50 protein-coding genes (1 of these 50 running past the window's edge) are annotated in these 57,488 nt (G+C 71.0%); 26 read left to right on the forward strand and 24 right to left on the reverse strand.

Annotated features, from left to right (window positions below; translation table 11 throughout):
• Positions 1-129: 129 nt before the first annotated feature.
• Positions 130-837: an arylamine N-acetyltransferase family protein gene (locus tag Aco03nite_RS03065; RefSeq protein ID WP_203793029.1), complete on the reverse strand. Its 708-nt coding sequence runs from the start codon at positions 835-837 to the stop codon at positions 130-132.
• A 96-nt stretch (positions 838-933) separates the two neighbouring features.
• On the opposite strand from Aco03nite_RS03065, the gene Aco03nite_RS03070 reads away from it, so the two are divergent.
• Entirely contained in the window at positions 934-1,914 is a 981-nt protein-coding gene (locus Aco03nite_RS03070) for a sulfotransferase family protein (RefSeq protein WP_203793030.1), read from the forward strand.
• A 260-nt stretch (positions 1,915-2,174) separates the two neighbouring features.
• Here the strand turns inward: Aco03nite_RS03070 and Aco03nite_RS03075 are convergent, their stop codons facing one another.
• The 8 genes from Aco03nite_RS03075 to Aco03nite_RS03110 form a co-directional block, all read right to left on the reverse strand.
• Complete coding sequence (locus tag Aco03nite_RS03075; RefSeq protein ID WP_203793031.1) at positions 2,175-2,810, reverse strand: SRPBCC family protein; 636 nt, start codon at positions 2,808-2,810, stop codon at positions 2,175-2,177.
• Entirely contained in the window at positions 2,807-3,175 is a 369-nt protein-coding gene (locus Aco03nite_RS03080; protein ID WP_203793032.1) for an ArsR/SmtB family transcription factor, read from the reverse strand. The genes Aco03nite_RS03075 and Aco03nite_RS03080 overlap by 4 nt, the downstream gene beginning before the upstream one ends.
• 97 nt (positions 3,176-3,272) lie before the next feature.
• The gene (locus Aco03nite_RS03085; RefSeq protein WP_203793033.1) at positions 3,273-4,619 is read right to left on the reverse strand and encodes a cellulase family glycosylhydrolase; all 1,347 of its coding nucleotides are present in this window, start codon (positions 4,617-4,619) and stop codon (positions 3,273-3,275) included.
• A 97-nt stretch (positions 4,620-4,716) separates the two neighbouring features.
• On the reverse strand, positions 4,717-5,730 hold the full coding sequence (locus Aco03nite_RS03090; protein ID WP_203793034.1) for an ABC transporter ATP-binding protein: 1,014 nt from the start codon (positions 5,728-5,730) through the stop codon (positions 4,717-4,719).
• The gene (locus Aco03nite_RS03095) at positions 5,727-6,491 is read right to left on the reverse strand and encodes an ABC transporter permease (RefSeq protein WP_239144874.1); all 765 of its coding nucleotides are present in this window, start codon (positions 6,489-6,491) and stop codon (positions 5,727-5,729) included. Before Aco03nite_RS03095 ends, Aco03nite_RS03090 begins: the two co-directional genes overlap by 4 nt.
• On the reverse strand, positions 6,479-7,375 hold the full coding sequence (locus Aco03nite_RS03100; protein ID WP_239144875.1) for an ABC transporter permease: 897 nt from the start codon (positions 7,373-7,375) through the stop codon (positions 6,479-6,481). The genes Aco03nite_RS03095 and Aco03nite_RS03100 overlap by 13 nt, the downstream gene beginning before the upstream one ends.
• Complete coding sequence (locus Aco03nite_RS03105; protein WP_239144876.1) at positions 7,368-8,492, reverse strand: ABC transporter substrate-binding protein; 1,125 nt, start codon at positions 8,490-8,492, stop codon at positions 7,368-7,370. The genes Aco03nite_RS03100 and Aco03nite_RS03105 overlap by 8 nt, the downstream gene beginning before the upstream one ends.
• A 253-nt stretch (positions 8,493-8,745) precedes the next feature.
• Positions 8,746-10,317 carry a GAF domain-containing protein gene (locus Aco03nite_RS03110; protein WP_203793036.1) on the reverse strand — a complete coding sequence of 524 codons (1,572 nt, stop codon included), beginning with the start codon at positions 10,315-10,317 and terminating at the stop codon, positions 8,746-8,748.
• 147 nt (positions 10,318-10,464) lie between these two features.
• Here Aco03nite_RS03110 and Aco03nite_RS03115 point away from each other — a divergent pair, with 147 nt between their 5' ends.
• The 7 genes from Aco03nite_RS03115 (at position 10,465) to Aco03nite_RS03145 (ending at position 17,476) form a co-directional block, all read left to right on the forward strand.
• Complete coding sequence (locus tag Aco03nite_RS03115; RefSeq protein ID WP_203793037.1) at positions 10,465-10,833, forward strand: hypothetical protein; 369 nt, start codon at positions 10,465-10,467, stop codon at positions 10,831-10,833.
• An 11-nt stretch (positions 10,834-10,844) separates the two neighbouring features.
• Positions 10,845-11,753: an alpha/beta hydrolase family protein gene (locus Aco03nite_RS03120; protein ID WP_203793038.1), complete on the forward strand. Its 909-nt coding sequence runs from the start codon at positions 10,845-10,847 to the stop codon at positions 11,751-11,753.
• A gap of 288 nt (positions 11,754-12,041) precedes the next feature.
• Complete coding sequence (locus Aco03nite_RS03125; RefSeq protein WP_203793039.1) at positions 12,042-12,716, forward strand: hypothetical protein; 675 nt, start codon at positions 12,042-12,044, stop codon at positions 12,714-12,716.
• Positions 12,686-14,950, forward strand: a complete 2,265-nt coding sequence (locus tag Aco03nite_RS03130; protein WP_203793040.1) for an N-6 DNA methylase — start codon at positions 12,686-12,688, stop codon at positions 14,948-14,950. Before Aco03nite_RS03125 ends, Aco03nite_RS03130 begins: the two co-directional genes overlap by 31 nt.
• A gap of 190 nt (positions 14,951-15,140) precedes the next feature.
• Complete coding sequence (locus Aco03nite_RS03135; RefSeq protein ID WP_203793041.1) at positions 15,141-16,577, forward strand: ATP-binding protein; 1,437 nt, start codon at positions 15,141-15,143, stop codon at positions 16,575-16,577.
• Between the two features lie 18 nt (positions 16,578-16,595).
• On the forward strand, positions 16,596-16,982 hold the full coding sequence (locus Aco03nite_RS03140) for a RidA family protein (RefSeq protein ID WP_203793042.1): 387 nt from the start codon (positions 16,596-16,598) through the stop codon (positions 16,980-16,982).
• Positions 16,979-17,476, forward strand: coding sequence for a DUF402 domain-containing protein (locus Aco03nite_RS03145; RefSeq protein ID WP_203793043.1), 498 nt, complete (start codon positions 16,979-16,981; stop codon positions 17,474-17,476). Before Aco03nite_RS03140 ends, Aco03nite_RS03145 begins: the two co-directional genes overlap by 4 nt.
• Here Aco03nite_RS03145 and Aco03nite_RS03150 read toward each other — a convergent pair.
• Positions 17,473-18,921, reverse strand: a complete 1,449-nt coding sequence (locus Aco03nite_RS03150; RefSeq protein ID WP_203793044.1) for an XRE family transcriptional regulator — start codon at positions 18,919-18,921, stop codon at positions 17,473-17,475. The genes Aco03nite_RS03145 and Aco03nite_RS03150 overlap by 4 nt on opposite strands.
• 109 nt (positions 18,922-19,030) lie before the next feature.
• Between Aco03nite_RS03150 and aceA the strand changes: the two genes are divergently transcribed.
• Positions 19,031-20,311 (forward strand): isocitrate lyase, encoded by a 1,281-nt coding sequence (gene aceA, locus Aco03nite_RS03155; protein ID WP_203793045.1) that lies wholly within the window; start codon positions 19,031-19,033, stop codon positions 20,309-20,311.
• A complete protein-coding gene (gene aceB, locus Aco03nite_RS03160) occupies positions 20,311-21,933 on the forward strand; it encodes a malate synthase A (protein ID WP_203793046.1) in 1,623 nt (540 codons plus the stop codon). Before aceA ends, aceB begins: the two co-directional genes overlap by 1 nt.
• Before the next feature lie 61 nt (positions 21,934-21,994).
• Here the strand turns inward: aceB and Aco03nite_RS03165 are convergent, their stop codons facing one another.
• Positions 21,995-22,654 carry a 4a-hydroxytetrahydrobiopterin dehydratase gene (locus tag Aco03nite_RS03165; RefSeq protein ID WP_203793047.1) on the reverse strand — a complete coding sequence of 220 codons (660 nt, stop codon included), beginning with the start codon at positions 22,652-22,654 and terminating at the stop codon, positions 21,995-21,997.
• A 22-nt stretch (positions 22,655-22,676) separates the two neighbouring features.
• Here Aco03nite_RS03165 and Aco03nite_RS03170 point away from each other — a divergent pair, with 22 nt between their 5' ends.
• Both Aco03nite_RS03170 and Aco03nite_RS03175 read left to right on the forward strand, forming a co-directional pair.
• Positions 22,677-24,194 carry a hypothetical protein gene (locus Aco03nite_RS03170; RefSeq protein WP_203793048.1) on the forward strand — a complete coding sequence of 506 codons (1,518 nt, stop codon included), beginning with the start codon at positions 22,677-22,679 and terminating at the stop codon, positions 24,192-24,194.
• Between the two features lie 230 nt (positions 24,195-24,424).
• Positions 24,425-24,727, forward strand: coding sequence for a DUF1905 domain-containing protein (locus Aco03nite_RS03175; RefSeq protein ID WP_203793049.1), 303 nt, complete (start codon positions 24,425-24,427; stop codon positions 24,725-24,727).
• Here Aco03nite_RS03175 and Aco03nite_RS03180 read toward each other — a convergent pair.
• Positions 24,634-26,907, reverse strand: a complete 2,274-nt coding sequence (locus Aco03nite_RS03180) for a putative bifunctional diguanylate cyclase/phosphodiesterase (protein ID WP_203793081.1) — start codon at positions 26,905-26,907, stop codon at positions 24,634-24,636. The two genes, Aco03nite_RS03175 and Aco03nite_RS03180, sit on opposite strands and share 94 nt — an antisense overlap.
• A 155-nt stretch (positions 26,908-27,062) precedes the next feature.
• On the opposite strand from Aco03nite_RS03180, the gene Aco03nite_RS03185 reads away from it, so the two are divergent.
• Together Aco03nite_RS03185 and Aco03nite_RS03190 are read left to right on the forward strand one after the other, a co-directional pair.
• Positions 27,063-28,763: a methyl-accepting chemotaxis protein gene (locus tag Aco03nite_RS03185; RefSeq protein ID WP_203793050.1), complete on the forward strand. Its 1,701-nt coding sequence runs from the start codon at positions 27,063-27,065 to the stop codon at positions 28,761-28,763.
• Positions 28,764-28,801: 38 nt separating this feature from the next.
• Entirely contained in the window at positions 28,802-29,422 is a 621-nt protein-coding gene (locus Aco03nite_RS03190) for a phosphatase PAP2 family protein (RefSeq protein ID WP_203793051.1), read from the forward strand.
• 283 nt (positions 29,423-29,705) lie between these two features.
• Here the strand turns inward: Aco03nite_RS03190 and Aco03nite_RS03195 are convergent, their stop codons facing one another.
• Positions 29,706-30,044: a VOC family protein gene (locus tag Aco03nite_RS03195; RefSeq protein WP_203793052.1), complete on the reverse strand. Its 339-nt coding sequence runs from the start codon at positions 30,042-30,044 to the stop codon at positions 29,706-29,708.
• A gap of 368 nt (positions 30,045-30,412) precedes the next feature.
• Here Aco03nite_RS03195 and Aco03nite_RS03200 point away from each other — a divergent pair, with 368 nt between their 5' ends.
• Genes Aco03nite_RS03200 through Aco03nite_RS03210 form a run of 3 tightly spaced genes read left to right on the forward strand, consistent with a single transcriptional unit; the run spans position 30,413 to position 32,278 of the window.
• Positions 30,413-31,159, forward strand: coding sequence for a lytic polysaccharide monooxygenase (locus tag Aco03nite_RS03200; protein ID WP_203793053.1), 747 nt, complete (start codon positions 30,413-30,415; stop codon positions 31,157-31,159).
• An 8-nt stretch (positions 31,160-31,167) separates the two neighbouring features.
• Entirely contained in the window at positions 31,168-31,719 is a 552-nt protein-coding gene (locus Aco03nite_RS03205) for a DUF305 domain-containing protein (protein ID WP_239144877.1), read from the forward strand.
• A 43-nt stretch (positions 31,720-31,762) separates the two neighbouring features.
• Complete coding sequence (locus tag Aco03nite_RS03210; RefSeq protein WP_203793054.1) at positions 31,763-32,278, forward strand: GNAT family N-acetyltransferase; 516 nt, start codon at positions 31,763-31,765, stop codon at positions 32,276-32,278.
• Here the strand turns inward: Aco03nite_RS03210 and Aco03nite_RS03215 are convergent.
• The gene (locus Aco03nite_RS03215; RefSeq protein WP_203793055.1) at positions 32,268-33,185 is read right to left on the reverse strand and encodes a LysR family transcriptional regulator; all 918 of its coding nucleotides are present in this window, start codon (positions 33,183-33,185) and stop codon (positions 32,268-32,270) included. The two genes, Aco03nite_RS03210 and Aco03nite_RS03215, sit on opposite strands and share 11 nt — an antisense overlap.
• 70 nt (positions 33,186-33,255) lie before the next feature.
• On the opposite strand from Aco03nite_RS03215, the gene Aco03nite_RS03220 reads away from it, so the two are divergent.
• Positions 33,256-34,155, forward strand: coding sequence for a DMT family transporter (locus Aco03nite_RS03220; protein ID WP_203793056.1), 900 nt, complete (start codon positions 33,256-33,258; stop codon positions 34,153-34,155).
• A gap of 131 nt (positions 34,156-34,286) precedes the next feature.
• Positions 34,287-35,291, forward strand: coding sequence for a sulfotransferase family protein (locus Aco03nite_RS03225; protein ID WP_203793057.1), 1,005 nt, complete (start codon positions 34,287-34,289; stop codon positions 35,289-35,291).
• 40 nt (positions 35,292-35,331) lie between these two features.
• On the opposite strand, the gene Aco03nite_RS03230 is transcribed toward Aco03nite_RS03225, so the two are convergent.
• Positions 35,332-35,970 (reverse strand): response regulator, encoded by a 639-nt coding sequence (locus tag Aco03nite_RS03230; RefSeq protein WP_203793058.1) that lies wholly within the window; start codon positions 35,968-35,970, stop codon positions 35,332-35,334.
• A complete protein-coding gene (locus tag Aco03nite_RS03235; protein WP_203793059.1) occupies positions 35,967-37,136 on the reverse strand; it encodes a sensor histidine kinase in 1,170 nt (389 codons plus the stop codon). The genes Aco03nite_RS03230 and Aco03nite_RS03235 overlap by 4 nt, the downstream gene beginning before the upstream one ends.
• A 142-nt stretch (positions 37,137-37,278) precedes the next feature.
• Here Aco03nite_RS03235 and Aco03nite_RS03240 point away from each other — a divergent pair, with 142 nt between their 5' ends.
• The 3 genes from Aco03nite_RS03240 (at position 37,279) to Aco03nite_RS03250 (ending at position 43,316) form a co-directional block, all read left to right on the forward strand.
• Positions 37,279-38,046 carry an ABC transporter ATP-binding protein gene (locus Aco03nite_RS03240; protein ID WP_203793060.1) on the forward strand — a complete coding sequence of 256 codons (768 nt, stop codon included), beginning with the start codon at positions 37,279-37,281 and terminating at the stop codon, positions 38,044-38,046.
• Positions 38,043-40,544 carry an FtsX-like permease family protein gene (locus Aco03nite_RS03245; RefSeq protein WP_203793061.1) on the forward strand — a complete coding sequence of 834 codons (2,502 nt, stop codon included), beginning with the start codon at positions 38,043-38,045 and terminating at the stop codon, positions 40,542-40,544. The genes Aco03nite_RS03240 and Aco03nite_RS03245 overlap by 4 nt, the downstream gene beginning before the upstream one ends.
• 396 nt (positions 40,545-40,940) lie before the next feature.
• Complete coding sequence (locus Aco03nite_RS03250; RefSeq protein ID WP_203793062.1) at positions 40,941-43,316, forward strand: N-acetylmuramoyl-L-alanine amidase; 2,376 nt, start codon at positions 40,941-40,943, stop codon at positions 43,314-43,316.
• Here the strand turns inward: Aco03nite_RS03250 and Aco03nite_RS03255 are convergent, their stop codons facing one another.
• From Aco03nite_RS03255 to Aco03nite_RS03290, 8 genes are all read right to left on the reverse strand, one after another.
• Positions 43,317-45,311 (reverse strand): response regulator, encoded by a 1,995-nt coding sequence (locus Aco03nite_RS03255; RefSeq protein WP_203793063.1) that lies wholly within the window; start codon positions 45,309-45,311, stop codon positions 43,317-43,319. It lies immediately after the preceding gene.
• Entirely contained in the window at positions 45,308-46,381 is a 1,074-nt protein-coding gene (cheB, locus tag Aco03nite_RS03260) for a chemotaxis-specific protein-glutamate methyltransferase CheB (protein WP_203793064.1), read from the reverse strand. Before cheB ends, Aco03nite_RS03255 begins: the two co-directional genes overlap by 4 nt.
• Entirely contained in the window at positions 46,378-48,447 is a 2,070-nt protein-coding gene (locus tag Aco03nite_RS03265) for a hybrid sensor histidine kinase/response regulator (protein WP_203793065.1), read from the reverse strand. The genes cheB and Aco03nite_RS03265 overlap by 4 nt, the downstream gene beginning before the upstream one ends.
• On the reverse strand, positions 48,447-49,925 hold the full coding sequence (locus Aco03nite_RS03270) for a methyl-accepting chemotaxis protein (RefSeq protein WP_203793066.1): 1,479 nt from the start codon (positions 49,923-49,925) through the stop codon (positions 48,447-48,449). The genes Aco03nite_RS03265 and Aco03nite_RS03270 overlap by 1 nt, the downstream gene beginning before the upstream one ends.
• Entirely contained in the window at positions 49,922-50,464 is a 543-nt protein-coding gene (locus tag Aco03nite_RS03275; RefSeq protein WP_203793067.1) for a chemotaxis protein CheW, read from the reverse strand. The genes Aco03nite_RS03270 and Aco03nite_RS03275 overlap by 4 nt, the downstream gene beginning before the upstream one ends.
• Before the next feature lie 73 nt (positions 50,465-50,537).
• Positions 50,538-51,917, reverse strand: a complete 1,380-nt coding sequence (locus Aco03nite_RS03280; RefSeq protein ID WP_203793068.1) for a CheR family methyltransferase — start codon at positions 51,915-51,917, stop codon at positions 50,538-50,540.
• The gene (locus Aco03nite_RS03285; protein ID WP_239144878.1) at positions 51,914-52,405 is read right to left on the reverse strand and encodes a chemotaxis protein CheW; all 492 of its coding nucleotides are present in this window, start codon (positions 52,403-52,405) and stop codon (positions 51,914-51,916) included. The genes Aco03nite_RS03280 and Aco03nite_RS03285 overlap by 4 nt, the downstream gene beginning before the upstream one ends.
• 113 nt (positions 52,406-52,518) lie before the next feature.
• Positions 52,519-53,691: an acyltransferase family protein gene (locus Aco03nite_RS03290; RefSeq protein WP_203793069.1), complete on the reverse strand. Its 1,173-nt coding sequence runs from the start codon at positions 53,689-53,691 to the stop codon at positions 52,519-52,521.
• A gap of 205 nt (positions 53,692-53,896) precedes the next feature.
• Here Aco03nite_RS03290 and Aco03nite_RS03295 point away from each other — a divergent pair, with 205 nt between their 5' ends.
• The 4 genes from Aco03nite_RS03295 to Aco03nite_RS03310 form a co-directional block, all read left to right on the forward strand.
• Positions 53,897-54,454, forward strand: a complete 558-nt coding sequence (locus tag Aco03nite_RS03295) for a CAP domain-containing protein (protein ID WP_203793070.1) — start codon at positions 53,897-53,899, stop codon at positions 54,452-54,454.
• A gap of 195 nt (positions 54,455-54,649) precedes the next feature.
• Complete coding sequence (locus tag Aco03nite_RS03300) at positions 54,650-55,348, forward strand: L,D-transpeptidase family protein (protein ID WP_239144879.1); 699 nt, start codon at positions 54,650-54,652, stop codon at positions 55,346-55,348.
• Between the two features lie 82 nt (positions 55,349-55,430).
• Entirely contained in the window at positions 55,431-56,366 is a 936-nt protein-coding gene (locus Aco03nite_RS03305; RefSeq protein WP_203793072.1) for a TY-Chap domain-containing protein, read from the forward strand.
• 232 nt (positions 56,367-56,598) lie between these two features.
• Positions 56,599-57,488, forward strand: partial view of an efflux RND transporter periplasmic adaptor subunit gene (locus Aco03nite_RS03310; protein WP_203793073.1) — the 5' portion only. Its footprint extends 451 nt past the window's final position; only the first 890 of its 1,341 coding nucleotides appear in the window; its start codon is at positions 56,599-56,601; its stop codon lies beyond the right edge, outside the window.

The raw sequence follows: 57,488 nt of genomic DNA on the forward strand, positions 1-57,488 counted from the left end.
CGTCGCCCGGGGGCACCGCGTCGCCCGGGGGCACCGCGTCGCCCGGGGGCACCGCGTCGCCCGGGGGCACCGCGTCGCCCGGGGGCACCGCGTTGTTCGAGGGGTGGCGGCTTGCTGGGTGTCGGGTGGTTACAGGCCGAAGTGGGTTCGGTAGGCCTCCCTGCGGGACTCGTCGGTCAGTGGGGTCTCGGATCGGCCGGATGGGGTGGTCACGATCAGGGTGTGGTCGCTGATCGTGATGCGGCCGTCGGGGGTCAGGCGGGAGCAGATCGTCTTGTGGGTGAAGTGTGAGGCCGGGTTGGTCCGCTGGAACCAGCAGGTGGCCTCGAAGTCGGCCAGCTCGCGGGGGCGGGTCTCGAGCAGGTAGGCCGGCTTGCCGTTGCGCAGCACCAGCACGTCGCCGTCGGTGGTGTCCTCCAGGCGGAAGCGGCCGCCCGGATCCTCCTGGTCGGCCCGGGACCGCCAGTCCAGCGGGAACGTGCTGTGATCGCCGAAGCCGACATCGGCCAGCCATCGATCGTCCACCAGCAGGGCGAGATGGTCGTAGGGCGGGCCGAGCCGCTCGGCGCCGAACACCCGGGCGGCCAGCCGGGTCACCGTGTGGCCCAGCTCGCCGAGCAACAGCGCGAACAGGCCGTTGAGCTCATAGCAGAACCCGCCCCGCCGCTGCCGCACGATCTTGTCGAAGAGGTCGCCGGGCTCCAGCGACACCTTGTCGAGGCTCAGGTTCTCGAACGGCACTGTCGACAGATGAGCCCGGTGCAGCTCAGGCAGGTCGCGCGGGCCGTCGAGGCCGATCCGGTCGAGGTACGCGGTCACATCCACGTGCTTCAGCATCCAACCTGCACCTGGGTACAGGTCAAGTCCGCCCGGACGGATGAGAATCGGGATCATCTTTGCAAAAGGGACAATTATTCCTTTACGGTCTCACGTATGTCTGATCGCCCGATCTTCGTCGTCGGGTGCCCTCGCTCCGGCACCACGATGCTTCAGCTGATGCTGCACGCTCACCCTCGGATCGCGTTGCCGCCGGAGAGCCGGTTCCTGCTGCCGGCGTTCTTCCGGCGGCACGAGTTCGGGGATCTGGCGGACGCGGGGCAGCGGCGGGCGCTCGGGGAGTGGATCACCGGGACGGCGAACTTCGGCGACCTCGGGCTGGATCGGGCGGCGGTGATCGAGGCGATCGTCGCGGCACCGCCCACCCTCGGGTCGGCGCTCGGGACGGTCTTCAAGCTCTACGCCGACCGGTTCGGCAAACCGCGCTGGGGTGACAAGCGGCCCGCCTACCTGCGTAACCTGCCGGCGATCCTGCGGCTCTTCCCGGACGCGCAGATCATCAACATCATGCGGGACGGGCGGGACTGTGTGGCGTCGCTCAAGGAGACGCCGTGGCGGCCGGCCGATTTCGACGAGCTGATCGATTACTGGGCGCGGTCGGCGGACGCCTCACTGCGGGCCGCCCGTACCTATCCGGCGGACGTCTTCCACCAGGTGCGGTACGAGGACCTGACCGCCGATCCGGAGGCCGGGCTGCGGGCGATCTGCGACTTCCTGGGCGAGGAGTACGACCCGGCGATGGCCCGGCCGTCCGAGCTGGCCCCGGTGGCGGTGCCGACCTGGAAGACCTGGCACAAGCTGACCCGGTCGGAGGTGACCACCGCGCGGGTCAGCAGCTGGCGGCAGCGGCTGACCGACGACGAGGTGGCCCGCTGCGAGGCGGTCTTCGGCGACCGGCTGGCCCGGTTCGGCTACGAGGTGTCCACCCCGTGCCGGCGGACCACCCGGGTCCGGGCGGCCCGCACCTGGCTGGTCGTCCGGGACCGGCTGGGTACCGCCCGCGACCGGGCCGAAGACATGCGCGGAAGCCTCCGGGCCCGCCGCCGAGGCCCGGCCCTACCGGCCCGCCTGGGGTAGAAGAAAGCAAGCGGGCCCGCTGAGCGGAAAGAAGCAGCGGAAAAAAGGAAGTCGAAAGAAGCAGGCGGGAAGAAGGAAGCTTAAGGACGCCGGCGGGAGGAAGCGAGCCGAAGGACGCCGGCGGCAAGAAGCAGGCGGGGCCCGCTGAGCGGAAAGAAGCAAGCGGGCCCCGCCTGGGCCGAAAGAGATAAGAAGGCCGAAAGAGACAAGAAGGCCGAAAGGATGGAAGGGGCACGTGGCGCCCGCCAGGCCCCAGCCGCCTACTCCTGGCCGGTGTAAGCCTTCAAAGAGTTGGCCGCCTGCTGCCGCGCCGTAGCGGGGTCGGTGCCGAAGGCGATGTCCGCCTCGGTCCAAGCGTCGGCACTGAGCCGCATGAAGGTGAGCCCGTCCTCGGACATCGCCCACGCCATGGCCGCCTCCGGCGTGATCGGTTCGGCGCCCGGAGCGGCCAGGTAGTTGGCCATGCCCCAGAACGCGCCTTCCCAGCCGAGCCCGACCGCACCCGGCCCGTACTGAGCCCAGTGCTCGTCGTCGACGTGGGCCACGTGCTCCAACTCGAACCGGGTCTGCGAACCCTCCGGGATGATCCGCACCTCGACCCAGCTGATCTGGTCGCCGAACTCCCAGGTGGCGGACACCGACCGGGGCTTGTCGCAGGCGGTGATGGTGCCACCGGCGTTGCCCTCGAACTGGTACCGCCCGCCGAGCTGCAGGTCGCCGGAGACCGGCAGGAACCAGCGCGGGATCCGTGCTGGGTTGGTGACCACGTCCCACAGGTCGTCCGGGTCGGTGTCGTAGGCCTGGCTGATCGTCATCACGCGCGCCTCACCCGCCTCCAGGACCCGGGTGCCGATGGTCCGGCGTACGGCCGAAATCTGCTCTTTGACGTCGATCATCCCGCGTGCCTCGTCTCGGTCGGTGCGACGCCTTCGGCCAGCCGCCGGAGGCGTTTGCCGCGGGCCACCTCGGTGGCCATCGCGGCGAGGTGCGGCGTCCAGAACCTCCGGAAGGGCGCCAGCCACTCGTCGACCTGCCGCAGCGCGGTGTGATCGACCGCGTAGAGGCGCCGGGCGCCGTCGGGGCGCACCGTGGCGAAGCCGTTGTCGCGCAGCACCCGCAGGTGCTGGGACACGGCCGGCTGGGTGATGCCGAACTCCGCCCGGATGACGGCGGTGACGGCGCCGGAGGTCTGCTCACCCTCGGCGAGCAGCTCGAGGATCCGGCGTCGGACCGGATCCCCGAGGACATCGAACGCATGCACTCCAGCACCTTATCATCTTGAGCTTATATAAGTGGAACATTAAATAGAGCCGGGCTCGCCCGGTGGAAGGGAGGCGAGCCCGGCGGCTTGGGGAGGATCAGGCGCGCAGCCGGTTGCGGAGCAGGGCGCCCGATTCGGTGAGCACGCTGGTGCCGCCGAACGCCCCGGCGGCGCAGGTGCCCGGCTTGAGCGCCGCGCTGCCCTCGCTCGCGTCGGAGAACGTCCAGTTGGCGTACCCGATCTTCAACCGGTCCAGCAGGTCCAGCCACGCGGTGGTGCTGGCCGTGTCGACCGCGCCGTCACCGGTGTAGGTGACGGTGCCGAACTCGGTCACGAACAGCGGCAGCGAGGCCGCCGCCCGCTCCACCTCGGCGCGGTAGTTGTCCTTGTGGGACGCCGCGTAGAAGTGGAACGCGTACATCACGTTGCCGGCGCTGACCGGGTTGATCACGATCTCCGCGGAGTTGCCGCCCTCGGAGACGCCCAGCGACGACCAGCCGCGGGTGCCGACGATCACGACACCGTCCGGGTCGTTGCCGCGGATCACCGGGATGACCTGGTCGGCGTAGTTCTTGATCTGCGCCCAGCTCACCCCGTTCGGCTCGTTGGCGATCTCGTAGAGCACGTTCTTCTTGGCCGCGTGCCGGGCCGACACCTGGGCGAAGAACGTCTTGGCCCGCTCCAGGTTGAACGCCGGGTCGCCGGGAGTGAGGATGTGGAAGTCGATCAGCGCGTACATGCCGCGGGCGGTGGCCTCCTCGACCAGCGCGTTCACCTTCGCGGTGAAGCCCGCGGGGTCGGTCTCGTACCCGTCCTCCTGCACGTACATCGAGATCCGGAACAGGTCGGCGTTCCAGTCGCCGGCCAGCCAGTCCAGCGCCGTGCCGGTGTAGCAGCTGGGGAACCACTGGATGCCGTGCGTGCTCATGCCCTTGAGCTGGACCGCCTGGCCGCTCTCGTTGCAGAGCTTGGTGCCGCAGACCTTCAGCTGCCCGTTGACCTGGACCGGGGTGCCGCCCGGCGACGGCGACGGGGCGGAGGGCGACGGGGAGGGTGTGGTGCCGCCGGAGCAGGCCTGCCCGTTGACCAGGCAGGCCGTCGGCCGCCCGGTGCCGGTGGCGATGAAGCCGAAGCTGGTGGTGCCGCCCGCCGGGATCGAGGCGTTCCAGCCGGCCGGGGTGAACGTGTACGTGCTGCCGCTGGTGGCGAGCGTGCTGTTCCAGGACTGGCCGATCGTGGTGCCGGCCGGCAGGGTCAGCTGGACCGTCCAGGTGCTGATCGCGGTCGGCCGGTCGTTGGTGACCGTGACCTGGGCCTGGTAGCCGTTGCTCCACGAGCTCTGCACGCTGAACGCCGCCGTCTCCGCGCTCGCCGGGAGCGCGAAGAAGGCGGCGGCGGCCACGGCCAGAGCCGTGACTAGGATGGTGCCGGTTCGGCGTTTCACGGGGGCATCACCTCGGGGGGATGTACGCGGGCCGGGGAAAACCCGCGCTGGGAGCGCTCCCAGGGCCTCCGACTGTAACGCCCGAGTAAATCGCTGTCTATTCGACGACCACCGCCAACGGCGAGATCGTCAGACGTACCCGCGTCCCCTGGGTTAATTCCGGCAAATCGCCACTCGGCACCTGGGCCACCACGAGGTGATCGTCAACGGTCACCGTGACGCGACTGAGCGAACCCAGGAAACTGCTCGTCAGCACCTTCGCGCTGGACGAGGGGTCGGGGGAGACCTGGATCGACTCCGGCCGGATCAGCGCGGTGACCGCACCGTCGGCGTGTGTGCCGACCAGCGGCAGCTTCGTGCCCAGCACCTGCACGGTATCGCCCTCGACGACGCCGGGCAGACGGTTGCTGATCCCGACGAAGTCGGCCACGAACGGCGTCGCCGGGCGCAGGTAGACCTCGGCGGGCGCGGCCAGCTGCTCCAGCTTGCCGGACTTCATCACGCCGACCCGGTCGGCGATCGCCAGAGCCTCCTCCTGGTCATGCGTGACGAAGAGGGTGGTGGTCCCGACCTCGGTCTGGATCCGCCGGATCTCGTCGCGCAACTGCACCCGGACCTTGGCGTCCAGCGCCGACAGCGGCTCGTCCAGCAGCAGCACCTGCGGTTCGATGGCGAGCGCGCGGGCCAGGGCGACCCGCTGCTGCTGGCCGCCGGAGAGCTGGTTGGGGTAGCGGTTCTCGAAGCCGGACAAACCGACCAATTCCAGCATTTCGGCGGCCCTTTTCAAAGACCGCTTGCGCAGCCGCAGGCCGAACTCCACGTTCTGCTGGGCGTTCAGGTGCGGGAACAGGCTGTACGCCTGGAACACCATGCCCATGTCCCGCTTGCTGGCCGGCAGCCGGGTGATGTCCTTGCCGTCCACCAGCACCCGGCCGGCGGTCGCCTCCTCGAGGCCGGCGAGGATCCGCAGCGCCGTGGTCTTGCCGCAGCCGGACGGCCCGAGCAGAGCGATCAGCTCGCCGGGGGAGATCGACAGATCCAGATCGGCCAGGGCGTGCACGGTGCCGAAGGTGCGGCGCAGCCCGTCGAGATGAACGGCGACGCCGGTCATGACTTCTTTCCCTTCCATGAACCCGCGATGGACAGCACGATCAGCAGGACGAACGCGAGAAGGAGGGCCGCCAGCGAGACGGCCACCGAGACGGTGGCGCTGCTCTTGCCCAGGAACTCGATGGCGACCTGCAGGTTGGTGCGGTGCAGCAGCGAGGCGATGGTGAACTCGCCGAGCACCAGGGCCACGGTCAGGAACGCGGCGGACAGCACGGCCGAGCGGATGTTCGGCAGCACCACCCGCACGATCACCGTGAACCAGCCGGAGCCCAGACTGCGGGCCGCCTCGGCCAGGGTCTTCACGTCGATCGCGGACAGGCCGGTGTCGACGGCCCGGTACGCAAAGGGCAATACCAGCACCGTGTACGCGAACACCAGCGTGATCGACGAGCCGCCGACGAAGTAGTTGACCCACGCGTACACCGGGGCCAGCCCGACCACCAGCACGATCGCCGGGATCGTCAGCGGCAGCAGGCACAGGAACTCCACCAGCGGCCGCACCTTCGGCAGCCGCAGCCGCACCCAGATCGCGGTCGGCACCAGCAGCACCAGCATCAGCACCGTGGTCACCGCCGCCTGCGCCAGCGACGCGAGGATGCCCACGGCCAGCGCCGGGTAGTCGGCGCTCAGTTTCGGCCAGTTCAGCAGCAGCGGCCAGGTCTCCGGGTCACGGGTGCTGAACTCGACCATCGCCACCAGCGGCAGCAGGAAGAACACGCCCATCACGGTCAGGACGGTCCACCGGAAAGCTACCCGAGCCACTTCGCCGTCCTCTTCTGCAGCAGGGAGTAGAGGGCCATCACCACGGCCACGACCACCACCATGCCCAGTGCCATCGCCTTGCCCAGGTTCGCCTGACCGAGCACGACCTCGCTGGTCAGGGCGCCGCGGATCTGCAGCGGGACGATCGGGCTGCCCTGGCTGACCAGGGCGGCGGCGGTGGCGTACGCGGAGAAGGCGTTGGCGAACAGCAGCAGGGCCGAACCGAGGAACGCCGGCGCCAGCAGCGGCCCGGCCACCCGGGTCCAGTAGTGCCAGGTGCTGCCGCCCAGGCTGGTCGCGGCCTCACGCCACTGCGGGCGGATGCCGTCCAGCGCGGGCAGGAAGACGATCACCATGAGCGGGATCTGGAAATACGTGTAGACCAGGGTCAGACCCGGAAGTTCGAAGAGCCAGACCCCATTGGCGTACGGGTCCAGACCGTGCTCCTGCAGCCACTGCGTGACGAAGCCGGACAGTCCGATGGTGGCCAGGAACGCGAACGCCAGGGTCACGCCGCCGAACTGGGCGAGCACCCCGGCCGCCGCGGTGACCGCCCGCCGGAGCAGGCCGTCCGGCTTGCCGGTGACCAGCGCGTACGCCAGAAGTGCTCCGAGGATCGCGCCGATCACGGCGCTCGACGCGGACAGGGTGATGCTGCGGCCGAACGCCGCCAGGATGTAGTCGTCCCCGAGGGCACGCACGTTCTCCAGCGTGAACCCGCTGCCGCCGTCACCGGTGAACGCACCGATGATCACGGTGAGCGTCGGGATGACCAGGAAGATCGTCACGAACGCGAAGAACGGCACCGTGCCCAGAAGGGCGCCGCCCCGCAGGCGTGGCCGGCCGGCCACACGCTGCGGAGCGGCGGTCGCCGTCTCAGCCAATTGCCTTGGCCCAGTTCGCGGTCAGGTACTCCTTGGCCTTGGTGTTCTGCTCCTCGGTCGGGACGACCGGCGCACCGTCGATCTTCGGCAGCGCGGCGAACGCGGTCGCGTCGATCGTGCCGGCCTTCTCCATCACCTCGGCGCGGACCGGGCGGGCGCCGCCCTTCAGCCACAGGTTCTGGCCCTCGTCGGAGTAGAGGAACTCCTGCCACAGGCGCGCGGCGGCCGGGTGCGGGGCGTCCTTGTTGATCGCCTGCACGTAGTACGAACCGAGCACGGCACCGGACGGCACGAACACCTTCCAGGTCGCCAGCTTCTTCGACTGCGCGGCGTTCAGGTAGTCCCAGTCGAAGACGACCGGGGTCTGGCCGGACTCGATGGTGGCCGAGGTCGGGTCGACGGGCAGGAAGTTGCCGGCCTTCTTCAGGTTGCCGAAGAACTCGACACCCTTGGTGATGTCGTCGACGGTGCCGCCGTTGCCGAGCGAGGCCATCTGCACGCCACCGAACGCGGCGCCGGCCTGGGTCGGGTCGCCGTTCAGGGCCACCTTGCCCTTGTACTCCGCCTTCAGCAGGTCGGCGAGGCTGGTCGGGGCCGGGACCTTGGCGCTGTCGTAACCGACCGACATGTAGCCGCCGTAGTCGTTCACCCAGGCGCCGTTCGCGTCCTTGAGGTTCGCCGGGATCTCCTCGAACTTCTCCGTCTTGTACGGCGCGAACTTCGCGACGTTGGCGGAGGCGACCGAGGCGCCCAGGTCGAACACGTCGGGCGCGGTGTCCTGGCCCTTGAGCTGGTCGGCGGCGTTGATCTCGTCCTGGCTGGAGCCGTCCGGCTGGGCCGAGTTGACCTTGATGCCGTACTTGTCGCCGAACGCCTTGATGATCTCGCCGTAGTTCGCCCAGTCCGGGGGCAGGGCGATGACGTTCAGCTGGCCCTCCGCCTTGGCGGCGGTGACCAGTGCTTCCAGGCCGCCCAGATCGGCGGCGCTGGTGGCGGTGGCGGCGCCGGTGGTGCTCGCCGCCGTCTCCTTCTCCGGCGGCGAGCAGGCGCTGCCCAGAGCGGCTATGGCGACGGCCGTCAGGGTGGCGGCCGCGGATCGGGCGAGGGTGGTGCGCACTGTTGTTCCTCCTTCTGGCGCACCGCAACCGGCGCGCGCTGGATGGATCATGAAAGTGCCGAGTTGAGGGCAGGCGTACGTGAAGAAACCGCACGGCGAATTCAGCGCGTGCCCAGCACTTTTCCATGTGCGCAGTTGATCGAAAAGGGTCGTTGAAGGACTGTTACATCCCCGCCGTCCGCCAGATACCGAAAGAGGCCCCGCCGTGCACCTCTGGCGGGAGATGCGGGGCGGGGCCTCGAAATGCCGGTGATCAGCCGTTGTTGCTGATGATGTCCCTGGTGTGGGTGGCCTGCTCGGCGAGCACACCGCTGATCATCGTCTGGGTCTGGTTGATCTGTTCCACGATCGAGCCGATCGCGGCCAGCGACTGCACCACGTTCTCCGCGTCGATCTGGATCGTGTTGATCAGCTCGGTCACGTCCTGGGTGGCCCGGGCCGTGCTCTGGGCCAGGTCCTTGACCTCGGTCGCGACCACCGCGAAGCCGAGCCCGGCCTCGCCGGCCCGCGCCGCCTCGATCGTCGCGTTCAGCGCCAGCAGGTTCGTCTGCGCGGCGATCGTGGTGATCACCTGGACCACGTCACCGATCTTGGTGCTGGACGCGGCGAGCCGGCCGACCACGTCGTTCGCCGCACCCGTCACACTCGTCGCCTGCCCGGCCACCTGGGTCGCCTCCACCACGTTGCGCTCCACCTCGCGGATCGAGGCGACCAGCTCCGCGCCGACACTGGCCAGCCGGGCGCTCTCCCGGATCCGCTGCACCGCCTGCGACACCAGGAACGCGGTGTTGCGCAGCGCACCGGCCCGGCTGTCCGACAGCGTCAGCCGCTCGGTCGCGAAGAAGTCCATCGTGCCGATCACCTGGTCCTGCACGATCAGCGGCAGGCAGACACCCGATTTGACGCCGACCCGCTGGGCTGCCGGGGCGCGGACACAGTCGGTCACCTCGGCCAGGTCCGGGACGAACACCATGTCCCGCGCCTTCCACGTCCGGCCCGCCAGCCCGACACCCGGCGCGAAACTCGCCGACTGGGTGACCTGCCGGAACTCGGCCCCGGCGTCGCCGGACTCCTGGTTGAAGACGAGCGCGCCGCGCTGGTCGTCCACCTCCCAGAACGAGCCGTACGCCCAGCCGAACTCGCGCCGGATGGTGTCCAGGGCCTCCCGGATCGCGTCCTGTTCCCGGTTCGACGCCGACACCTGGCGCAGCACCGTGTTCACGGCGGCCAGATCGGCGGCCGCCGCCGTCTGCCGCTCGGTCTCGACCACCCGCTCCATCGCCTGCGACACCAGCAGGCCCACGCTGCGCAGCGTCTCCAGGCGCTGCTCGGACGGCGTCACCTCACCGGACTCGCCGGTCGCGAAGAAGTCCATCGTGCCGACCACCCGCTCGCCCTCGAAGAGCGGGAAGCAGACACCGCTCTTCACCCCGACCCGGGTGGCGACGGGTGCGCGGACACAGTCGTGCACCTGCCCGATGTCCGGCACGAAGACCAGGTCGCGGCTGCGCCAGGCCCGCCCGGACAGGCCGACGCCCTCGGCGAACGACGCCTTCAGGGTGACCTCACGGAACTCCGGGCCGGCGTCGCCGGACTCCACCGCGAAGCGCAGCACCTCGCCATCCGGGTCGATCCGCCAGTACGACCCGTACGCCCAGCCGAACGAGTCACGCACCGCGTCCAGCGCGGCCTGCGCCGCGGCGATCGGCGTGGTGGCCCCACGCAGCGCACGCACCACGGTGATCACCGCGGACGTGTTCTGCCGTGCCTCGGCAGCCTCGTCCGCGACCGCCTGTGCGTTCGCCCGTTTGTTGTTCCACCCCATGGTCCCGCCCTTCGCCGGTTCACTCCTCGATTCGGCGGGAAGTCCGGGGAATGAACGCAGGTGACCGTCTTGCACCCGGTCCGCTCCGGATCTTTCTGTGGCAGACTCTCGGGACCTGGTGATCCAGGTCAGGGAAGGGGGCCGGTCGTGACCGCTGTCGAGCACGCCGCACCCGTCCGGGCCCGGGTCCTGCCGGCCCGTCTCGCCGCGCTGACCGGAGTCGCCGGCATCGCCGTGCACCTGATCCTGGCCGGTTCGCACGCCGGGCACGCCCCCGCGATCCTGGCCGCCCTCGGCGCGCTCGCCCTGGTCTGCGTGCCGTGCGGGGTGTCGCTCTGGCGCAGCCCCGGCGACCGGGCGTCCTGGCTGACGATGCTGGCGCTCAGCGGGATCATGATGCTGCTGCACCTCGGCATGAACCCGCAGGGCCCGATGCTGGCGGTGGTCCTGGCGGTCCCGGCGGTCCAGGCGGTCCTCGGCGCGGTCGCTTTCCTGCAGCGGTACGGCTACCGATAGCATCCACATCCATGAATGTGACAGTGTTCCGTTCCTGGAAACGGGTGGCCGCGGTTCTCGCGTCGGCGGCCCTCACCTCCGCCCTGATCGCGACCCCGGCCCACGCCGCGGCCGGCTCCTTCACCACCACGATCAACGCCGACAGCGCCGACGTCTACTACCCGTCCACCGGAAGCCGGCTGCCGGTCGCGCTCCTGCTCCAAGGCGCCAACGTCGACAAGGCCCACTACGTGTCGTATGCGAAGACCCTCGCGTCGTACGGTTTTGTGGTCGCCGTCCCCAACCACAGCCGCGTCATCCTCGGCACCGCCGGCCTGTTCCCCGAGGGCGCCCAGGCCGGCTGGACCGTGGACTGGGCCGCCGCCCAGGACGCCGACCCGGCATCCCCGCTGTACCGGCGCGTCGACGAGACCACCCTGCTCCTGGCCGGCCACTCGTTCGGCGCCGCAGCGTCCCTGGCGTTGAGCACCGGAGTCTGCACCTTCCCGTTCTGCCCCGCCCCGGTCACCACCCCGCCGGAGCTGAAGGCAGTGGTCACCTACGGCGGCAACAACGTCAACGGCGACACCCCCGCCCCGGTCGCGAACACGGTCCCGGTCGCTTACCTCCAGGGCCTGACCGACGGCGTGGCCACCCCGTCGGAGGGCCGGGCCACCTACGACGTGACGTCGGGAACCCCGAAGGCCTACATCACGCTGACCGGAGCCAACCACTACGGCATCACCGACACCCAGAACCCACCCGGAGCCGCCCCCGACCAGTCCATCCAGACCCTGCCCCAGCGCACCAGCGTCGAGACGACCGCCCGCTGGTCGGCCCGCTGGTTCCAGGCCCAGCTGGGCGACCCCCTGGCCAAGACGTACGTCTACAGCGTCGGCGACCTGCTCGACCGGAACGTCACCGTGCTCTCGGCCCGGTAAATCGTCGCCACTGCACCGGACCGGCGCCCACACGACTGCCGGCCCGGGGTGGTACGTGCCTGTCGGCGGTTGTACACACTTCGACGTAGGTAGCTGCGACCTTGCGCGCGAGCGTGCGACTGTCCTAAAGTGACTGAGGTGGCTGGCGCGCGGCTGCGGCGGGACGCGCCGTGCCTGGGCGAACTTGTGCCCGGATATAGCAGTGCCCCGGGCGGCATGCAAGCAGAGGCGGACCCGGGGCGTACGCGTTCCAAGCTAGCACATCCGGCAGTCGATGAAAGGGCTTCGATGAGCGCGACGTTCTCCCCCTGGATGCGTAAAGCGTTCTCGACTCCCCGCTTGAACGCGTACGCGGTCGCCGCCGGTCAGGACGCGGGCCACGCCCAGCGCCTCTACTGGTGGAACATCGAGATCTCCGGCGCCTTCTACGGCCCGCTGCACTGCCTGGAGGTCGCGCTCCGCAATGCCCTGCACGACGTGCTCCGGTCGAAGTACGCCCGGGACGACTGGTGGATCGTGGCTCCCTTGCAGGCTCACGGGGTCGCTCTGGTCGGCGAGGCACGGAGCAAGTGTGTACGCCGGAGGAGTGGTCCGCCCACCGCTGACGACATCGTCGCCGAGCTCTCGTTCGGGTTCTGGATCTCGCTGCTGAGCAACAATCGGGGATCGCAGTACGACCGGCGACTCTGGGTGCCGGTGCTGCACCAGGCGTTTCCGCACTACCATGGCCGGCGCCGGGACCTGCACGAGAACCTGGAGACCATGCGGCTGCTCCGCAACCGGATCATGCACCACGAGCCCATCCACCACCGGGATCTGGCGACGGACCATCGGAAGATCTACCGGCTGCTCGGCTTCATCGACCCGGTGGCGGCCAAGGAGGCGTTCGTGCTGGACCGGGTGCCCGAGGTTCTCGGCTACCGCCGTGCGGTGTGCGACGGCACCCGCCCGCCGAGGTTCTGATCGCCATGCCCACCTCCGAGGAACCCGCCCGGATCAGCCGGGCCGAGATCGCTCGCCATGCCGGCGTCGGTCGCGCTGCGGTGTCGAACTGGGAGAGCCGGCACGAAGACTTCCCCCGCCCGGCCCGGATCGACGGCCGCGAGACGTTCGACGTGGATGCCATGGCGACCTGGTTCGACGGTCGCCTCATCCCGGCGAACATGCTGCGGAAGGGCGAACACGAAGGGCTCGACTACGGAAGCAGGTTCCGGCGCAGCCTCGGCCGGCGATCGCCGGCCGAGGAGAGGATCCGCCCGCCGAGTTTCGAACTCTTTCATGCACCGCGTGAGTTGAACATCCGTGTTGACCCGGGGTTGCTCGGAAACCTGCGGGCGTCGTCCTCCCCGGCCGGGCTCTCCTGGCTGGCCTCGCTTCTCTACCTGGAAGCGAACCAGCCGGCGATGTGGTCGTCCATGGTCGATCTCGCCCGTTCCGAAGCGGACTGGGCGGGGATCGGTAACGCCTGGCGAGCTTTCGGTGCGGAGGACCGAATCCTGTCGAGGGTTCCGGCACCCGACTTCCGGGTCGAGTTCACCGCAGCACCCGCTGACGTCGTCCGGTCCGTTTCCACCCGGGAGAAAGGCCTTCCCGCAGCCGACGTTTTGAGGCAACTCGTCGAGGACTACTCGCGTTCACAAGGTCGACTGGCCGGGCAACTGTGTACACCGCGAACGGTGGCGACAATGGCGGTGGCAGCCCTCGCCGATGTCGTCCCGGAACGGCCCCGGATTCATGACCCGTACTGCCGGGCCGGAGAATTCCTGGACGAGGCGGTCACCCAGCTGTCCCGGGACGACGGGCGCCCGGAGATCGTGACGGGCCACAATCCCGATGCGGTCGGGGGGCTCGCCGAGATGAACCTGTGGCTCCGTGGTGTCGAGCCGGCCATCGATCGCAGTTTCTGGTGGGAGAACCCCGACAGCCGGCAGTTCGACCTGATCGTCACCAATCCTCCCTTCAACATGCGGCTGCCGGATGAGGTGATCCAGCGGCACCCGTGGCGTTACGGCCGGCCACCACCGCACAACGGGAACTTCGCCTGGTTGCAATACGTCGTATCCCGGCTCAGCCCACGTGGCCGAGCCGCCGTGGTGATGTCCAACAACGCGGGAGTGTCCAGCAACGTCCGGGAAGCGGAGATCCGGGCCGCGATGATCGAGGACGGCGTGGTGGAGTGTGTGATCACGCTTCCACCGAACCTGTTCCCGGGCACCGGGATCCCGGTGAGCCTCTGGTTGCTCCGGGCACCGGCCGGCCGTCCACTCGACACGCTGTTCGTCGACGCCACGGAACTCGGTACCGAAGTCAGCCGGGCGCTGCGGACTCTCCGCCCGGACGCGGTGGACCGGATCGTCGAAGTCCTGCGCCGATGGCGCACCGGCGTCGGCGTCGACGAACCGGGTCTCGCTCGTTCGGTGCCGGTGACAGCGTTGCGCGAGAAGAACCATGTGCTGAGTCCGGGCGTACACATCCGGGCTGTTCCCAGCGGGCCGGAGCACAGAGACGTCACCGAGCTGTCCTGGGTGGCATCGGCGCTTCATGAGCGACTTCGTCCGGTGACGTGGGACGTCCTGGAGCTACCGGACCTTTCCTTGGCGCCGGATGTTCCCGTGGTTCCGCTCGGAGCGCTGTGCGAGCTTCGGGTCGGCCTGGGCGGTAGCCGGGTGCGCGGCGACATTCAGCGGGCCGACGGAATTCCGGTGGTGCTGCCGAAGCACCTCCGGTCCGGGCGGATCGCTGAGCGGCCGTCCACAGGCCTTCCTCCGGAGCGGGTTCGTGCGATGGGCGGCTATCTACTGCAGCCGGATGACCTGCTTCTCTCGCGGACCGCGGAGCGAGGGCGGGTCGCCCGGGTGTCGTCGGAAGAGAGCGGCTGGATCCCGTCCACCGGGCTCATCCGGATCCGGATCAAAGATGCCCGGCTGACTCCCGTCTATCTGACACATCTCCTGTTGTCCGAGGCCGTCCATTCCTGGATGGGGCGCCACACGGCGGGAACGGTGGTTCCCGCCATCACCCTGACAGCGCTGGCCGAACTCCCCGTCGTCATGGTTCCACTCGACGAGCAGGGACGGCTGAGCGCCGCGCTCGAAGCCGTACTGGAGCAGGAGCGCCTGCATGAACAGCTCGCCGCGACCACCCGGAAGATGCGGGAGGCACTGGCCCGGTCGCTGTTCGCCGTTCCTGAGGTCTGAACGTGTGGCCAGGTGACGGTCAGGCGCGCGGACCGCTGACATCACCAGCGCGACCGCGCCCCAGGTGAGCATCAGGAGGATGACCGAGCACCAGCCGAGCCACGGCAGGTGCCGGTACGTGCGGGACGACATCTGCCCATCGTGCGGGTTCGTGTCACGCTGGGGGTATCCGATTGCACGCGGAGGAATCATGACCGACGCGAGTTCTGCCCGGCCCCGGGCCGAGACGTTCGAGCATGCCGGCGCCACCGTCGAGCTGGTCGACGCCGTCACCCTGCTCGCCGCGGCCCGGGTCAATCCGGTCGAGCCGTTGCGGCGGGCCGACTGGCCGTCGCCCGTGCACCGGGTCGACCTCGTCGTCGACGGGACCGGTGGGTCCGAGCACGTCTTCACCGCCCGCATCACCACCGTGCCGAGCGCCACCGCCACCCGCAAGATGATGCGCGGCTTCGTCCTCAACATCGACCCGCTCGGGCCGATCCTGGCCAAGCGCATCGCCGACGGCGACCAGGTGGTGACCCGTCTGGTCGACGGGGTCGGCATCGCGGCCGCGGCGGCGTACCGCAAATTGGGTCTGGAAAAGCCGGTCGAACCGTCCCTGCTCGCCGACGCCTCCGCCGGGATCGAGGCCTCCGTCAGTTATGACGGGACCGTCGCGACCCTGGAGTCGCGGGTGGCGCGGGACGACGTCGGGCCGGCGCACCTGCGCGCGTTCGTCACCCTGCTGCTGCAGGCGGTCACCGAGATCGCCGGGCCGGCCTCGCTGGCCGGGCGGCGGTTCACGGTCAGCCGGGACAACCTGCCCCGCACCGCGCCGACCACCCAGGACGTCACCCTGGACATGGTCGGCGGCCTCGCCGACGTGGTCGCCGAACTGCGGCAGATCGCGGTCTCCTTCCGCCACCCCGAGGCGATGGCCCGCTGGGGCGCCCGCCGACCCCAGGGCATTCTGATGTACGGCCCACCCGGCACCGGCAAGACCATGCTGTCCCGGGCGCTCGCCAACGAGATCGGCGCCGAGTTCCGGGAGATCCGCACCCCGGAGATCCTGGACAAGTGGCTGGGCGGCTCGGAGAAGAACCTGAAGGAGATCTTCCGGGCGGCCCGCCGGTACAAGACGCCGACGCTGATCCTGTTCGACGAGTTCGACTCGATCGTCAGCTACGCCGGGGCCGGTGGGGACGCCGCCAGCCAGGCCCTCAACGCGGTCGCCGGGATCTTCAAGCAGGAGATGAACGACCTGATCGAGGAGAACCCGAACGTCATCGTGGTGGCGACCACCAACTTTCCGCACCGGGTCGACGAGTCACTGATCAGATCCGGTCGTTTCGACGTGAAGATCAGCGTCCCGCGACCGGACGACGTCACCCGCGCGGAGATCTTCCGCAAGATGATCCGCGGCCTGATCGGGGTGCACGAGAAACCCGGGTTCCGGATGTTCGCCGACGACCTGGACCTGGCCGTGCTCGGCACCGCCAGCGGCGGCATGACCGGGGCGGACATCAAGGAGGTGCTGCGCCGGGTGCAGCTGGCCAAGGCGATGGAGGACGCCGGTGGCCGGACCGTGACGCCCATCTCCCAACAGGATCTGCTGTCCGCTGTGGAGGGGCTTCGCGGGAGCAGCTGACTGTTTAGAGTGACCGGAATGACGATCATCGAGTTTCCGGGGCAGCCCGCTGCGAACGGTTTCAGCAACGTCGCCGTCGTCGCGCCGGGCAGTCGCCTGATCCACACGTCCGGGCAGGTGGCGATCGACGCCGACGGCACCGTTCCAGCCGGATTCGAGGAGCAGACCCGGCTGGTCTTCCGGAACCTGGAGGCGGTGCTCGCGTCGGCCGGCGCCGGCTGGGGTGACGTGCTGAAGCTGACCTACTTCGTCACCGGCGTCGAGGAGCTTCCGGTGGTCCGGCGGGTCCGGGACGAGTTCGTGGACGTGACCCGGCCGCCGGCGAGTTCCCTGGTCCAGGTCGCCGGGCTGTTCCGCACCGACCTGCTGATCGAGGTCGAGGCCGTCGCCGCCCTGAAAGCATGAATGTGGAGATGCGGTTCACCAAGTGGGGTGGCCGGCGGCACTGGACGTATCTGCTGGAACCGCTGGGGGAGGACGAGCACGGCCAGTGGTTCGGCGCGCGGGCAGGCACCGTCATGCGCCGCGGTGAGGAGCCGCCGATCGTGCAGCCGCACGACTTCCTCACGCTGGTCCCGGTCACCGGCAACTGGATCGCCTCGTTCAACCCGGCCGGGGCGGACACCGATGTCTCCGTCTACATCGACGTCACCAGCCGACCGTGGATCGACGGCGCGGCGATCCACGCCGTCGACCTGGACCTGGACGTGATCCGGCTGTGGGACGGCGAGGTGCGCGTTCTCGACGAGGACGAATTCGCCGAACACCAGCTGCTGTACGGCTACCCGCCGGAGGTGACGGCGCAGGCGCAGGCCACCACCGACGAACTGGTGGCCCTGATGTCGGCGGGGGAGCAGCCGTTCGAGACGGCGGCCCGGGCCCGGCTGGCCGGGTACTAGGCGCGGCGGTCGAGGAAGTCGTAGACGTCGCGATTGTCGACGCCCGGGAAGGTGCCCGGGGGCAGCGCGGCCAGCAGGTGGGAGTGGACCCGGGCGCTGGGCCAGGCGTTCCCGGACCAGCTGTCGACCAGCCGGGCCGGTGGGCGGCGGCAGCAGTCCGGGTCGGGGCAGGTGGAGACGGTCCGGCCGGTGACGTCGCCGCCGCGGAACCAGCGGGCGTGCTCGTACGGCGTGCCGACGGTCACCGAGAACTCGCCGGCCCGGGTGGACTCGACGTGCACGGTGCACCAGTACGTACCGGCCGTGGTGTCGGTGAACTGGTAGAACGACGAGTACGGGTCCTCCGCCTCGAAGACGGTGCGGGACGCCCACTTGCGGCACACCGGCTGGCCCTCGATCGCACCGGTCACGTCGGCCGGGAAACGGACGTTGTCGTTCTCGTACGCCTTATAGACGATCCCGGTCTCGTGCACCCGCGCGAAGTGCACCGGGATCCCGAAGTGGTGGGTGGCCAGGTTGGTGAACCGGTGGGCGGCCGTCTCGTACGACACCCCGAACGCGTCCCGGAAGTCGTCGATCGCCAGCGCCCGGTCGGCTTTCGCCGCGGCCAGGAAGTCGACGGCGAACCGCTCCGGCATCAGCAGCGCCGCCGCGAAGTAGTTGACCTCGACCCGTTGCCGCAGGAAGTCGCCGTATCCGGCCGGGTCGGCGTGCCCGAGCACGAAGTGCCCGAGCGTCTGCAGCACCACGGCCCGCGGGTCGTGACCTTTGCCGCTGGCGACCTGGGGCAGGTAGATCCGCCGGTTCTTCAGGTCGGTGACGGACCGGGTGGAGGCGGGCAGGTCGTTGACGTAGTGCAGGCTGAAACCGATCTGCGCGGCGATGTCGAGGATCCCGCGCTGCGACAGCGGTCCGGTGGTGTGGCGTACCGACAGAAGGACTTTGTTCGCCGCCGCCTCGATCTCGGCGAAGTAGTTGTCGCGCTGCCGCATGTCGGCCCGCAGTTGCGCGTTGGCGCGCCGGGCCACCTCGGGGGTGGCGCTCTGTTCGGTGAGGACCCGCCCGAGCTCACGGTGCAGGCCGATCAGTGACTCCAGGGCGTCGGCGGGCAGTCGCCGCCCGGCCTTGACCGACGGCAGCCCGAGCGCGGCGTAGGCGGGGCTCTGCTGGAAGCGGGCGAGTTCGATCTCCAGCCCGGCGCGGCGGCTCGGCGCCTCCGGCCGCAACAGATCCTGCATCGGCACGCCCAGCGCGGCGGCGATCGCCTGCAGCACCGACAGCCGGGGCTCGCGCTTGCCGTTCTCGATCAGCGACAGCTGGGACGGGGCCCGCCCGACCGAGGCACTGAGCTGTTCCAGGGTGATTCCGCGGGATTTGCGCAGATGACGCAGGCGTTGCCCGAGAGTTACCAGATCGACGGACGGCTCTATGTCGGAAGCGCTCACGAGTTTCAACGTACCAGAAATTCTGCACTTCTTTCGTCGGGAAAGCCTTCAACCAGCGACGAAGGAAACGTGAGAGTGTGGTCCTGGAACAAGGAAGGGAAAAATTCTGATGACGACCGAGAACCGTGGCGGTACCGCAGAGGACCTCACTCGGGAATGGGCCGCCAACCCCCGCTGGGCCGGGGTGAAGCGCGACTTCACCGCGCAGGACGTCGTCCGGCTTCGGGGCACGCTGCAGGAACGGCACACCCTCGCCGAGCGCGGCGCGGAGCGGCTGTGGGAGCTGCTGCACACCGAGGACTACATCAACGCGCTCGGTTCGCTGACCGGCGGCCAGGCCACCCAGATGGTGCGGGCCGGGCTGAAGGCGATCTACCTGTCCGGCTGGCAGGTCGCCGCGGACGCGAACCTGTCCGGGCACACCTACCCGGACCAGTCGCTCTACCCGGCGAACTCGGTGCCCGCGGTGGTCCGGCGGATCAACAACGCGCTGCTGCGCGCCGACCAGATCGACACCGCGGCCGGCCGGTACGAGCGCGACTGGTTCGCCCCGATCGTCGCCGACGCGGAGGCCGGTTTCGGCGGGCCGCTGAACGCGTTCGAGCTGATGAAAGCCATGATCGCGGCCGGTGCGGCGGGTGTGCACTGGGAGGACCAGCTGGCCAGCGAGAAGAAGTGCGGCCACCTGGGCGGGAAGGTTCTCATCCCGACCCAGCAGCACGTGCGGACCCTGAACGCGGCCCGGCTCGCCGCCGACGTCGCCGGGGTGCCGACCCTGGTGATCGCCCGGACCGACGCGCTCGCCGCCGACCTGCTCACCACCGACGTGGACGAGCGTGACCAGCCGTTCCTCACCGGCGAGCGCACCTCGGAGGGCTTCTTCCGGGTGCGGCCGGGTGACGACGCGGCGATCGCCCGTGGCATCGCGTACGCCGACTACGCCGACCTGCTCTGGGTGGAGACCGGCAAACCGGACCTCGACTTCGCCCGCAAGTTCGCCGAGGCGGTGCACGCGAAGCACCCCGGCAAGCTGCTGGCGTACAACTGCTCGCCGTCGTTCAACTGGCGTAGGAACCTGGACGACGACACCATCGCCCGGTTCCAGAAGGAGCTCGGGGCGATGGGCTACAAGTTCCAGTTCGTCACCCTGGCCGGGTTCCACGCGCTCAACCACTCGATGTTCGAGCTGGCCCGCGGTTACGCCCAGACCGGGATGAGCGCCTACGTGAAGTTGCAGGAGGCCGAGTTCGCCGCCGAGTCCGACGGTTACACCGCGACCAAGCATCAGGCCGAGGTCGGCACCGGCTACTTCGACGCCGTCTCCACCGCCCTCAACCCGGACAGCAGCACCACCGCGCTGTCCGGCTCCACCGAGACCGAGCAGTTCTGATGGGCGCCGAAGAGGTCACCGTCACGGGCACCACGGCCGGCCGCTACGCCGAGGTCCTGACACCCGAAGCCGTCGCGTTCATCGTGGCGCTCGATCGTGAGTTCGGCGCTCGGCGGGTCCAGTTGCTGGAGCGCCGTCGTCGCCGCCGGACCACCCGGACCACCGATCTGGACTTCTCCGCTGTCACCCGGCACATCCGGGAGGATCCGTCCTGGCAGGTCGCCCTGTCGCGGCCGGATCTGACGGACCGGCGGGTCGAGATCACCGGGCCGCCATCGCGGAAGATGAGCATCAACGCGCTCAACTCGGGCGCGAAAGTCTGGATGGCCGACTTCGAGGACGCCACGTCGCCCACCTGGGACAACGTGATTTCCGGTCAGCTGAACCTGCGGGATGCGCTGGACGGGACGCTGGAGTTCTCCGCCTCAAATCGGACTTATCGCATATTGGGTGACTTGCCAACGATCATGATCCGCCCGCGCGGCTGGCACCTGCCCGAATGTCACCTGCGCATCGGCGGCCGGGCGGTCTCCGCGTCGCTGTTCGATTTCGGTCTCTACCTGTTCCACTGCGGGCAGCGGCAAATCGACCGGGGCAGCGGCCCCTACTACTACCTGCCGAAGCTGGAGTCGCACCTGGAGGCCCGCCTCTGGAACGACGTCTTCGTCTTCGCCCAGGACTACCTCGGCATCCCGCGCGGCACCATCCGGGCCACCGTCCTGATCGAGACGATCAACGCGGCGTTCGAGATGGAGGAGATCCTCTACGAGCTGCGCGAGCACTCGGCCGGCCTGAACGCGGGCCGCTGGGACTACCTGTTCAGCATGATCAAGAACCGCCCGGACGTGGTCCTGCCGGAACGCTCCCAGGTCACCATGACCACCCCGTTCATGCGGGCCTACACCGAACTGCTGGTCCGGACCTGCCACCAGCGCGGCGCCCACGCGATCGGCGGGATGGCCGCGGTCGTGCCCAGCCGTGACCCGGTCGCCGCGAAACGCGCCCTCAACCAGGTCCGCCAGGACAAGCGGCGCGAGGTCGGCGACGGATTCGACGGCTCCTGGGTCGCCCACCCCGGCCTGGTCGAGACCTGCCGCGACGTGTTCGACCAGTGGCTCGGCGACGAACCGCACCAGATCGTGCGCAAACGCGACGACGTGCGGGTCACCGCTCGGGAACTGCTCGACGTGCGATCCAGTGACGTCACCGTCAGTGAGGTCGCGCTGCGGACCAACGTCAGCGTGGCGCTGCGCTACATCGCCGCGTGGCTCGGCGGCCGGGGCGCCGTCGCCCTCGGCGGCCTGATGGAGGACGCGGCCACCGCCGAGATCTGCCGGGCCCAGCTCTGGCAGTGGATCTCGACGGGCACCCTGACCGATTACGGCGTCCCGGTGTCGGCCGCCCTGGTCGGCCGGATGCTGCGCGAGGAACTCGACGTGCTCAGCGAGACCGGGGCCCTGGACGAGGAAGGGGCACGCTGCTTCGGCCAGGCCCGGACTCTGCTGTCGGTCCTGCTCACCGAGCGGACCTGCCCGGAGTTCCTGACCCTGCCGGCCTACCTTCGGCACCTGTCCGGCAGGACGGCGGCTCCGGTCACCGATCAGGCCCCGGTCGCGGCCTGATCGGCGCGGACGGAGAGGCGGGGTGTATTTCTCGGTCCACCCCGCCTCTCCGTCCTTCTGCTCAGCGGGCCTGCTCCCGGTCCTGCCACGTGCACAGGCACACCCGGTTGCCCTCCGGGTCGGCGAGCACCCAGAACGACGGCGCGTCCGCGTCACTGACCAGGGTTCCCCCGGCCGCCACCGCCGCCTCGATCCGGCCCTGCACCTCGGCCGGGTCGATCCACAGGTCCGGATGCCAGCGCTGCCGCGGTTCGCCCGCCTCCGACTGCTGGAACCACACCGCCGGGAGTACGCCGGACGGATCCCGCAGATCCTCGCCGTACTCGTCGGTGTGCTTCGCCATCCCCAGCACCGCCGCCCAGAACGGCAGCACCCCCGCCCGCGCCGGCGTGTCCAGGGCCCACTCCATCCGCACCGCCCCGGCCGGCTCCAGCGGCACCCCCGCCGCCGCGGCCAGCTCACTGATCGTCGCCGCCAGCCGCAGATCCCGCCCGGTCACCGCCCCCACGTCGTGACTGCTCAGCGTGACGTCCAGGAACGTGTACCGCAGATCCAGATCCGGATGGTGGTCGGCCTTCTCGGCGGCCGCCCCGATCGCGTTCACCAACTCCAGGCCAGCACTGAAGCTCCCGGTCCGCAGCCGGGTCCGTAACACCCCCGGCAACAGCACCCAGCCGTCCGGCGCCCGTTCCGCGATCTCCCGCGCACTCAGCTTCGTCATACCCTCAACATAGGTTGATCCGATGTTCGACGACATCGACTGGTCCACGTTTCCCGGCGCCTACGGCCCGTGCACCGAGGCGCCGGACATCCTGCGGGCGATCGGATCCCCGGATCCGGAGGTCGCCGCCGAGGGCCGGTACGACTTCCACTCCAGCCTCTGGCACCAGGGATCGGTTTACCCGGCGACCGTCGAGGCCGTCCCGTTCCTGATCGACCTGGTCTGCACCCCCGGCGTGCACCGGCGGGACCACCTGCTCCGCACCATCGGTGGCCTCTGCGACCCCGGCCAGGCCAACGGTCCCGACCAGCCCCTGGTCCGGGCCGCGGTCGCCGTCCACAGCGGCCCGCTACCTCCACTCCTGACCGACCCGGCACCGGACGTCCGGGCGGCCGCCGCCTACGCCATGGCCTGGAGCGGTCCCCATTTCACCTCGGCCCTCGCCGAGGCCTCCCACACCGAGACCCATCCGCGGGTACGGGCATCCCTGCTCGCCGCCCTGTCCCTGCTCGACCCGGACGGCTCGGCGCCGATGGTGAGAGCCGCGCTCAGTCCCGCCTCCCCACCCGAGGCCCGGGTGGACGCCGCGCTCGCCACGATCCGGGCCGGGCGGACGCTGCCGCATTCGGCTGTCGCGCTGCTGGCCGAGGCCTTCACCGAGCTGGAACCGGACTACGACAGCGTGTGGGCGGGAGACCGCTCCGCCGCGGAGGTGATCTTCCGGACCGTCGATCTGCCGGCCGCCGTGATCCTCGCGTCCGGTACCGCTCGGGCCACCGACCCGGGCGTGCGGCTCCGGGTCGCCTGGTCGCTGAACGTCCGGTTCGGGGCCCAGCGGTCCGCGGCGCCCGCCCTGCTCCCGGTCCTGCGCATCCTGCTGACCGACCCGGCCCCGCCGGTGCGGGAGGCCGCCCTGATCGCCGCCCGCTCCGCCGGCGAGGCGGTGGCCCCACTCACCGACCTGATCCGGACCGCCGCCGGCGAGGAAGAGGCCGTCCGCGACGGGGAGGCCGTCCGCGACGGGGAGGCCGCCGGTGAAAGGGAGACCGTCCGCGATGGAGAAGCCGTCGACGACGGGGACGGTGTCCGGATCGCCGGGGACATTCTGGCCCGCCTCGACCGGCTCGTGCTGCCGTGGGAGCCGCTCACGCTGCCCGAACCGTCCCCGCTCGGCGAGGCCGAACTCCGCGGGCATCTGGAGCGCGGGCTGCTCAGGCTCGGCCCGCACGAGCGGAGTGGTGCCGCCCTGGCGTTGAGCCGGCTCGGGGTTCCGGAGAGTGACCTAACCGGCCCACTGGTCGCGGTGATCGCCGCCAACGGGACGGCCGCTGAGCAGGCACTGGCGGTGATCGCCGAGATCGGTGCGGTCAGCGCCGTCCCGGCCCTGATCGAACTCGCCGGCCGCGACGAGCGGATCACGGGCTGGGTGCTGGACGCCCCGTCATGGGCCGACGACCGGCTGTGCCGCCGGATTCGCGCCGTCGGCCACATGCTCCGGCCGGATGGCCCGCGTCGTCATGCGAGGTTCAGCGAGGGCTGATGGGGGCTGGTTGGGTTTTCGGTGACCACCGCGTCCGGCCCGGCGGTCGCCGGGCGGTCGAGAGGGGCGCATTGCTTGCGTGGGGGGGACAGGGCCTTTGACGGGCGTACGAAAAAAGGTTTGTCGGAATTTCTTCTGCTCCCGGTAACAAGCCGGCCGGGCGGACCGGGCGGCGGGATCCGGGTGGTCGTCGTGGTGGACGTGTCGTACCCCGGTGGCATGCTGCGGGGGTGAAGGTGGAGTTCGAGAGTGAGCTGTGGGTCTGGGCGGCGCGCCCCGACGAGAACTGGACGTTCGTCAGCCTGCCGGTGGAGGCGTCGGAGGAGATCCGGGATCGGGCGGCCGGCCTGACCCGTGGGTTCGGGTCGTTGCGGGTTCGGGTCGAGTTGGGCGGCAGCACCTGGACCACGTCGATCTTCCCGGGCAGCGGGCGCGACGCCTACGTGCTGCCGGTGAAACGCGCCATCCGCAAGGCCGAGTCGCTGGAGCCCGGGTCGACGGCCGCGGTGACGGTCGAGCTGCTGGATCTGTGAGCGGAGCCGGGCACCGGGCGGCCGAAGTGGTAACCCTGGGCCCGGCGATAACCGAGGCGATAGAGCTCGGCGGCCTGCTCGGCGGTCTCCACCCCTTCGGCGACGGCGACCAGGCCGAGTCCGTTGGCGACCTGGATCAGCGAGGTGGCGATCACCGCGTGCCGCCCGGCCATCGTCACGTTCTCGACGAAGGACTTGTCGACCTTGAGGACCTGGACCGGCAGGGTCTGCAGCAGGCCCAGTGACGAGTGGCCGGTGCCGAAGTCGTCGAGGGCGATGGAGATGCCCAGGTCGTTGAGTTCCTGGACGGTGCGGACCTCGGCGCCGCCTCCGAAGACGGCGGTCTCGGTGACTTCGACGACGAGCCGGGTGGGGTGGATGCCGGTCTCGGCGAGGATCGCGGCGACGATGTGCGGGAAGGCGGGTTCGGCGAGCTGCCGGGCGGAGACGTTGACGCCGAAACGTTCCGGGGCGATGCCCTGCCGCCACCAGTCGGCGTACTGCAGGCAGGCGGTCCGCAGGATCCATTCGCCGAGTTCGACGATGAGCCCGTTGCGTTCGGCGACCGGGATGAAGACGTCCGGGGGCACGTTGCCGCGTTCCGGGTGGGTCCAGCGGACCAGGCTCTCGACGGCGCTGACCGCGCCGTTCGGGAGTTCGACGATGGGCTGGTAGACGAGGTGGAACTCGCCCCGGTCGAGTCCGGCCCGCAGGTCGGCGCCGAGGCGGGCCTCCTCACCGGCGGCGTCGTCGAGGTCGTCGGCGTAGGTGCGGTACCGGCCGCCGTCGGCCTTCGCGGCGTACATGGCGACGTCGGCGCGCCGCAGGGTCTCGACCGGGTCACCGGCGGCGGCGCCGACCGGCTCGGCGATGCCGATGCTGGCGCCGACCAGCAGATCGTGCCCGCCGGCCAGGACCGGGCGGTGGATCGCGGCACGCAGACGTACCGCCAGATCCTCGGCGTCCCTACCGTCCGGCAGCAGGACGGCGAACTCGTCACCGCCCATCCGGGCCGCGAGGGCGCCGGACGGCACCGTGCCGGCGATCCGCTGGGCGACGGCGACCAGGAGTTCGTCGCCGACCGCGTGCCCGAACCGGTCGTTGACGGCCTTGAAGCCGTTCAGGTCGAGCAGCAGCACGGTCGGTGCGCCGGAGGCGACGGCGGTGGTGAGTTCCTGTTCGAAGGCGCGCCTGTTGTCCAGCCCGGTGAGCGCGTCGTGCATGGCCAGGTCGCCGAGGCGGGTGGCCTGCGATTTCACCTGCTGGACGAGGCCCCACATCCGGAACACGACGAGCAGGAACAGGGCGACGGCGCCGATGCCGATCGAGCGCCAGGCGATGCTCGTCGGATCGGCGAACCCCTCGGCGAAGAGCAGGCCGGGCGCGATCAACGTGAAGATCATCAGGAGGGCGAGCCGGCTCCGGCCGATCTGCTGGGCGGTCAGCGTGGTGTCCGGCCGCTGGCGCATCGACGGGTGCAGGGCCGCACAACCCCAGCAGGCGTACGCCATCAGGAACACCGAGTCGACGTAGCCGCCGGTGTACACCCCGGTGCTGGACATGGTCGTGTAGACGAGGTCGCCGGTGAGCATCAGGATGGCGCCGGCCGACATCAGGCGCAGGCTCGTGGTCCGGTTCTCCGGCCGGGTCAGCATCCGGGCGACGGCGGTGGTCAGGAGCACGTCGGCGAGCGGGTACCCGATGGTGACGAGCCGGTCCAGGATCGGCGATCCGGCGTCGGCGAGGGTCGGCCCGACCACGGTGACCCAGAAGATCAGCCCGATGCCGGTGGAGATGACGGCGGCGTCGATGATCCCGCCGCGGTCGCGTTCGCCGTGGCCGCGGCCCAGCCGGGACAGGGCCAGCCAGAGGATCGGGTAGGCGGACAGGTAGAGCAGGTCGGCCCAGTACGGGTACGGGTACTCGCCCAGCCGCAGCTCGGTCACGTCGTACGTGATGTCGCCGGAGACGAAGGTCAGCACCCCGGCCGCGAACAGCAGCCACGCGCTCCGGTTCTCCGGCCGGTTCCGCAGCACCCCGACGACCATCGCGACGACACCGGACAGCCCGACCGTGTTGACGTAGATCTTGGCCGGCAGGCTGTCGTCGGGGACCAGCGGGAAGCAGAGGGCCGCCACGAAGGCCACCGTCAGCCATCCCGCCCACAGCGGCACCCGCATCCTCACGCTCCGCAGGATCGGCTGGAGTCGGCGTTTGTTGAGCAAAGGCTCAGCAGGTCCGCCTTCATGCCGAACGGACCGGTGTGGGGCGATTCCGGTTGGCTGCGGCCTTCCGGCGGGGCGAGTGGCTGCCGGTACTCGGTCTCGTCGGTGTCATGCTGATCGTCCTCGGGATACCGGTGTACGCGGTCACCGTGTCGGGTTTCGACCGCCTGGAGCGTACCCAGATCGGCAAGGACGCAGAAGAGTTACGGGTGGCGATCAGCGCGCAGGCTCAGCGGCTGAACGATTTCGGCGTCACCAACTCGATCTGGACGGCGCTCTACCGCACCCTGGCCGCCGGGGACACCGAACAGTTCGCCGCCGACATGCCGCCGCGGGTGCTGACCGCGGAGTACGGCTTCTCCGGTGTGCTGCTGACCGATCCGAAGGGCCGGATCCGGGCGGGTGGCCTGATCGACGGCGCGGTGTACCGGACGGCGCCGGAGCCGCTGGACGACCCGGACGTGCTGGCCGACTACCTCCGTACCGGCGAACCCGGCTCGTCGTTCTGCGGTCTGACCAGTGTGACCGGGACGCCGACCCAGTTCTGTTCGTTCCCGGTCTACCGGACCGAGGGCACCGGCGCCTCGAACGGCTCGCTGCTGGTGTTCCGGGCCCTGGACGCGTCGGCCCTGGGCGCGCTGGCGAAGGCGACCGACGACGAGATCGCGCTGCGGGCCGCGCCCCGCGAGGGCGCCGAGGCGCTGCGGGAACTGGACAGCGCGTTCGGCCCGATCGCGGTCTCCACCGCCGAGGTCGGCAACGAGATCGCGGTGGAGTGCACGATCACCGGCGTGGACGGGGTGCCGGTCACCTTCGAAGGGCTCACCGAGCGGCCGATCCGGGCCCGCGCGCAGGTCACCCTGGTGCAGCTGGGAGTGGTGCTGCTGATCGCGCTGGGCGCGGTCAGCATGGTGGTCCGGCTGGGCATGCGGCGGGCGGTGCGGCACAACGTGCAGCCGCTCCGGCTCACCACCGAGAAGATCATGGCCGAGGGTGACCTGGAGTTGCGGGTGCCGCCGTCACACGATCCGGACATCGACGCGCTCGGGTCGGCGATCAACGACATGCTGGCCGCTATCGATCAGCACAGCCGGGAGCTGGCCGAGCTGCGCGACCGGGAGAGCCAGGAGCGCGAGGAGGAGGTCGCCGCCCGCGAGGTCGAACGGGACGACGTGCTGCGCAAGGTGGAGATCGAGTCGGAGCAGATCATCGGCGGGGTCACCTACCAGCTCGGCGACGCGGTCCGCGAGGTGGACGCGGTGAACGCCTCGGTGGACGAGATCAACACCGGGGCGGCGACCGCGTACGAGGCCACCGAACAGATGGCCGAGACCGCCGAACGCGCTGATCAGGCGGCCGAGGCGCTGACCGTCAGCCTGCCGGCCACCCGGGAGATGGTGGCGGTGATCGCGTCGATCGCCGGGCAGACCCGGATGCTGGCCCTGAACGCCACGATCGAGGCCGCCCGCGCCGGTGAGGCCGGGCTGGGGTTCGCGGTGGTCGCCGACGAGGTGCGCAAACTCGCCGACGACACCGCCGAGTCCACCGAACGGATCACCGCGACACTGAACACGCTGACGGTCGCCGCCACCGACGTATCCAGCGCGGTGGCCACCATGACCGACACGCTGCGCAGTGTCCGGACGGCGATCGGGCAGGTCCGGCAGGTCGCCGGCGCCCAGCACCACACCATCACCGGCCTGGTCGACCAGGTGCAGAACGCGATCGGCCAGATCAACGAGTACTCCGCCGACCGCACCCGGCTGGCCGGACAGACCGACGGCCGGTCCGGTGACCTGGAACTGTTCTGACAGCGTCTTCGCAGCTCGCTGTGGGGTAATGGTTCGTCATGCGATCACTCGTGCTGCTGCCCCTGGTCCCGTTCGTGCTGCTGGCGACCCTGGTGGCGACCGGCTGGGGCCCGGTGCACGACGCCGACCGCTGGGTGACGGCGTGGGCGAACCAGGCGGCGCTCACCCACCCGGCGCTGACCACGACGACGACCTGGCTGACGAACCTGTTCCAGCCGAACGTCTTCCGCCTGGCCGCCGCGATCCTGGTGCTGTGGCTGCTCCGCCGCGGCGACCGCCGGACCGCGCTCTGGGTGACGGTGACCATGGTCGCCGGCGGTCTGCTGGGCGCGCTGCTCAAACTCGTGTTCACCCGGGCCCGCCCGGAACTCGCCGACCCGGTGTCCTGGGCGGCCGGTTGGGCGTTCCCGTCCGGCCACGCCCTGAACGCGGTCCTGGGCGTGGCGGTCTTCATCACCATCTTCCCCAGGCTGTGGGCACTGTGGCTGATTCCGATCATCACAGCGATCACCCGGGTGATCCTCGGCGTCCATTGGACCAGCGACGTCCTGGCCGGCTTGTTACTGGGAGTAGCGGTAATTCTGACCACCAAGAACCTCTTTTTTCGTACGCCCGTCCAAGGCCCCGCCCCCACCACGCAAGCAATGCGCCCCTCTTGACCGCCCGGCGACCGCCGGGCCGGACGCGGTGGTCACCGAAACCCCATCAGCCCTCGCCGGCCCGCCCTTGCCCGCGGCGTCGTGTGACGAGTTCAGCGCCCTTGCCGGCCCTTGTCGGCCCTTGCTGGCCCTCGCCGAAAACCCGCACCGGCCGGCACGGCGGTGACCGGCCGGGGCGCGAGGTCACCGGTGACGCGGACCCGAGGCGGACCCGAGGTGGATCCGGGGCGGACTCGCGGTGGATCCGGGGTGGTCGTGTGCTCCGGTCTGGTGGGTGTGGCGGTCAGATCGGGCCGGCGAATCCGATCTCGTTGCCGTCGTGGTCGGTGAAGGTGGCCTTGCGGGAGCCGGCGGCGTAGACCTCGACTGCGGTGGGGGACAGGCCCCGGGACTCGATCGCCGCGAGCCGGGCGTCGAGGTCGGTGACGAACAGGGTGGTCAAGGCGTGACCGGCATGATCCGGCCGGTGCTGGACGTAGACGTAGGCGTGCTCGCCGGCCTTCCACACCGATTCGACGTCGTTCGGCTCGAATGCCGGTGGCCCGCCGAACAACCGCGCATACCAGGCGACCGCCGCTGGATAGTCGCTGACGGAGATCCCGGCGAACAGGTCCACGGACATCCCTCCACTCTAGATTCCGTCCCACTGCTTCCGTGGGGAGAGAGCGGGGGCGGGGAGTCGGGAGCGGGGCGGCGAGGGAGATGGAAGTGGAGCAGGGAGCGGGGCGGCGAGTAGGGCTGAGGGCGGGACGGGGAGGCGGGGATGGGAGTGGGGCTGAGAGCGGAGCGGGGGCGGAGAGCGGAGAACACCGCCAGGTTCCGGGATCACCGACAGCGCCTCTGGACACCCGTGGCTGAGGGCGGGTTGGGAGAAAAGTGGGATTTGCCGGGCGTACCGGAATAGGGGTCTGAAAATTATTAACAATATTTACTGTTAAGGACATTTAATTTACGTTGGTGAACACGTCCCCTTTGTCCGAGGAGTTGAGCATGAGGCGCAGGTTCACCCTCTCCGTGTTGACCGGAACCGCTGTTGCCGGGTCTCTCCTGGTGGCCGTCTCCCCGGCGTCCGCCCACGGTTACATCTCGTCCCCGCCCAGCCGGCAGGCCAACTGTGCCAGCGGCGCCGTCTCCGGTTGTGGCGACATCATCTACGAGCCGCAGAGCGTCGAGGCCCCGAAGGGCTCGACGCAGTGCAACGGCGGCGGCTCCCGGTTCGCCGTCCTGAACGACACGTCGAAGGCCTGGCCGGCCGCCACCGTCGGCACCAGCGTCACCTTCAACTGGGTGATCACCGCCCGGCACGCCACCTCCACCTGGGAGTACTTCATCGGCGGCACCCGGCTGGCGTCGTTCAACGACAACGGCGCCCAGCCGGGGGCCACCAAGTCGCACACGGTGAGCCTGGCCGGGTTCAGCGGCCGTCAGACGGTCCTGGCCCGCTGGAACATCGCCGACACGATCAACGCGTTCTACTCGTGTGTGGACGTGAACATCGGCGGCACCGGCGGCAACCCGACCCCGACGCCCACCCCGACCGTGTCGCCGACGACCAGCCCGAAGCCGACGCCGACCCCGACGGCGACGAGCGGGACGACGACGTGGGCGGCCGGGACCGCGTACCAGGTGGGCGCCCGGGTGACCTACAACGGCGTCGCCTACCAGTGCCGGCAGGCGCACACCGCGCTGGTCGGCTGGGAACCGCCGTACACCGCCGCACTGTGGTCCGCGGTCTAGGGCCCGTCGTGCGGCCCGGCCCGGTCGCACGACGAACCCTGGCCCTGGTCGCCGTCCTGGCCCTGCTGATGACGGGGGCCTGTGGCGGCGGCGAACAAGCCGAGGCGCACAACGACACCGACGTGATGTTCCTGCAGATGGGGCTGGCGCAGATCGCCGAGGGGGACCGGATCGCCCAGGCCGTCGAGCGCCGGGCCACCGACCCGGAGGTCCGCGCGGTCGCCACCGAGCTGCGCGGCGCCTGGCGGACCGAGGCGCCGATGATGCGCGGCTGGCTCCAGGTGTGGGGCAAGCCGATGACGGCGGCGCCGGACCAGAAACTGCACGCCGGGCACGGTGATCTGCATTCGTTGCGGGAGGAGGATTTCACCGGGCTGGGCGATCTCGCGGGCGCGGAATTCGACCGGGCCGCGACGGCATTGCTGCTCGCCAATCTGCACAACGCGATGGAGACGATCCGGATGCAGGCGGCTGACGGGGCGTACCCGCAAGCCGTGGAACTGGCCGAACGCATGACGGAGTCGCGGCAGAATCAGATCCAGCGCCTGTTGCGCGTCTGAAATTCGAAGGACGGGCAAGACGATTGCTGAGTACGGTCGGCGCATGCCGCAACTGGTGACGCCGACCGTTTCCCTGCACGCCTCCTGGATCGAATCCCGTGACGAGTGGGGGCACGGTGTGCACCAGGACGGGGCGGGCCTGCGACCGGGTGACGAGGTGGACACGCCCGATGGTTTCGCCGCGTGGGTGCAGGCTCTGCGCGCGGCGGAGGCGACCGCCCCGGAGGGCTGGGTGCCGTGCACGTTCCGCTGGATCGTCGAGGGCGACCGCTATCTGGGGGCGATCGCCCTGCGCCACGAGCTGAACGACTTCCTGCTCGACGCGGGCGGCCACATCGGTTACGGGGTGCGGCCGTCGGAGCGCAAACGCGGCCTGGCCACCTGGGCGTGCGCCGAGACCCTGACGGTGGCCCGGGAGCGGGGGATGGACCGGGTGCTGGTGACCTGCGACGTGGACAACCCGGCGTCGGCCCGGGTGATCGAGCGCAACGGCGGTGTCCTGGAGGACGTCCGGGACACCTCGATCGGCCGGCTCCGCCGTTACTGGATCACGCTGTAGCCAGCGGGGTGGCGGGCAGCGCCCCGACTGTCGCGCGCAGCGTCCGCAGCAGCGCCGTGACCACCGGGTCGGTGCGCCGCCGGGCCGAGGTGGCCACCCCGACGTACCGGCACGGCGCGGGCGGGACGAGCCGGGCCGCGTGCAGCCCGGAGGCGTCGGCGGTGAGCGCCACCTCGGGGATCATCGCGATGCCCACCCCGGCCCGGACCAGGGACTGCGCGAACTGGTAGTCGGTGCCCCGGCACGCGGTCTCCACCTCGATGCCGGCCAGTGCCGCGTAGTGGTCGAGCATCTCGCTGATGGACAGGCAGCCGTGCACCCAGCGCTCGCCGCCCAGCTCGGCGATGGTGAGCGCGGTGCGCCCGGCGTGCCGGTGCCCGGCCGGGACGACGATCCACATCGGGTCGTCGAGCAGCGGCAGCCAGTCCAGCCCGGCGGGGACCGGCGGCGGGCCGTCGAAGTGGTAGACCAGCGCCAGGTCGGCCCCGCCGGAGCGGACCAGCGGCAGGCTGTCCTCGGGCTCGCTCTCGATCACGGTGAGCTCGACCGCCGGGTGGTCGCGGGTGAAGCCGAGCAGCGCGTGCGGCAGGATCCGCTGCCCGCCGCTGGTGAAGGTGGCCACGGTCAGTCGTTCGACACCCCGGGTGGCGAGCCGGGCGATCTCGTTCTCGGCGAGCCGCAGCTCGGCGTCGATGGTCTCGGCGGTGCCGGTCAGGACCCGGCCGGCGGCGGTCAGCTCGACCCCGCGGGTGCTGCGCCGGACGACGGCCGTGCCGACGGCCCGCTCCAGGGCGCTGATCTGCTGGGACACCGCGGACGGGGTGAGCCGCAGCTCGGCGGCGGCCCGGTTGAAGCTGCCGTGCCGGGCGACCTCGGTGAGCACCCGCAGGCGACGCGGATCGATCATCAGTTTTCCTTAACACGGCATCAGTAAGTGGTCACTTCCGCTTACCACCGTACGGGGCGATGGTGAGAGGGTGAATCGTCTCGCCTGGCTCCTCTTCGCCGCGGTGTCCATCCTCTGGGGCATCCCGTACTTCCTCATCAAGATCGCGATCGACGACCTGTCGCCGCTGCTGGTGGTCGCCGGCCGGGCCGGGATCGCCGCCGCCGTGCTGATCCCGGTCGCCCTGCTCCGCGGCACCCTCGGCGCGCTGCGCGGCAACCTGCGGACCGTGACCCTGATCTCGGCCGTGCACATCATCGGCCCGTTCCTGCTGATCACCTACGGCGAGCAGCACATCACCTCGTCGTTGACCGGCATCCTGATCGCCGTCGAACCCGTGGTGATCGCGCTGCTGATGTCCCGGGCCGAGCCGCTCACCCCACGGCGCACGGCCGGGCTGCTGCTCGGTTTCGCCGGGGTGGTCGTGCTGGTCGGCGTGGACCTGGGCGGCGACAGCTGGGGTCTGCTCGGCGCCGCGATGGTGCTGCTCGCCGCGATCAGTTACGCCGTCGCCACCATGCTGGTGCAGCGCCGCGCCGCGCACCTGCCGCCGGAGGCGCTGACCGTCGGCACCACCGTCACCACCACGATCGTGCTCGCCCCGGTCAGCCTGCTGGTGCTGCCGTCCGGGCCGGTCGGCGCGGACGCCTGGGGCGCGCTGATCGTGCTCGGGGTGTTCTGCACGGCCGCCGCACTGCTCGCCTTCTATCAACTGATCGGCCTCGCGGGGTCGAACCGGGCCGGTCTGGTCACCTACTTCAACCCGGTCGTCGCGGTACTGCTCGGAGTGATCCTGCTCAACGAGCCGATCGGACCGGGCACGATCGCCGGGTTCGCGCTGGTGGTGACCGGGTGCTGGCTGTCAACGTGGACCGGGACCTTCGGTCCGACGCGAAAACTGCCAGTCAATTCACAGCTAGCCGACAGCTGAAGGGTCTTTCCAGCACAGGCTTTTTGCGAAATCTTTGCCAAGTCTTCAAGATCAGTGGGAAGACCTGGAAAGGAGCGCCATGCGGCAAGCGGGGACGACAAACCCGGTCGAGGCAATTTACGGTGGTCGTCATGTCGAGTGACCGCCCGATCTTCGTCGTCGGCTGTCCCCGGTCCGGTACGACGATGCTGCAACTCATGTTGCACGCGCATCCGCGGATCGCGCTACCGCCGGAGACCCGGTTCCTACTTGCGGCGTACCAGAAACGCGCCGAGTTCGGAGACCTCACCGAGGCCGCCAACCGGGACGAGCTGGCCCGCTTCATCGTCACGTCGTCACAGTTCGAGGATCTGGGCCTGGATCCCGAGCAGACGACCGAGGCGATCGTGGCCGGCCCGCCCACCCTCGGTTCCGCCTTCGGCATCGTCTTCCGGATGTACTCGGAGCGGTTCGGCAAGCCCCGCTGGGGCGACAAACGCCCGCTCTACCTGCGTCACCTCCCGACGATCCTGCGCCTGTTCCCGGACGCGCAGATCATCAACATCATGCGGGACGGCCGGGACTGCGTGGCGTCGCTCAAGGAGACGCCGTGGAAACCGTCCGAGTTCGACACCCTCATCGACTACTGGGCCAAGTCGGCCGACGCGTCGCTGATGGCCGCCCGGCGCTACCCCAAGGACGTCTGGTTCCAGGTCCGCTACGAGGACCTGGTCGCCGATCCGGAGCCGCACCTGCGCCGGATGTGCGACTTCCTGGAGGAGGACTACGACCCGGCCATGAGTACGCCGAACAAGCTGGCGTCGGTGGCCGTGCCGGAGTACAAGACCTGGCACACCCTCACCCATCAGGCGCCGACCACCGAGCGCATCGAGAGCTGGCGCACCCGCCTCACCGACGAGGAGCTGCGCAAGTGCGAGGCCGCGTTCGGTGAGCAGCTGGCCAAGTTCGGGTACCAGCCGTCGATCCCGGTGCCGCGCAGCGCCCAGATGCGCTCGGACGCCAAGCTGATCGCCCGGCACCGGCTCGGCCCGGCCAAGCAGGCCGCCCGCAACCTGTTCAAGCCCACCCCCGTGGTGACCGAGCCGCCGGTCGCGGCGCTGCTCACCAAGGGCCAGCTCAAGGGCATCTCGGCCTGATCGGCGGTCCGGGGCCGCCTCTCGGGGCGGCCCACCGGAGTCAGGCGACCAGGCGCCGCTCCCAGGCCCAGGCGGCGATCTCCACCCGGTTCCGGGTGCCCAGCTTGGTGTGGATGCTGCCGAGATGGGTCTTCACCGTGCCGACCGAGATGAACAGCTCGCCGGCGATCTCCGCGTTGGTCTGGCCGCGGGCGGTCAACCGGACCACCTCCAGCTCGCGCGGGGACAGCCCGCCGTCCCCACCGGACGGCGCCGGGGCCGCCAGATGACGCAGCAGCCGGACCGTGATCGACGGGCTGACCAGCGCGTCACCGGAGGCGGCCGCCCGCACCGCCTCGATCAGCAGCGCCGGCCCGGAATCCTTCAGCAGGAACCCGGCCGCGCCGCCGAGCAGCGCCTGATGCACGTACTCGTCCAGGTCGAAGGTGGTCACCACGACCACCTTCACCGGATCCGGCACGTCCGGCCCGGCCAGCAGCCGCAGCGCCTGCAGCCCGTCCATCCGCGGCATCCGGATGTCCATCAGCGCCACGTCCGGTTTCAGCCGCCGCGCCTCGGCGACCGCCTCCACCCCGTCCGCGGCCTCGCCGACGACCTCCATGTCCGGCTGCGCGCCGAGGATCATGCCGAACCCGGTCCGGACCATGGCCTGGTCGTCGGCGATCATCACCCTGATCAAGAGACACTCCACTCCAGCGGCAGCACCGCGTCGACCACCCATCCGCCCCCGACACCGGGGCCCGCGGTGATCATCCCGCCGACCGCGCGGACCCGTTCGGTGAGTCCGACGAGACCATATCCAGGGCGTTCCCGCGGCGTGGGCGGGCGGGGTGCGGGTCCGTCGTTGCCCACTCTCACCAACAACTGCTCGGCGGTACGGGTGAGCCAGACCTCCACGTTCCGTGCCTCCGGGGCGTGCTGCCGGGTGTTGGTGAGCGCCTCCATCACCACCCGGTAGGCCGACGTGGAGACCTCCACCGGCAACCCGGCCATGTCCCCGTCGAAGTGCAGCCGGGCCACCGGGCCACCGGCCGCCGTGTACTGCTCGACCAGGATCTCCAGGTCACCGACCCCGGCCACCGGGGCGAGCGGAGCGTCCGGCCGCGAGTCCGAGTCGCGCAGCACCCCGACCATCCGGCGCATCGACGCCATCGTCTCGCTGCCGGCCTGCTCGATCTGCTCCAGCGCCAGCAGCACCCGCTGCGGATCCTGCTCGGCGATGAACCGGGCGCCCTGCGCCTGCACCACGATGCCCGTCACGTGGTGGGCGATGAAGTCGTGCAGATCGCGGGCGAACTCGGCCCGCTGCTCGGCCCGGACCGTGTCCACCGCCCGCTGCCGGTTGCCCTCCAGCGTGCGCAGATAGACGCCGATGCCGATGGCGGCCGCCCCGGCCAGCGCCTGGATCAGACCGAAGACGACCACCTGGCCCCCGATCGCGCCGGCCCGCAACGGCAACGTGCCGACCGCCAGCAGCAGCACCGCCACCGCAGGGACCGCCCACACCGTCCGGCCCCGGCGGGACACCACCATCAGCACCCCGAGCAGGGCCACCGACTCGGCCAGGCCCCACAGCGTCGTCTCGGCCTCGGCATTGCGGGACATCCCCACGCTCAGCAGCAGCGCGTGCAGACCCAGCAGCAGACCCGCCTGCGGCAGCCGGACCGAGTCCTGCCGGTGCGCCGGCAACCAGACCGCCGCGGCCACCATCGCCGCCGCGATCCGCCAGAGAGCGAGCGCCAGACCGCCGTTCGCCAGGCCGCCCTGGATGTCGAGGATGCCGAGGAGAGCCAGCACCCCGAACGCGGCGAGCTGGCCCATGCGGAGCAGGGCGAGGTTCATCATCGTGACCCAGCGTAGGCGGCCCCGTGCCGGGCCATCATCGGCCGAAAGACATAGCCGGGCCCATGCCCGGAGAGGGATGTGGGGTGCCGCCCGGGTCGGACAGTCTTCGATCGTCCGATCCCACCGAGCTTGGAGTTCTCACATGCAGAGGCAGTCCGCACCAGTGACGGACCGCAACGGCCCGGCCGCGGTCGCGGCCGTGGACCTGGTGAAGGTCTACGGCGCCGGCGACACCGCCGTCCGCGCGCTCGACGGCGTCAGCGTGGGCTTCGAGCGGGGCCGGTTCACCGCGATCATGGGCCCGTCCGGCTCCGGCAAGTCCACCCTGATGCACTGCCTGGCCGGCCTGGACACGGCCACCTCCGGACAGGTGCTGCTCGGCGGCACCGACCTGACGCAACAGCCGGACCGGGTGCTCACCAAGGCCCGGCGCGAGCGGATCGGCTTCGTCTTCCAGTCGTTCAACCTGCTGCCGCAGCTCACCGCGTCCGCCAACATCACCCTGCCGCTCGACCTGGCCGGCCGCGAACCGGACCCGGTGCTGCTGGACCGGCTGATCACCACGCTCGGACTGGGCGGGCGGCTCGGCCACCTGCCCAGCGAACTGTCCGGCGGCCAGCAGCAACGGGTCGCCCTGGCCCGGGCGCTGGTCTCCCGGCCCGAGGTGGTCTTCGCCGACGAACCCACCGGCAACCTGGACTCCCGCTCCGGCGCCGAGGTCCTCGCCCTGCTCCGCGACTCGGCCCGCGACCTGGGCCAGACCATCGTGATGGTCACCCACGACCCGGGCGCCGCCGCGTACGCCGACCGGGTCGTCATGCTCGCCGACGGGCGCCTGGCCGGCGAGATCCACCAGCCGGACATCACCTCCGTCACCGAGGCCCTGCAGAGCCTGGCGGTCAACCGATGAGCGTCGTGCTGCGGACGCAGTTGGCCGGGGTGGGGCGGAGGCCGGCCCGGCTGCTGCTCACCGGGCTGGCGGTGCTCGTCGCGTCGTTCGTGGTCTACGCGACGGTGCTCGCCCAGCAGATCACCGAACGTAGCGTCGTCGGCGGGCTCAGCGGCACTCCGGAAGCCGTCGACCTGGTCGTGCAGCAGGGCGACGTCCGGTTCGCCGACGTCACCGCGGTCGGCAGGCTGCCCGGAGTCGCCGAGGTGGCCGTCCGTACCGAGGCGTACGTGCAGACACCCGCCGGCGACCTGATCGTCTCCACCGATCCGGGCAGCGGGCCGCTGAGCACCGTCACCCTCAGCCAGGGGCGGTACCCGACGGCGCCCGGGGAGATCGCGGTCACCCCGCGCACCGTGGAACGGATGGACCTCCGGCTCGGCGCAGGCGTGCCGGTCACCGTAGGGGAGGGCGGCAAACAGACGCTGACCGTGGTCGGGGTGGTCCAGCCGCCCGCCGACGCCGGATCCCTCGCCTACGGGACGCCGGACACCGTCGGCAGGCTGACCGGTGGCGACTGGGTCGACCGGATCGACCTGCGCCTGGACGGCGGGGGCGATTCCTCCGGCGTACGACAGCAGGTGGTTGATCTCTTCCAGGGTCGTGAAGGTGCGCCGGAGGTGACCACGGGGGCTCAGACCCGGCTGGCCGAGGCACGGGCCGCCGCCGACGAGATCGACCAGCTGTTCATCGTGGTCCGGGTGTTCGTCGCGGTCGCCGTGATCGCGGCCGGCCTGATCGTCGCCTCCACGTTCCGGATCGTCTTCGCCCAGCGGATGCGGCAACTCGCCCTGCTCCGCGCGGTCGGCGCCGGCCGGGGCGCGGTGTCCCGCGCGCTCGCCGCCGAAGGCGCCCTCACCGGCCTGGTCGCCGGGCTCACCGGGGTGCTGGCCGCGCTCGCCGTCGGCCACCTGATCCCACCGGTGGCGTCCGCCTTCGGCTCCGCACTGTCCGGACCGGGATTCCCGCTGCTCGAAGCCGGTCTCACGGTGCTGCTGGCGGTGCTGATCACGGTGCTGGCGGTGCTCGCCCCGGCACTCTCCGCCGCCCGGGTCGCGCCCCTGGAAGCGCTGCGGTCGGCGGCGACCACCGGCGCCCGGCAGGGCATCGGCGTGCTCCGCACGATCACCGGCCTGCTCTTCGCCGCCGGCGCCGCCGGGATCGCCGCCCTGGTCTGGAGCCGGCTTCCCGGCCCCGGCGAACCGTACAACTCGGCCGAGACGATGATGCTCGGCGTCGTCGCGTCCGGCGGGCTCGCGTTCGTCGCCCTGATCGCGCTCGGCCCGGTACTGGTCCGGCCGGTCCTCGCCGTCGCCGCCTGGCCGCTGCGCCGGCTCGGCCCGGTCGGCCGGCTCGCCGTCGGCGGAGTCGGCGGCAGCGCCCGCCGGGCCGCCGCCGTGTCGGTGGTGGTCGCGCTCGGCGTCACCCTGGTCACCGGGGTGCTCGTCGGCGGCGACTCGATCCGGGTGCTCGCCACCCGGGAAGCCGCGGCCGCCGCCCCCGCCGACTTCGAACTCCGCGGCCCCACCGGCGCCGCCCTGCCCGCCGCCGTCACCGACAGGGTGCGGCAGAGCCCCGACGTCACCCGGATCGCCACCTACCGCTGGACCGACGGGGTCAGCATCGGCACCATGCTGGACGCCGCGGCGACCGACGTGCCGGTGGCGGACGTGCCCCGCCTCGCCGAACTCGACACGGTGTCCGGCTCGGTCACCGGCCTGGCCCCCGGCCGGGCCGTGATCGGCCAGATCGTCGCCGAACTCGACGGCCTCCGGACCGGCGACGAGGTGGTGGTCGGCCGGGCCGGACGGCAGATCCGGGTGACGGTGGCAGCCGTCCTCGGCGGCCAGGCCCCGCTGCACACCGGAATCCTGCTGGACGCCGCCGACCTGACCCGCCTGGGCATGCCCGCCGCCCCGACCGGGCTGCTCGCCGACGCCGCCGCCCCCGGCGAGGACGGCCGGACCGCCGCACTGCGCTCCCTGCGCGCCGCGGCCGCCGGCCAACCGGACCTGGCGGTGGCCGTGCTCGCCGACCAGTACGACCAGATCAACGACGCCCTCGCCATGGTCCTCGCGGTGGCGCTGGCCCTGATCGGCCTGACCGTGTTGATCGCGGTGGTCGGGGTGGGCGCGACCACGGCCCTGTCGGTGGTCGAACGCTCCCGCGAGTCCGGGCTGCTCCGGGCGGTCGGCATGTCCCGGTCCGGCCTGCACACCATGCTCACCACGGAATCCGCCCTGTACGGCGTGATCGGCGCGGTCCTGGGCCTCCTGCTGGGCGTTCCCTACGCCTGGCTGGCCGTCTCGGCGATCGGCCTGGACGCGCCGCTGACCCTCCCGGGTTTCCAGCTGCTGGCGGTGTTCGTGGTGCTGGTGGCCCTGACGGCGCTGGCCGGCGTGCTGCCGGCCCGCCGGGCGGCCCGGGTGAGCCCGGTGACCGCCCTCGGCACCGACTGACCCACCGCGAACGGCGAGGCAGGCCCCAGCCCGGGGCCTACCTCGCCGTGCCACCCCACGCCAAACCGCGCGCCTGCCCGTTTGCGCCGCGCTTTCTGTTTGCGCCGCGCTTTCCCGCGCCTCGCTCTGCCACCCCACGCCGAACCGCGTGCCTTTCCGCGCCGCGTCCTGCCACCCCACGCCAGACCGCGCGCCTTTCCGCTCGCGCCGCGCCCTCCCGTGCCGTGCCCCGGTCTGGCTGTCGCGGTGGATTTGGGGGATCGGTGGTGGTTGATCGTATTGACGGATGTGAGGTTGTCTACTGCAACCCGGGTGGGGGCGTTTGCGGGACGGGACGTGACCGGAGCGTCCGGTATGGTTCGGCCGCACACGACTGGGGATCACGGCGGGGGACGGATGAGACGTAAGGTTGCCATCGGGCTGGGCACGGCTACCGCCGTGCTGGCTGCCGGCGGGGGAGTGGCTGCTCTGACCTGGTCTTCCGGACCCGGGGTCGCCGCTGCGGCGGTGATTCCCACGGCACCTCCGGCGACGGTGGTCGGCACCGTGGCCGCGGATCCGAACCCGGCGCCGCCACGGGTCCGCTCGGAGTTGCGGACGGTGGGGCTGACGGTCTCCGGCAGCAAGGCGGATCTGCCGCAGCAGGCCACCAAACGGTTCAGCCTTCTCGGCGTCACCTGGGACGACGGCCGTAGCGTGCCGGACGGCACCCTCGAGGTGCGGACCCGCAGCGTCACGACCGGCAAGTGGTCCGGCTGGGAGGCGCTCCACCTCCAGGACGACGGGCCCGATGGCACGGAGGCCGCCGCGCCGCGACGTGGGGCGACCGCGCCGCTGTGGGTCGGCCCGTCCGACGGCGTGGCCGCCCGGATCGCCGGCAAGGGCGCCGAACTGCCGGCCGGCCTGCGACTCGACCTGATCGACCCGGGCAGCGAGAGCACCGGCGGTCAGGGCAACGAGAGCACCGGTGGGAAGGGTGGCGGGAGCACCGGTGGGCAGGGCGGTGGCGAGCCGGTTCCCAGCGCCTCCGTCCCGTCCGCGACGCCCACCGGCACGACGACCGACCCGGCGGCCGATGAGCCGTCGGAGGAGGCGACCGAGCCGGTTGTCGAGGAGACCGCCCCGGGCGGTTCGCCGTCACCGACGGCCGGCGCGACCCCGGAGGTCGCCGTCCCGTCGGCCGGCGGGAAGACGACCGATTCCGGAAAGACGAACGATTCCGGGAAAGTGACCGATTCCGGTAAGACGGCCGACTCCGGCAAGGCGTCGGTGGCGGCGATCGCACCCCGGTTCCCGGCCTACCGCTCGCGGAGCTACTGGAGCGCCGACGAGACGATCGTCAAGCGCGACGACCTGGCCGTAGCCGACAGCGTCCAGGTGGTGTGGGTCCACCACACCGCGCACGCGACGGACGCCAACTCCTACTCCTGCTCGGCCGCCTCGACGATCATCCGGGCGATCCAGAAGTACGACGTAGCCAGCAAGAAGCTCTCCGACATCGGCTACAACTACCTGGTCGACAAGTGCGGCAACCTCTACGAGGGCCGCGCCGGCGGGGTGGAGAACGCCGTCGTCCCGGCCGCGGTCGTCGGTTTCAACACCGGTTACGCGTCGATCGCGGTGATCGGCGACTACGACACGGCCGCCTCGACGGCCGCCGTGGAGAAGGTCCTGGCGCAGGTCGCCGCCGCCCGGCTGAGCAAGTACGGCTTCGACCCGGCGAGCCAGGTCACCCTCACCGCCGTGATCGACAACAACAAGTACAAGACCGGTGCGAAGTTCACCGTTTCCCGGGTGGCCGGCCACCAGGAGGCCGACTCCACCCTCTGCCCGGGGAAGAGCCTGACCGCCCGCCTGCCGGAGATCCGGAACCAGGCACAGGTGATGATCACCGGGCTGGCCGTGCCGTCGATCACCGGCGCGGTGCCGTCGGCCGGTGCGTACTACGCGAAGAAGTCGGCGACGGTGAACTGGACGGTGGCCGCGGACGCGCCGGCGATCGCCGGGTTCGACGTCCTGCTCGACGGCGCGAGGATCGCCACGGTCGCCGCGACCGTACGCAGCGCCCCGGTGACGGTCCCGGCCGGGAAGCACACCGTCACGGTTCTGGCCCGGCAGACCTCCGGTGCCACCGCCCGGGTCGCCGTGGTGGTCTACGGTGACGTCACCGCGCCCACCTTCAAGGCGACGATCGGGCTGTCGCTGCGGACCGGCACCTACAGCGCCACGGTGGTCCCGGTGAAGCTCACCCCGAACGGCGCCGACAACGTGAAGCTGGCCGGTTACCAGGTCAGCAAGCCGAAGGCGGCGGCGCTCGGCCCGGTCGCGAGCTGGGCGACCACGGTCAAGCCGGGCGCGTCGGTCTGGACGGTCACCGCGAAGGACGTGGCGGGCAACAGCCGGGCCGCGTCGATCACCCGCACGGTGACGCTGTCGCCGGAGACGGCGGCGAAGAGGACCGGCATGTGGACGAAGAAGACCGGTGCCGGCTACCTGGGCGGCAAGGCGCTGACCGCGTCGAAGAAGAACGCGAAGCTGACCTGGACGTTCACCGGCCGGTCCGCGTCGCTGCTGTTCTCCCGGGCGGCCGCCAGCGGCACGGTGGTGATCTACGTGGACGGCAAGAAGATCACCACGGTCAACCTGAAGTCCGCCAAGGCGCTGAACCGGCAGGCGGTCTGGACCCGGGACCTGACCTACGGCAAGCACACCGTGGCGATCGTGGCCCAGGGCAAGCCGGTGGTCTCGGACGGAATGGCCTTCATCAAGTAGTCAGGAAGTACGGCGGACGTTCTCGCGCCGCTCCGGGCCGGGATGGTCCGGGACGGCGGCCGGGGGCAGGGTGAACGAGAAGGTCGCGCCCTGCCCCTCCTTGCTCTCCGCCCAGATCTCCCCGCCGTGCCGTTCCACCGCCCGGTGCACGGTGGTCAGCCCGATGCCGGTGCCGGGGAAGTCGCGGGCGTCGTGCAGCCGGGCGAACGGCCGGAACAGCTGCCCCGCCTGGTCGGACGGGAATCCGGCGCCGTTGTCGCGCACCCAGAACCGGGTGCCGTCGGTGCTGATCTCGACCGCCGGATCATCGACCTTGCGGGTGAACTTGACCGCGTTGGTGATCAGGTTCTCCAGGACCACCCGGACCAGACCCTCGTCCCCGTCGGCGACCATGCCCTCGCGTACGGCGAAATCGATCTGCCGGTCCGGATCGCGGGCCGTGACGTCGGCGACCACCTGGCGTGCCGTCGCAGTCATGTCGAAGGTCTCCCGGCGTAGCTCGCCACGGCTGGCCCGGGCCAGGATGAGCAGCGACTCCACCAGGTCGGCCATCCGCATCGAGGCCGCGTGGATGCGGGTCAGCCGGTGTTTGGTGGCCTCGCCGAGCGGCTCCTCGATCTCCTCCAGCATGTGCTCGGCGAAGCTGCTGATCACCTGCAGCGGGCCGCGCAGGTCGTGGGACACCGAGCCGGAGAACGCCTCCAGCTCCCGGTTGCGCCATTCCAGTTCCTCGACCATCGCGGCCCGGGTCTCGGCGAGCTGCCGGGCGGCCCGTTCCTCGGCGGCGTCCAGTTCGCGGCGCATCAGCTCCTCGCGGATGCGGCGGGCCTCGTCGTGCGACTGCTTGCGGCGGATCTGGGCGCGCACGTGCACCCGCAGGCCCTCCGGCACGTCGGCGTCGCGCACGTAGTCGTCGGCGCCGGCCGCCAGCGAGTCCAGCATCCGCTCCTCCGGCCCGGTCATCACCAGCGGCAGATCGCCGGCCTGGGGTGCGCCCCGAAGCCGCCGGCACTCCGCGGCGGCCCGCTCCGGGTCGTCGCCGAACCCGAGGACGATGCAGTCGACCGGCTGGGCGGCGAGCAGTTCGACGGTGTCGTCCACGGCGGTGGCCTGCACGATGTCGTAGCCGTCGGCGCGCAGCGGTTCGGCCCAGCGTTCCAGTTCGGCCCGGTCGGCGCCGACGATCATCACCTTGCCCGGCCCGTGCAGACCGCCGATCGCCTCGATCGGCAGCTGTTCGGCGCTCTGCCGCAGCACCACCGCCAGTTTCGCCAGCACCACCGCCATGTCCTGCTGCTTGCGGACGAACGCGTCGGCCCCGGCGTCGAGCATCTGCATCTCGGTGGCGTAGTCGTCGGCGGCCGTCATCAGCAGGCACGGGGTGTCGCGCAGCGCCGGGTCGAGGCGGATCCGGCGGATCACGGTGGCGCCGTCGACGACGGGCATCACCCCGTCCACGATGATCGCGTTGGGCCGGCGGTCGGCGGCCATCCGCAGCCCCTCCTCGCCGCCGGTCGCGGTCAGCACCGCGTAGCCCTCGGGTTCCAGCAGCTCGCGCAGCTGCTCCCGGAAGGTGACGCTGTCGTCGATGACGAGGATGGTGGTGAGCCCGGTGTCCCGGTCCGGGGCCTCGCCGAGCAGTTGCCGGGTCCGGGCCACCACATAACCCGCGTCGTACGGTTTCCCCACGTACTCGTCCGCGCCGGTGCGCAGTCCGGCGAGCCGGTCGGACACCTCGCTCTCGCTGGACAGCAGCATGGTGATCACCCCGTCCCGGCCGGGGGTGTGCCGCAACTCGGTGAGCAGTTCCAGGCCGTCGGCGTCGGGCAGCAGCACGTCCAGCACGGCCGCGTCGAAGGGTTTCGCCGCGAACGCCGACCGGGCCTCGGCCCCGGTGGCGCAGAGGATGGTGGCGAACCCGTCGTCGGAGAACGCCTCGTGCAGGTCCATCCGCACGGTCAGGCTGTCGTCGACGATCAGCACGGTCGGCGTCATCGGTGGACCGCCGAGGCCAGCTCGGCGACCCGAGCGGCGATCCGGGCCGGCGGGAGCACGTGCTGGGCGGCGCCGATCAGCGCGGCCTCCCGGGGCATGCCGTAGACGGTGCAGCTCCCCTCGTCCTGGGCGAAGGTGACCGCGCCCCGGTTGCGCATCTGCAGCAGACCGGCGGCCCCGTCCCGGCCCATCCCGGTGAGCAGGCAGCCGATCGCGGCCGCGCCGAACTCGTCGGCGACCGATTCGAACAGCACGTCCACCGACGGCCGGCAGGAGTGCCGCTGCGGGCCGTCGCTGAGCCGCAGCAGCTTGTCCCGGACGAAGACGTGCCGGTCCGGCGGCGCGAGCAGGACCTGCCCGGCGACCCGGCTGACCGGGGTGCCGTCGGTGGCGTAGCGGACGTCGCGGCCGCACTGCCCGCCCAGCCAGTCGGAGAACGCCACCGCGAACTGCTCGCTGGTCGCGATGTGCTGCACGATCAGCACCGGGGTGGGGAACGACGACGGCAGCGAGCACAGCAGCTCGGTGAGCGCGCCGGGGCCGCCGGTGGAGGCGCCGACCGCGACCACCGACACGCCGGTGAGGGCCGGGATCGGCACCGGCGGCGGCGTCGGAGTGGCCGGAACGGACGGGGCCGCCGTGGTGGTGGATCGCCGGGCCCGGGTGTGGGTGATCACCCGGATCCGGGACACCACCCGCAGCGACGTACGCAGCCGCGAGGCCCAGTCGGCGTCCGAGTCGTCGCCGCGCGGTTTCTCCATCACGTCCACCGCCCCGGCGGCCAGCGCGTTGTACGTGCTGAACAGCTCCTGCCGGTCTGCCGACGACACCACCAGGATCGGGGTCGGGTGGCTGGCCATGATCTGCTCGGTGGCCTCCAGGCCGCTGATCCCGGGCAGCATCATGTCCATGGTGATCACGTCGGGGCGCAGCCGGGCGGTCATCTGCACGGCCCGTTCCCCGTCCATCGCCTCGCCGACGATCTCCAGCTGCGGGTCCGGGGCGAGCGCCTCCCGCAGGTGGTGCCGCATGGTGGACGAGTCCTCGACGATCAGCACCCGGGTCGTCATGAGCGGACCACCAATCGCCGGATGTGACCCAACAGGAGTTCCTGGTCGAATTCGCCCTTGACCACGTACGCGCTGGCCCCGGCGTCCCGTCCGCGGTCCCGGTCGGCGGCGCTGGCCCGGGAGCTGACCAGGATCGCCGGCACCACGGCCAGCTTGGGGTCGGCCCGGGTCCGTTCGACGAACGTGAAGCCGTCGATGCCGGGCATGTCGATGTCGGTGAGGAACAGCCCGTACCGCCGGGCCCGGGCCTTCTCCAGGCCCTCCTCGCCGGACGCGGCCAGGTCCACCTCGTAGCCGGCCGACTCCAGGATGCTGCGCTCCAGCATCCGGGTGGTCAGCGAGTCGTCGACGACCAGGATCGGCAGCGGCGCGGCGACCGTGGCGGCCGCCGGGCGGGCGCCCGCCTGATGGCCGCGGAACACCTCGTCGGCCAGGCCCTGCGGGTCCAGCACCAGGCGCGGGTTGCCGTCAGCGTCCACCGACACGCTGCTGACCACCGCCGACGCCGGCGCCAGCTCGGGCAGCGGGCGGGCCACCAGACCGGACGTGCCGGCCAGCCGGTCCACCCCGATCGCGAACGTGCCGCCGGTGGTGTTGACCACGACCGCGGCGCCGATACCGGGCGTGTCCGGGACCGTCGAGCCGGTGTAGAGGGCTTCGGCCAGCGGCAGGAACGGGGCCGCGCTGCCGTCGTAGACGATCCGCCCGGACACCGCCGCGGCGGCCGCCTCCTCCGGGCTCAGCCGCACACACGCCCGGACCACGTCCAGCGGCAGCGTCGCCACGGTGCCACCGGCCTCCACGTTCAGCCCGGTCATCGCCAGCAGCGCCAGCGGGAAGATCAGCTCGACGGTGGCGCCCAGGCCGGGCGTGCTGTGCACCTTGACCTCGCCCTGCAGCTGCACGGCCACCTCGCGGACCGCGTCCATCCCGATGCCGCGCCCGGACACTTCGGTCACCGCCGGCGCTGTGCTGATCCCGCCGTGCAGGACCAGGCCGAGCAGCGACTCACTGTCCGGCGGCCCGCTCCCGGCCGCCAACAGACCACGATCTTCTGCGGTACGCCGTAACGCGTCCAGATCGAAACCCCGGCCGTCGTCGATGCACCGGAACATCGCGAAGCGCCCGCGCCGTTCCACCTCGACGGTGATCGTCCCCTCGGCCGGTTTGCCGGCCGCCACCCGCTCCTGCTCCGGCTCGATGCCGTGCACCACCGCGTTGCGCACCACGTGCAGGAATCCTCCGCTGACCGGGCCGAGCAGGTGTGCGCCCATCCGGATCCCGGTGCCCCGGGCCTCGAACCGGACCCGTTTGCCCTCGGCGTCGGCGGCGTCGCGCACGGCCCGCCGCAGCGTGGTGAAGACCGAGCTGACCGGGACCAGCCGCAGCCCTTCGGCACGCGCCCGGACGTCCTCCAGCTCCCGTTCGATCTGGTCGACCGAGTCGGTGAACCGGCGCCCGGCCGACCCGAGTTCGGCGGCCAGCCGTTCCGCCGCGGCCCGGGTGGCCGCCGCGTTGCCGCGCCCGACCCGCAGCTGGTCGGCGAGGTTCTCGGCGGACCGGTGCAGCCGTTCGACGGTGGAGCAGCCGACCCGTAGCGGCGCCATCCGGGTGTTGGTCTCGCCGATCGCGTCCAGCAGCTCGTCCAGGTCGGCGGTGGGGGGTTTGACGACCTCCTCGCGCCGCGGTTCCGGCGCCTTCTCCTGCGCCTTGGCCGGTTCCACCTTTTTATCGGGAGCAGGAGCGGGTTTCTCCATCACCGTGACACAGGCGGCGATCGCGTCGTTGAGGCGCAGCAGCTCGCGCATCTCCTCGGCGGCCAGCGGCCCCGCGTCGTCACCCCGGTGCGGGACCAGGATCTCCTCGAACGCGTGTGCGTGGTCGGCGATCTCCTTCTGCTTGACCACCCGGGCCGCGCCCTTGAGCGTGTGCGCGACCCGCAACAGCATCGCCACCGGTTCCGGGCCGGGCCGCTGGTCCAGGTCGAGCACTCCGGCGCTGATCTGATCGACCAGTTCGCGCGCCTCGACCCGGAAGTACCGCAGCGGATCCTTGCCCTCGGCCATCAGTGGCGTCCGGTGCCGACGAGTTCCAGCAGATCCCCGGAGAGGGTGGAGAGGTGGGCCGCGGTCTGTTTGGTCTGCACCGCGCTGGCCTCGGTCTCCCGCGACACCCGGGCGGTGTCCGAGACGGCCACGTTGACCTGCTCGACGGCGGTGGTCTGCTGCTTGGTGGAGAGTTCGATCTCCCGGGTCGCCTCGTTGGTGGTCGACACCAGGTGGGCGATCTCCCGGAACGAGCTGGTGGCCTGGTCGAACTGCCGGGAACCGGCGTCCACCGCCTTGGCGCCGATCTCGGTGGCCATCACGGTGGTGTTGACCGCGCCGCGGACGTCCTCGATCAGCGCCCGGATCTCCTTGGCCGACGCCGCGGTCCGGTCGGCGAGCTTGCGGATCTCCTCGGCCACCACCGCGAACCGGCGGCCCCACTCCCCGGCGCCACTGGCCTCGATGGTGGCGTTGATGGCCAGGATGTTGGTCTGCTCGGCCAGCTCCGACACCAGGTCCACGACCAGGCCGATCTGCTGCGACTTCTCGCCCAGCGCCAGCATGTGCTGCACGATCTGGTCGACCTGGGAGCGGATCGCGCTGATCGAGGCTCTGGTCTGGTCGATGGTGGAGTCACCGCTGCGGGCCGCCGACTCGGTCTCCTCGGCGATCTTCGACACCCGCTGCGCCGCCTCGGCGATCTGCCGGGAGGTGATCAGCAGCTCGGAGATGGTCGTGGTGATCTCGTTCATCGCGCTGGCCTGGTCCCGGCCGCCGCTGACCTGCTGGGAGGCGGCCGCCTCCAGCTCGGCCGACGAGCTCTGGATGTGGCCGACCGCGGCGCCCACCTCACGCTTGAGGTCCCGGCTGAGCCGCCAGGCGACCACCGACGCGCTCATCGTGGTGAGCACACCCAGCACGATGATCACCACGATGGCCTGGGTGGCCCGGCTGGACGCCGCGTCCCGGTCGGCGGCGACCGTCGTCTGCACCCGGGTGATGAGCGCGGTCAGGGCGGTCTCCAGCTCGATCCGGATCGGGACCACCCGGGTGTCGTTCGTCGCGACGATCCGGTCGATGTAGTCGGCGCCGGGGTGCTCCTTCCGCTCGGTCATCACCGCGGCGGTCGCCGCCGCGTGCCGGCTGTCGACCTCGGCGATCTCGGCCGCCAGCCGCTGCGATTCGGCATCGGTGAGGGCGCTCTTCAGCTTGTCCAGCCGGTTCCGGAACGAGGTGTGGTCGTTGTCGGTCAGATTCTCGTTCTCCGCGGTCGGCTTCAACAGGAAGGCACGGTAGTTGGCGATCCGCGCCTCCAGGGTGCTGCGCAGGTTCTCCGCGCCGGTCAGGTTCGCCGTCGCCGACTCGATCGCCGCGTCCTTGGAACTCACCACGAGGGCCAGGCCCGTGACCGACGTGATGATGGTGAGCAGGGTCAACAGCACGGTGATTCCGACACCGAAGGCGAGTTTGCCTCCGAACGTACGTCCGGCCATCATCGGATCTCCTCGGGGACGGGCTGGTGTCCGGCCAGCTGGTGGACGAGTGCACGGACAGCCGGCACGTCGATGATCGGGCGGTCCCCGTCCGGCAACCGGACCAGGCCCTGCAGGCAGCCGTGCTGCCCGTCGTCGTCGGTGGACGCGGTGACCACGTCGCCGAGCGGAACCCGCAGATGCCGGTCCAGCTCGTGGAACGCCAGCGCCATCGGCGGGGTTCCGGCGGTCAGCAGCAGCCAGCGGGGGCGCTGCCCGATGGTGTGCCCGAGCAGGGCCGCCAGGTCGTACACCGGCACCACGGTCCCGGCGAAACCCGCCACCCCGAGCAGCGCCCGTACGGTCGTCGGCAGCGCCGTCACCGGCCGGTCCGGGTGCACCCCGGAGGCCTGGGACAGGCGCAGCGCGTACGGCCGTCCCCCGGCGCCGACCGCGAGCAGCTCGATGGAGTCGCCGTCCAGGGTGCGGGCCGGCTCGGCGAACGACCTGTCGAAGTCCGCCCGCAGCTGCTCCACCCGCCCCGCAACGCTGGTGACCCTCATGCCGGCACCTCCGCTGCGCTCCGGTGCCGGCACGAGCACTCGAACTGTGCTGATGATTCGCTCGCAAGCTCGCTCATCGCCGCACCCCGCACGCGTCCAGTTCGGTCCGGCAGAGGGTGGTCAGGGCCAGTCGCCCGAACCCGCCGCCGAACAGCACGATCCGTTCCTCGGACTCGGACGCCAGCAGTCGCAGTGCCGCCTCGAGATGGTCGGTGGCCCCGCTGCCGTCGCCACGCCGCCGGGCCAGCAGCCCCATCCGCAGCCGGGGCATCGCGAACTGCGGATCCAGGTACGCGGCCAGCCGGTACTGCCCGGCCGCCTGGTCCGCGCAGTCCAGCTCGTGGCAGATGCCGAGCAGGTGGTGCGCGTCCGGCTGCGGCCCGCCGACGTCGATCAGCCGGTGCGCGGTGGCCCGGGCCTCGTCGACCCGGCCGAGCTGGGCCAGCAGCACCCCGCGCAGCAGCACCTCCCGGTCCCCGAGCGCCTCCAGGGCCTCGGCGAACCGGTCGTCGCGCAGCAGCCCGAGCGCCCGCCGGTAGTCGCCCTCGCCGGGATCCGGCCGGGCCGGGATCGGGGCGGCCGGTGCGGTCCGGGTGACCGGGGCGGGTGCGGGCGGTGGTTCCGGGGCGGGCGCGGTGACCTGCCGCCGGTAGTAGACGGTGCCGCCGGCGTGGCACACGGTCAGCCCTTCGGGCCGCGACCCCATCGAGTCGGTGTGCCCGAGGAACAGGAATCCGCCGTCGGCCAGCGCCCGGGTCATCTTCCGGTACAGGTTCGCCCGGACGTCGTCGGTCAGGTACATCAGCAGGTTGCGGCAGAAGATCAGGTCGTACCCGGCGGCCCGCCACAGCTGCGGGTCCTCGCCTGCCACGTTGTGCTCGACGAACCGGACCGTGGCGGCCACCTTCTCGTCCACCCGGTAACCGTCCGAGGTCTTCCGGAACCAGCGTTCCCGCATGTCCTCCGGGGTGTCCCGCAGCGACCACGGCGAGTAGTGCGCGGTCCGTGCCTTGGCCAGCATCTGCCGGTTGGCGTCCACCCCGACCACCGTGACGATCCAGTCGTCGCCGGGTTTCGCCCTCGCGGCCTCGATCGCCAGCGAGTACGCCTCCTCACCCGACGAACAGCCGACCGAGAAGATCCGCAGCACCCGCTGCCCGGAGCGGGATCCGATCAGCTCCGGCAGCACCCGCTCGCGCAGCGCCCGGAACTGCTCGTCGTGCCGGAAGAAGTAGGTCTCGGTGATGCTCAGCGCCTGGGCCAGCTCGGCGATCTCGGCGGTCCAGCGCCGCCCGTCCAGCCGGTCCAGGTACTCGCGTTCGCTGAGCCCGTGCGCCTTGGCCCGGGCGGACAGCACCGTCGCGGTCTGGGTCAGGTCGTTGTCGGCGAACGTCCAGCCGAGCCGCTTCTGCAACAGGTCCCGGAAGCGGGCGAGCGATTTCGACCCGGTCATGACGCGTCCTCCGGCGGGCTGCCGGCCGCCTCCCACACCTCGTCGGGTACCGCCCGGATGCTGCGCAGCAGGATCAGCGGTTCGGTGCCGATCGTGCCGACCGCCGCGATCAGGGCCTTGGAGGCGCCGGTCAGCAGCGCGGCCGGGCCTTCCGGTGGCTCCACGTGGATCTCCTGGACGCCGATCACCGGCCCGGTGGCGCAGACGATCATGCCGCGCCCGGCCTGCACTGCCACGTACCGTTCGATCTCGCCGGTCACCCCGGTGAGCAGCCTGGTCACGTCGATCACCGGGCTCGGCGCACCGCGCAGAATGGTCAGCCCGCGGACGTAGGGTGGAGTTCCGGCCAGCGGCCGGGTGGCCAGCGGCCGCATCGTCTCGACCACCTCATCCAGCGGCAGCCCGCAGTAGAGCGGCCCGGCACGGAAGAGCAGCGCGAGGACTCCCGCGTCCACCGCCTGTGCCACGCTGCCCGGATGCCCCGCCACGGCCTCAGGCTAGTCACCGTTTTGCGAGCTTCGCTCGCTTTCGGGGCATCCGGCCGGTCCGGGCTCGCGGCTGCCCTCCACGAGCCCGGACCGGCCTCTTTTCGAGGGGCGTATCAGTGGCCCTTGCCGTCGCTGCCGGTGAACCGCACCGGCAGCGACGACGGCGCCCGGTGCCGGGGGATGCGCACGGTGTCCGGGGCCCGGCCGGCCACCGGCAGGTCCGGTTCCTCCGGTTCCCGCCCGGCCGGCGGCCACAGCCGGGCCGGCCGCTTCGCCGCCAGGTCCTCGGCCCAGCCGAAGGCCACCACCGCGACCACGGTGAGCAGCACCGCGGCCACCAGCGTGACGGGCTTCTCGAAGTGGCCGAGGTCGTCGACGGCCAGCCAGGTGAGCAGCGGCCAGATCGCCGCGATGGCCAGGTTGTGCCACAGGTAGACGGTGACCGCCCGGGAGTTCAGCACCTCGACCGCCCGGCTCAGCGGCCGGAACCGGGCCAGGCCCGTCACGTCCGGCTGCCAGCGCAGCACCACCAGCACGAACGCCAGCGACCACAGCGCCTGCGACTCCGGGACGTCGTTGAGGTCCCAGGGGTGCTCGTCGCCGGGATGCCCGCTCTGCCAGTAGAGCGCGGCGCCGCCGAGCACCACCACGGCGGTCAGCAGGGTGCGGGGCCGCAGCTTGGCCAGCAGGCCGTCGCGGTGCGCGAAACCGGCGATCCAGCAGGCGCCGAAGGTGACCAGGTCCCACATCACCGTGTCCAGCGATCCGGGCAGCTCGAACCCGCTCCGGTCGATCGCCGCGATGGCCACCACCGGGGCGGCCACCAGCAGCCAGGCCGCGCCGCCCAGGGTGCGCCACGCGGCCCAGAGCATCGGTGACAGCAGCACGAACCAGAGATAGGCGCGGATGTACCAGAGGGTCTCCCAGGCGTCGATGGCCAGCTCACTGCCGGGCGGGTCGTCCAGGGGCAGGATCCAGAAGATCAATTTCCACTGGTCGTACGGGTGAGTCCCGCCCCGTTCCAGGGTCCATCCGGTGGCGATCATGGCGGGGACGGCGATCGCGCCGAGCAGCCACAACGGGGGCAGCAGCCGGCGCAGCCGGGACGTCACCACCCGCCCGGCCGATCGTTTCTGCAACGACGCCGCGGTCAGCGAGCCGGCCACCGCGAACATCACGCCCATCGCCGGGAACACCAGGGACAGCCACGGCCAGCCGAAGAGGTGATAGACGACCACCCGGACGATGGCGGCGGCACGGAGTATGTCCAGGTATCGATTGCGCACCGGGGAACGGTAGCGACGGCGCGGGTCCATCAGGGACGGTCGACCGGACGGCGAATGCGACGGTTGGGATTACCCCGGCAGAGGGAAGATCATCCGATCCCTGTGCGTCTGTGCGACACGTCTGCGTGACCGTGACCGAAAGAGCGCCGTTGGGTTACCGACGAACGCCCCGGGCCGTCCGGAGCGCCGCGAGCGAGGGATGGACATGCGGAAAACTCTGGTAGTGCTCGGTCTGGCCGTGTTCGCCCTGCCCGGAGCACCGGCCCGGGCGGAGTCGTCCACCATGGGCGAGTCGCTCACCCGGGCCGAGGATCCGAATCCGATCGTCGACTCGCGGACCGGGGTCACCGCCGACTCGGTCTCGGCCAGCCCGTACGCGCCGTTCCAGCAGCAGGTGCTGGCCCTGGTCAACCACAACCGGCAGCGGGCCGGCTGTGAACCGCTCACCCTGGACATGCGGCTGATCCGGGCGGCCAACCGGCACGCCGCCGACATGGCCCGCCGGGAGTACTTCGACCACGAGACGCCCGGCGGCCGGAGCGCCGGGGAACGGGTCGCCGGAGCCGGATACTCGTGGTCGAAGTATTCGGAGAACATCGCCAAGGGCCAGGACAGCCCGTTCCAGGTGGTGCGCGCCTGGATGGACAGCCCCGGGCACCGGCGCAACATCCTGGACTGCTCGCTCGACGAGATGGGAGTCGGGCTGGCGGTGTCGTCCGACCGGACCCCGTACTGGGTGCAGGACTTCGCCACCCCCCGCTGACCCCGTCTTTTCCCGCAGTGATTTCGCCTCAAGCCGGTGGCCCGCGGTGCCGATGGCATACCGGTTTCGTGTCACCGCTCTTCCCGGTACGTGATTTCTGGGACGGCTGTGCTTCGATGTGCGGACATCACTCCTGGGGAGGACGTTGTGACAAGGGGACGGGTTACCGCCCGCCTCATCGGCACCGTTACGGCGGTGCTGGTTGGCAGCGGAATCAGCGCGTTCGCGCTGACGCCGGCGAGCGCTGCACCGGTGACCGCTGCCGTGACCACCACGGTGGTCACCAAGGCGGCTGCCGCGTCGTGCGCGACCGGCAAGTACCAGAAGCAGGTCGAGGGCTACCTCAAGCAGCTGGGCGGATTCGGCACGGTGACGGTGGACGGCAAGCAGTCCGCCGCCGACTGCGCCGCGATCGTCAAGTTCCAGAAACGTTACGGGATCCAGCCCGCGAAGGGCCTGGCCGGCCCGACCACGGTCGACGTCGCCAAGCGGCTGGCGTCCACCAAGACGGCGGTCTGCAAGCCCAAGAAGAAGGGCATCACCTTCTGCGTCAACCTCACCCAGCAGACCAGCTGGGTGATGAAGAACGGCAAGGTGCTGTACAAGCCCACCATCGTCCGAACCGGCTACAAGGGGTACCGGACGCCGGCGGGCACCTACAAGATCAACAAGCGGACGAAGAAGGAATGGTCCGACCCGTACGAGGTGTGGCTGCCCTACTGGCAGCGCTTCATCGGCGGGATCGGGTTCCACCAGACCACGACCTACATCCACGACAAGTGGCGCGGGTCGCACGGCTGCGTGAACCTTCTCCAGGCCGACGCCAAGGCGTACTACAGCGTCGGCAAGATCGGCATGACGGTGAAGACGTTCGGCCGCCGCGCCGGCACCTGATCCCTCCGTTCAGCGAAACGGGCCGTCCCTGTTCCCAGGGGGCGGCCCGTTTTCTGTCGTACCCCTCTGTTTGGATCGGCGCATGGAAATGAGCTGGGAAGATTTCACCCGTGCGCTGGCCGCCGGCATCGGCCGGGGCTGTGAGGACGACGCCGTCATCCTCGGCTGGCACGAGCTGGGTTTCGTCCAGTTCATCCAATCCACGGACGAGATCTCGGTGGAGGTGAGCGACAACGAGGGTCTTCCGCTGACCGGCGCGCAGCGGGCCGGGCTGACCGCGGCCGGGTGGGGGCCGCCGCCTCCCGGCTTCGGCGGGTTGTACCACCGCGACCTCCCCTGGCGGGCGGAGCAGCGGGTGTTCGACGAGACGGCGCAGCTGATCACCACGACCCTGCGGGACGCGATCGGTGTCAGCTCCCCGGCCGACCTCGAGATCAAGGCCTTCAACGTCATGGGCGGCGAGCGCTTCGCCCTGCCGCTCACCCCGCTGGAGTTCGAGAAGGCGGTCGTCGACGTCAAGGCCCGCCTCGCCGACCTGGACCTGCAGGAGGCGGCCGCCGCCTACCTGATCCGGGAGTCCGGCGTGCCCACCCGGACGGTCGCGGTGGTGCACGGGCCCGCACACCACCGGCCCGGCCCGGCGGACGCCGGTGACTTCTTCCTGGACCGGGTGCTGCTCGTCGAGGGCGACGATCCGCACATCATGGTCTGGTCGCACTCCGGGCCGAACAAACGTCTCGGCTCCCGTCTGGTGGCACGGCTGCCCGGCGACACCGGCCCCTACATCCGGGCCGAGCAGAGCAGCACCCCCTATGTGCGGGATCTGCTGCGGCGTCATCCGGCGGTGGCCGCCGACCCGGAGACCCGCGACCTGATGAACACGTTGCTGGCCGGCGGGCGCCCGGACGTGGTCCGTGCGGAACGTGTCGCCATCGACGCCGCCGGGACCATCACCGTCACGCGGATGCGGCTCGACGCCGACGAGATGGAGGTGTCCACGCTGCGCGTCGGTGGGTGACCCGGTGACGGCGGGACGGGGGTGTCGACGCTGCGCGTCGGTGGGTGACCCGGTGCCGATGGGATGGGGATGTCGACGCTGCGCGTCGGTGGGTGACCCGGTGCCGGGAGTCCCGCATCGGCCCGGCGGTCGCGCGGATACCTCGCCCCACGCGGACCTCGCGTGATGCCACGGAACCCTTTGTCGACCGTACGATATAGGCGGTCTTGATTTTGGGCTTAGAGTGGCCACTGTGTATCGCAGCCGCTCACGTGCAGTGATCATCGCCGGGCTCGTGCTTCTGGTGTCGCAGAGTGGCGTCTCGTGCGACGACGAGAAGAGCGCGGTCCGGCTGGGGAACGCCGAGCTCGGGACGGTCGACGAGATCGTCGAGGCGCCCGGCACGGTGACCGCCCGGACCGCTGCCACCCTGACCGCGCCGGCCGGCGGCACGCTCGGTGAGCTGTTCGCCGAGCCGGGGCAGCGGGTCCGCAAGGGCGACGTGCTCGCCGTCATCGACTCGCCCGACCTGACCCGCCGCCGCGACGCCGCCCGCGAGGCCCTGGCCCAGCTCCCGTCCGGCTCGTCCGCGGGCCTGGGCGCCGGCGGCACGGGCCTCGGCGGCTCGTCCGAGTTCACCGCCGTCCGCAAGCGCACCGACAAGCAGGCCGCCCACGCCTTCGCCGAGGCCCGGCGGGCCGCCGCCACGATCACCGACCCGCAGGTCCGCAAGGCCCTGCTCGACCAGGTCGGCGCTGCCGAGGCCGCCTACGAGACCGCCTCGGCGGCGTCAGCGGCCGCTCTGCGCTCGGTGCAGAACGGCGTCACCTCCCTCGGCAAAGCGATGGGTTCGCTCTCCGCGGCGCAACGACTGCAGGCCGAGCAGGCCTACGAACTGGCCGACGCCGCCGTCGACGCCCTCACCCTGCGCGCCCCGGTCGACGGCATCGTGCAGCTCGGCGGCCCCGCCCAGCCGTCGGCCGGCGGCTCCCTCGCCGGGATCCTGGAGACCGGCCAGGTGCCGTCGGTGACCGGAGGCACCGTCGCGGGCGTCGACCCGGCGGTGCCCGAGGGCGGCTGGGTGGCGGCCGGCACCCCGGTGGTGACCGTCGTCGACACCGCCCGCCTCGGCCTGACCGCCGA

Source organism: Actinoplanes couchii (assembly GCF_016862075.1).
In the GTDB taxonomy this organism is placed as follows: domain Bacteria; phylum Actinomycetota; class Actinomycetes; order Mycobacteriales; family Micromonosporaceae; genus Actinoplanes; species Actinoplanes couchii.

Coding starts and splice junctions, on each gene's coding strand:
- Aco03nite_RS03200 (WP_203793053.1), top strand. CDS start 30,413: ATGAGGCGCAGGTTCACCCTCTCCGTGTTGACCGGAACCGCTGTTGCC.
- Aco03nite_RS03120 (WP_203793038.1), top strand. CDS start 10,845: ATGAATGTGACAGTGTTCCGTTCCTGGAAACGGGTGGCCGCGGTTCTC.
- Aco03nite_RS03250 (WP_203793062.1), top strand. CDS start 40,941: ATGAGACGTAAGGTTGCCATCGGGCTGGGCACGGCTACCGCCGTGCTG.
- Aco03nite_RS03235 (WP_203793059.1), bottom strand. CDS start 37,136: ATGATGAACCTCGCCCTGCTCCGCATGGGCCAGCTCGCCGCGTTCGGG.
- Aco03nite_RS03065 (WP_203793029.1), bottom strand. CDS start 837: ATGCTGAAGCACGTGGATGTGACCGCGTACCTCGACCGGATCGGCCTC.
- Aco03nite_RS03265 (WP_203793065.1), bottom strand. CDS start 48,447: ATGGCCGAGGGCAAGGATCCGCTGCGGTACTTCCGGGTCGAGGCGCGC.
- Aco03nite_RS03165 (WP_203793047.1), bottom strand. CDS start 22,654: ATGACGAAGCTGAGTGCGCGGGAGATCGCGGAACGGGCGCCGGACGGC.
- Aco03nite_RS03190 (WP_203793051.1), top strand. CDS start 28,802: ATGCGATCACTCGTGCTGCTGCCCCTGGTCCCGTTCGTGCTGCTGGCG.
- Aco03nite_RS03245 (WP_203793061.1), top strand. CDS start 38,043: ATGAGCGTCGTGCTGCGGACGCAGTTGGCCGGGGTGGGGCGGAGGCCG.
- Aco03nite_RS03125 (WP_203793039.1), top strand. CDS start 12,042: ATGAGCGCGACGTTCTCCCCCTGGATGCGTAAAGCGTTCTCGACTCCC.
- Aco03nite_RS03145 (WP_203793043.1), top strand. CDS start 16,979: ATGAATGTGGAGATGCGGTTCACCAAGTGGGGTGGCCGGCGGCACTGG.
- Aco03nite_RS03135 (WP_203793041.1), top strand. CDS start 15,141: ATGACCGACGCGAGTTCTGCCCGGCCCCGGGCCGAGACGTTCGAGCAT.
- Aco03nite_RS03070 (WP_203793030.1), top strand. CDS start 934: ATGTCTGATCGCCCGATCTTCGTCGTCGGGTGCCCTCGCTCCGGCACC.
- Aco03nite_RS03180 (WP_203793081.1), bottom strand. CDS start 26,907: ATGCGGGTGCCGCTGTGGGCGGGATGGCTGACGGTGGCCTTCGTGGCG.
- aceB (WP_203793046.1), top strand. CDS start 20,311: ATGGGCGCCGAAGAGGTCACCGTCACGGGCACCACGGCCGGCCGCTAC.
- Aco03nite_RS03270 (WP_203793066.1), bottom strand. CDS start 49,925: ATGATGGCCGGACGTACGTTCGGAGGCAAACTCGCCTTCGGTGTCGGA.
- Aco03nite_RS03240 (WP_203793060.1), top strand. CDS start 37,279: ATGCAGAGGCAGTCCGCACCAGTGACGGACCGCAACGGCCCGGCCGCG.
- Aco03nite_RS03295 (WP_203793070.1), top strand. CDS start 53,897: ATGCGGAAAACTCTGGTAGTGCTCGGTCTGGCCGTGTTCGCCCTGCCC.
- Aco03nite_RS03170 (WP_203793048.1), top strand. CDS start 22,677: ATGTTCGACGACATCGACTGGTCCACGTTTCCCGGCGCCTACGGCCCG.
- aceA (WP_203793045.1), top strand. CDS start 19,031: ATGACGACCGAGAACCGTGGCGGTACCGCAGAGGACCTCACTCGGGAA.
- Aco03nite_RS03210 (WP_203793054.1), top strand. CDS start 31,763: ATGCCGCAACTGGTGACGCCGACCGTTTCCCTGCACGCCTCCTGGATC.
- Aco03nite_RS03305 (WP_203793072.1), top strand. CDS start 55,431: ATGGAAATGAGCTGGGAAGATTTCACCCGTGCGCTGGCCGCCGGCATC.
- Aco03nite_RS03185 (WP_203793050.1), top strand. CDS start 27,063: ATGCTGATCGTCCTCGGGATACCGGTGTACGCGGTCACCGTGTCGGGT.
- Aco03nite_RS03275 (WP_203793067.1), bottom strand. CDS start 50,464: ATGAGGGTCACCAGCGTTGCGGGGCGGGTGGAGCAGCTGCGGGCGGAC.
- Aco03nite_RS03110 (WP_203793036.1), bottom strand. CDS start 10,317: ATGGGGTGGAACAACAAACGGGCGAACGCACAGGCGGTCGCGGACGAG.
- Aco03nite_RS03280 (WP_203793068.1), bottom strand. CDS start 51,917: ATGACCGGGTCGAAATCGCTCGCCCGCTTCCGGGACCTGTTGCAGAAG.
- Aco03nite_RS03140 (WP_203793042.1), top strand. CDS start 16,596: ATGACGATCATCGAGTTTCCGGGGCAGCCCGCTGCGAACGGTTTCAGC.
- Aco03nite_RS03090 (WP_203793034.1), bottom strand. CDS start 5,730: ATGACCGGCGTCGCCGTTCATCTCGACGGGCTGCGCCGCACCTTCGGC.
- Aco03nite_RS03225 (WP_203793057.1), top strand. CDS start 34,287: ATGTCGAGTGACCGCCCGATCTTCGTCGTCGGCTGTCCCCGGTCCGGT.
- cheB (WP_203793064.1), bottom strand. CDS start 46,381: ATGACGACCCGGGTGCTGATCGTCGAGGACTCGTCCACCATGCGGCAC.
- Aco03nite_RS03255 (WP_203793063.1), bottom strand. CDS start 45,311: ATGACGCCGACCGTGCTGATCGTCGACGACAGCCTGACCGTGCGGATG.
- Aco03nite_RS03075 (WP_203793031.1), bottom strand. CDS start 2,810: ATGATCGACGTCAAAGAGCAGATTTCGGCCGTACGCCGGACCATCGGC.
- Aco03nite_RS03215 (WP_203793055.1), bottom strand. CDS start 33,185: ATGATCGATCCGCGTCGCCTGCGGGTGCTCACCGAGGTCGCCCGGCAC.
- Aco03nite_RS03195 (WP_203793052.1), bottom strand. CDS start 30,044: ATGTCCGTGGACCTGTTCGCCGGGATCTCCGTCAGCGACTATCCAGCG.